The organism is Burkholderiales bacterium, assembly GCA_036262035.1.
Taxonomy (GTDB): domain Bacteria; phylum Pseudomonadota; class Gammaproteobacteria; order Burkholderiales; family SG8-41; genus JAQGMV01.
Genome location: DATAJS010000018.1, coordinates 339,712 through 395,481 on the forward strand (window position 1 = coordinate 339,712; position 55,770 = coordinate 395,481).

Sequence of the window (55,770 nt, forward strand, 5' to 3'; positions counted from 1 at the left end):
CGGAGACGAGCGAAGACGAAGCGTTCAGTTGTGCCCGGCGCCACATCGTGGAGATCCCAATGCGCTGGCACAAGCTATGGTGCGCCGGGGCGCTCGCTGCGATCGCGAGCGCGGCTTTCGCGCAGTCGGACGGTTCGTATCCGAATCGGCCGATTCGATTGATCGTCCCCTATCCGCCCGGCGCGAGCACCAACGACATACTCGGCAGAGGACTGGCGCAACGGCTCGGTCCGGTGCTCGGACAGCAGGTCGTCGTGGAAAATCGCGCGGGCGCGAGCGGAACGCTGGGCAGCGAGGTTGCGGCCAAAGCCGCGCCCGATGGTTACACGCTGCTGGTCGCGGTCGCGAGCCCGCTCGCCGTCGGGCCGGCCGTCTATCCCAAGCTCGGCTTCCATCCGGTGCGCGACTTCGCGCCGATCGCCCGGATCGCCACCATCCCGTACATCATGGCAGTCCATCCGTCGCTGCCGGTGAACAACGCTCAGGAGCTGATCGCGCTGGCGAAGCGTCGGCCCGGGCAGATCAATTTCGCTTCATCGGGCAACGGCGGCACGCCGCACCTGTGCAGCGAGCTCTTCAAGTCGGTGACGGGTGTGGACATGACCCACATCCCTTACAAGGGCGCCGGGGTCGCCATGATCGACCTCGTCGGCGGCCAGGTGCAGATGTTCTGCACCGGCGCGACCGCGTTCACCGGCCAGATACAAGCCAGGCGCGTGAAGCCGATCGGCGTCGCCACGCTGCAGCGGCTGCCGCAGTTCCCCGACATCCCGACCTTTCACGAGCAGGGCGTGAAGAACTTCGAAGTGAGCTCCTGGACCGGCGTCGTCGCCCCGGCCAAAACGCCGCCCGAGATCGTCAAAAAGCTCTACGACGCGATCGCCAAGACGATGGCGACGAGCGACATGAAAAGCTTCATGGCGAGCCAGGGCGCCGACGTCGCCCTGCTCGGCCCGCAGGAATTCGGCCGCTACATCGAGCAGGAGATGGTGAAGTGGGGCAAAGTCGCGCGCGCCGCGAAGCTGAGCGCGAGCGATTGATGGTAATCGCGACCTTTGACGTCGAAATGGATTCCCGATAGTCCCGCTGGCGCGTTCGGGAATGACGCAAATTCAAAATGGGTCCTGGCGTACCCCAGGACGACGCCAGCACTAGCGCGCTGGCGTCGGTTGCAGCGGCGGACGCGGATCCGGCGTCTGGCGCGCGACGCAGCTCGCGGTCGAGCCGGGGTGGCCCTGCTCGAGCTGGGCGGCTTCGGCGTAGCACTCCTTGTCGGTGTAGAAGCGGCCGGGGAGCTCGATGCGATGGCCGTTGGCCGCGGTGAGCACGATGAACCACACCGTCATCATCTGCATAGCTCACACCCTCTGGAAGACCAGCAGGCCTTTGGCCGGTATGCGCACTTCGATGCGGCCGCCCGCCGCGGGGATCGCGGCGCCGTAGTTGCCGACGTTGTCGCCGCCGTACAGCGCCGAATCGCTGTTGAACGTCTCGCGCCACGCGCCCGACGGCAGGCGGCTTTCGTCGGTCCGTAGGATATAGCCGTCGCCGTATGGGAAATTCGCGAAGCTCGCGATCACCAGCAGGTCGTTGCCCGCGTGACGCCGCGTGAACGCGATCACACGCCCGTCGTCGTTCGCGTGGATCACGTCCAGCGCGGGCGAGCGCGCCGCGGGATTCGCGAGGCGCAGCCGTATCAGGTCCTGGTAGTAGCGGAACATGCGCGCGCCCGCCCCTGCGCGCTCGCCGAAGAGATCCTCTTTCGCCTCACCGGTGTTGTCGTAGCGATAGAGCTTCTGCGCGACGATCTCCTCGCCCATGAAGAACATCGGCGTCGCGGCGGAGAGTATCGCGAGACCCGCGGCGACCCGGCAGCGCGCCTCGGCATACGTGCGCGTGCTGCCTGCGAGCGGCGCATCGTTCACCGCCACCCGGCTCGTGCGCAGGCTGCCGCCCGCATTGCCCGCCTCGTCGTGCGACTCGTGGTACGCGACGTGGCCGAACTGCGTGCGATGCAAAGCGCCGGCGAACTGCTGCATGCGCAACGGCCCGTCGCCGCCGAATCCCGCGTCGCGCAGCAGTCGTGCCGCGCCGCCCGCCATGTCCGAATCGCCCACGAGCTGATGATAGAAGTCGGCGAGCCACGTCGCGTCGAAGCCGAGGCCGCCGGCGTTCGGCGTGCGCGTCACCGCGTCCCATCCGGTATGGTCCTCGGCGATCAGCATCGCCGAGGGCCGCACGAGCTTGAGCGTACGGCTCCATTCGCGCAGGAACTTCTGTCCGTACAGGTTGGCGCTCGCCACCGGCGCGCCGTTCGCATGCAGCGCGTTGTCGCGGTGGATCGCCTGCGTGAGATCGACGCGCAGCCCGTCGACGTGGAACTCCTCGACGAACTCGACCGCGCTCGAGATGAAGAGCTGCCGCACGTGCTCTTCCCAGAAGCGCGGCGTGTAGCCCGACGAGCCGTTGTCGAGATAGCCGCCGTCCGGCGACGCGTAATCGCCGCTGCGCCGCTCGTACCAGTAGTAGACGTTGTTCTCGGGCAGCGCCGAGTCGTACTGCCACTCCGCGCGGTCGGCGCTGTTGTCGAAGTGGTTGTAGACGACGTCCTGGATCACCGCGATGCCGCGGCGATGGCACTCGCGCACGAAGTGCTTGTACTTGTCGCGGCCGCCCGCGCTCGACTCGACGACGAAGTGGTGCGTATCGCCGTAACCCCACGAGAAGTTCCCCGAGAACTCCGACAGCGGCAGGAGCTCCACCGCGTTGACGCCGAGGTCGACGAGATAGTCGAGTAGAGCCATCGCGTGCGCGAGGGTGCCGGGCCCGCTCTCGGGATAGCCTAGCGCGCCGACGTGCATCTCGTAGATCACGAGGTCCTCGACGCGGCTCGGCACGTGCACGCCGGGCGTGAGCTCGATCGCCCAGAATTCGTCGTCCGCGATCTGTTTCGGGTTGTACGGCGCGGGCTCGAAGGCTTCGCGCACCACATCCTGATCGACGATCACGCTGCAGCTCACGCTGCCGTCGAGCGCTTTGGCGTCGCCGTCCCAGCGCCCGCCGCGCGGGTTTGCGCTGCCGCGTCCGATCTGCCAGCGCGAGAAGACGTCGGTGCGATAGACCGTCGCACCTTCGGCGGTGACGATCCTGAACATGTACGGCGCGCCGACGAGCTCGTCGAACGGGCCGACCGGCGCGCTCTCCCAGATGCCGTCGGTGGTCCTGCGCAGCACGACCTCGGGGGCGCTGGTATCGATGCCGGTGCCGTCGTCGGCGATGTAGCCGTTGTCGATGCAGCCGAAGACCGCATCGACCTGCGTGGCGTGCGGCGCCCACACCGCGAACCTGAGCTCGGCGCCTGCTTCGGCATCATCGAGCGATTGGGGTAACGCGCCGGCGATGCGATACGTCTTCTGCGCGCCGAGCCTGCGGCAGTAGGTGAAGTGATAGCGCGCATCGAGCGCCCGGCCCGCGTCCGGCAGCACCACGTGACGATGCCGGTCCTGGCGGTAAGCATCGTGCACTTCGAGGTTGATGCCCCACGCGTTCGGCGCGCCCGGCGCGTCCAGGCGCACGCCCCAGTCGTGGTGCTCGCCCGCGCGCGAATCTTCGAAGGTCACGATGGCGGTGAACGCCGGGCAGCCGTCGTCGCCGACGATCGCCTGCATCGGCGTCTCGCTCCAGCCGTTCCAGCTCCCGGCGAGGCGCGCGTTGTGAAACAGCGGTCTTTTCACGCCGGTGAGGTACGTGAAGCGGACCGTGATCACGACGCGCGCTGCCCGTCAGCTCTTCGCCGCGCTGCGCCCGGCGATGCGGCCGAAGACCGCGCCCGACATGAGACCGGTGCCGAGCGGATAGTTGTAGTGGAAGAGTCCGCCCACCATCTCGCCCGCGGCATACAGGCCTTTGATCGGCTTCCAGCCGGTCGAGACGACCTGCGCGTTGCGGTCCACCTTCACGCCGCCGAAGGTGAAGGTGATGCCGCCGGTGACGCCCCACGAGTAGTACGGCGGGGTGTCGATCTTCTGCGCCCAGTTGGTCTTCGGCGGCGTGATGCCGTCGGTCCTGAGGTGGTCGAGCACCGCGGGATTGAAAGGCCCGCCGTGCCCGGCGGCCTGGTTGAACTCGGCGAGCGTCTTCATCGCCTGCGCCTGATCGACGTCGAGCTGCTTCACCAGGCCTTCGAGGGTGTCGGACTTGTACGGCTCGCTCGTCTTGTAGCGCGGCTCGAGGAGGTCCATCACCTTGCTGTCGAAGATCTGGAATGCCTTGCCCTTGGGCTGTTTCAGGATCGCCCCGCCGTACTTGGCATAGGTGAAGGCGTTCATGTCCGCGCCTTCGTCCAGCCAGCGCCTGCCTTCGGTGTTGATCATCACGCCGTAGTGATACGAGAGCCGGTTGGTCTTGTCGGTCATCTCGCGCTTGCCGTAATCCGGCGCATCCGTGACGATCGGCGTCGCGTGGCAGCCGCCCCAGTGCCCCCACGGCATCGCGCCGACGTCGAGCGCCATCTGCAGGCCGTCGCCGTAGTTGAAGTTCGATCCGCGCACCTTGGCGTGACCCCATTCCTGGCCGAGATAGCGAGTGCGCCACTCCGGATTGGTCTCGAAGCCGCCGCACGCGAGCACCACCGCTTTGGCGCCCAGCCGGCGCAGGCCGTCGGGGCCGCGCACCACTACGCCCGCGATCGCGCCGGTCTCGCTCTGGATGAGCTCGAGCACGTGCGAGTCGTAGCGGACCTCGATGCCCATCGCTTCGACCGTCCTGAACCATGTCGCCGAGAGTCCGACGCCTTCGTGCACCGTGCGCACGATCGCGCCGCGCGGCCACTTGTAGGTGTTGCCGACCTTGATGCCCATCACCGACTTCGCGAGCTCGAACTCGTGCTTGCCCACGTCCTGCATCCAGCACGTCGTGTCGTACGAGGCGTCGATCAGAAGATCCGCGAGCTCCGGATCGCTGCGCCCTTCGGTGACGCGCATCAGATCTTCGCGGAACGCCTCACGCGGGTACTTCGGCACGCCGGCGTGAAAGCCGGGGTATTCCTCTTCCACCGTCGGCACGAAGCGGTCGAGCTGCTCCACCTTGTCGAACACGAAGCGGAAGATCGCGCCGCTGAAATGAGTGTTGCCGCCCCGCTGTTCTTTCGGCGCTTTCTCGAGCAGCAGCACCTGCTTCGCGCCGTTCTCGCGCGCGGACACGGCGGCGGCACATGCGGCATTGCCGCCGCCGACCACGATCACGTCGTACATGAGCTTTCCTCCTCTGTCTGGACCCCAAACGGTAACATCGAAGCCTCCCCGACGAAACCGGAGCCGTTCATTGGGTCTCACTCACGAACTTTGCCGCATCGTCACCGCGACCACGTACGACACGCTGCCGCCCGAGTGCGTCGCGCGCGTGAAGCAGGCGATCGCCGACGGCGTCGCGGTCGCGCTCGCGGGCGCGCGCGAAGCACCGGTCGCGATCATGACCGAGCATTTCGCAGCGCTCGGCAGCGCGCCACAGGCTTCGATCTGGGGCACGCGAACAAAGGTCTCGGTGACGCAGGCCGCATGCGTCAACGGCATGGCGACGCACGTGCTCGACTTCGAGCCGATGTGGAGCCCGCCGACCCATTCGCTGTCGCCGACGGTGCCGGTGGCTTTCGCGTTGGCGGAATGGCGGGAGCTAAACGGGCGCGAGATCGTCGCGGCGGTTGCGAAAGGGCTCGAGATCCAGGGACGCCTGCAGTACGCCGCCGATCAGTACGCGCCCGAGGCGCTGCGATTCCATCCGCCGGGCGTGGCCGGCGTGCTCGGCTCGGCGGTGGTCGCCGCGCACCTCCTCGATCTCGACGTCGACCGCTTATGTCACGCGCTCGGCATCGCCGCCTCGCGCGCGGGCGCGCTGCTCGCGAACGTGGGCTCGATGACCAAATCCACGCATTGCGGCAACGCCGCCGCGGCGGGGCTCGAAGCGGCGCTGCTCGCGCAGCGCGGCTTCACCGCCAACCCCGACGTCCTCGAAGCGCACAAGGGTCTCGTCGCGACCTTCTTTCCCGAGCGCTTCGATCCGGAGCGCCTGCTCGCCTACGGCAAGCCTTTCCGCGTCGTCGATCCGGGGCTCGCGATCAAGCTCTTTCCGTCGCAGTACGCGACGCATTACGCGATCACCGCCGGATTGGAGGCGCACGACGCCGTCGCGGGCAGAGCGATTCGCGGCGTGCGCATGCGCTCGCCGGTCATGAAGTACATCGACCGGCCCGCGCCCGCGACCGGCCTCGACGGCAAGTTCAGCCTGCAATACGGCGCCGCCGCGGCGCTGCTCGACGGCAGGGTGAGCATCGAAAGCTTCACCGACGCGCGGCGCTTCCGCGACGACATCGCCGGGCTGTTGAAGAAGATCGAGCTCGCGCAGGACGAAAGCATCCCCGGCGATTTTCACTCGATGCGCGTCGAGATCGACGTCGAGCTCGAAGACGGCGGAAAAGTGCAGGCGGTGTGCCGCGGCCCGCGCGGCTCGTGGGGCGTGCCGATGCGGCCCGGCGATCACGAAACCAAGCTTCGCGACTGCCTCGCGCTGGCGATGGACGAAGCGCGCGCGACGCGGCTGCTCGACGACCTGAACCGGCTGGAATCGCTCGACGCCGCGCAAGTGCGCGCGATGCTCGCCCTGCTTACTTGAGCCAGCCTTTCCTGCGGAACCACAGGAACGGCAGGACCACCGACAGCGCCATCAGGGTCAGCGCGAAGGGGTAACCCCAGACCCAGTCGAGCTCCGGGATGTGCCTGAAGTTCATCCCGTAGATGCTCGCGATCAGCGTCGGCGGCAGCATCGCGACCGCGGCGACCGAGAAGATCTTCACCACGTTGTTCTGCGTGATGTTGATGAAGCCCACCGTCGCTTCCAGCAGGAAGTTGATCTTGTCGAACAGGAACGTGGTATAGGCGTCGAGCGAATCGAGGTCGCGGCGGATCTGCCGCGCGGTCTCGAGCTGCTGCTCCGACAGATGCCGTTCGCGCGTGAGAAACGAGATCGCGCGGCGGTTGTCGTTGATGTTGTGCCGCACGTTGCTGTTGAGGTCTTCCTGGTGCGCGAGACGCGCCAGCACCGCGCTGGCGATCTTGTCGCTCACGGTGCGCGTCAGGACGCTGTGCGAAGCGCCCTTGAGCTGGCGATGGATGCCTTCGAGGAGGTCGGCGCAGTATTCGGCGTCGGTCGCGTAGATCTCGAGCATGACGTCCTTGGCATCGGTGCACGGCGCGGGGTTGTTGGCCGCGGACTCGCGCATGATGCGGAAGGTCGGCAGGTCGACGTGGTGAAAGCTGTAGAGGGTTTCGCCGAGGATGACGAGCTGTACCGCGGCGTTCTGCGGATCGTGGTTGCCGGCGTCGGTCAGGAAATCGGCCCTGAGGTGCAGCGCGCCCGACTCGGCGACCTGGAAATAGCGCGCGCTCGATTCCATGTTCTCCGCGGGCTCGAGCCGCCCGAGCTCGAGCCCGGTGGCCGACCGCACCGCCGCGATCTCCTCCTCGGTCGGCTCGCAGATGTCCAGCCATACGAGGCCGCCCGCGCGCAGTGCCGCGATCCCGTCCTCGCGCAGCTCGAGGCGGCCTTCGGTGACGACGAATGCGGACAGCATCGAGTATCCCCTTCGACGAAACGCCGCGAGTAAAGCAACCGAAATGCCGGGGCGTGAAGGCGCCGTGAACACGGGCGCGCCCGGAGCGCCTTGATCTGCATCAAGGGCGCGCCCGCACGTCGGGTTATGCTCGGGTCGCCATGAAAGACCTTCTGTCGCTGACCTTCCTCGGCGCCGCGGGCACGGTGACGGGCTCGCGGTACCTGCTGCGCACGGCGCGGCGAACCGTGCTCGTCGACTGCGGCCTGTTCCAGGGTTACAAGACCCTGCGCCTGCGCAACCGCGCGCCGTTCCCCGTCGCGCCCGCGGCGATCGATCGCGTCGTGCTCACGCACGCGCATCTGGATCACTCGGGCTACCTGCCGCTGCTGGTGAAGACCGGATACACCGGCCGCATCTTCTGCACTCCCGCGACCCGCGATCTGGCCGCGGTCCTGCTTCGCGACAGCGGGCACCTCCAGGAGCGCGAAGCGGACCTTGCCAATCGGCACGGCTATACCCGGCACGCGCCGGCGCTGCCGCTGTACACCGAGGCAGACGCCGAGCGCGCGATCGAGCGCTTCTCGGCCGTCGAGTTCGGTCGTCCGTACCCGATGACCGAGGGTGTGACGGCGACGTTCCGCCGCGCCGGCCACATCCTCGGCGCCGCAACCGTCGAGATCGACGCCGGCGGCACTTCGATCGTCTTCAGCGGCGACCTCGGGCGCGGCGACAGCGCCACGATGCCGCCGCCGGAACCCGTGACGCACGCGGATTACCTGGTCGTCGAATCGACCTACGGCAACCGCCGGCACGACCGGGCCGATCCCCAGGACGCGCTGGCCGCGGTCATCGAGCGCACGGCGGCGCGCGGCGGCACCGTGCTGATCCCCACGTTCGCCGTCGGCCGCGCGCAGGAGTTGCTCTACCATCTCGCCCAGCTGAAGAAGCGCGGGCGCGTTTCCGCTGCGCTGCCGGTCTTTCTCGACAGCCCGATGGCCGTCGACGCGGCGCACATCTTTCGCGCACACCCGAACGATCACCGGCTCACGCCCGACGAATGCCGCGAGACGTGCGGCGTCGCGACTTACGTGCGCGACGTGCGCGAGTCGAAAGCGCTGAACGCGAACGACCGGCCCAAGATCGTCCTCTCCGCCAGCGGCATGGCGACCGGCGGGCGCGTCCTGCATCACCTCGAGACTCTCGCACCCGATGCGCGCAACACCATACTGTTCGCCGGCTTCCAGGCGGGCGGCACGCGCGGCGCCGCGATCGTCGGCGGCGCGCAGGCGGTGAAGATCCACGGACGATACGTGCCGATCCGCGCGGAGGTCGCGAACCTGGAGATGCTGTCGGCACACGCCGACGCCGACGAGATCCTCGCGTGGCTGCGCCGGTTCGAGCGCGCACCGCGCATGACCTTCATCACCCACGGCGAGCCCGCGGCCGCCGACGCCCTGCGCGTGCGCGTGCAGGACGAGCTGAGCTGGCCGTGCACCGTGCCGGATCATCTCCAGCGGTTCGCACTGGAATAAAAAAAGGCGCGCCGATGGCGCGCCGTCTTGGCGCAAGACGCGTCGGATCGGCCCGCGGCGGACGCTACCTGCCGGCGTTTTTCGCCGCGAAGTCCGCCCAGCTCGCCTTCAGATAGTGGCGCTTCGTCACGAACCGGTGCAAAGCCCTCGCTTCCGCGGGATTCTTGAATCCCGCGGTTTCGACGACTTTCTTTCCCGTCGAATCGAGGAACACGAACACGGGCGTGTACGCACGGCTGGTGAGCCGGCGCATGCGGGTGCCCGGCTGGTACGTGTCGGGAGAATCCGCCTCGAACACCACGAAGTCTTTCGAGTAGAGGTTCTTCAGCTCTCCGCCGGAGAGCTCCGCCGTGATACGGCGGCAGGCGCTTCAGTTCTCGCTGGTGAAGAACACCAGGACGTGCTTGCCGCCGCTCTGGCGCGCGAGGGTCTGCGCGTCCGACAGCGACTTCACCGCGAACGGCACGCCCTTCGCTTGTGCAACACCGGCCAACAGACACAACACGAACGCCAACAGGTATCGCTTCATCCGCGTCCTCTCATGGGGTCGACACGCTCATTCTATCGGCTCCTCATTTCAGCGCGAATCGCACCCTCACCGGTTTGCTCCCGGCGAGTCTCACCGTCGCCAGCGCCTGCGTGGCGGTCGCAACGCCCATCGCGCCGCTCGCCACGAGCCGGTTGCCGCCGGCAGGCACGAGCGGCAGCTCGACTTTGCGCGCGCCGCTCACCATCGTGAGCTTGCCGGTCGCCCCTCGCGTCGACACCGGACGGCCATGATCCCGAACGTAGATCACCGCGCTGCCGGATCGGGTGACGAGCTCGTAATGGACATGCCGCGAGACCGCGACGATCCCCCCGTGCTGCGGCCCGGCGGCTTCACGATCGGAACCGATGTCGTGCGCTGCTGCTGCGGCCGCTGCCGCGCCGAGCGCAGCGACGAGAATCCATGGACGAATGTTCATAACGTCTGCCTCGACGACGCGAAAGCATCGCACGTGCCGCGTGCGATACTGCGCCGGTTACATCATCGCTAGTCGTTCATGTCCGAAACCCGTACGCCGACTTCCCGCGCGCTGCAGGACAAGACCTTCCTCCTGCTGCTCGTCGCGGTCACCGCCGCATTCGCATGGATACTCTGGCCGTATTTCGGTGCGATCCTGTGGGCGTGCATCCTGGCGGTGCTCTTCGCCCCGGTGTACCGGCGGCTGTGCGCCCGCATGCACGAGCGCCGCTCGCTCGCCGCGCTGCTGACGCTGCTCGCGGTGCTCGTCATCGTGATCGTGCCCGGCGCGCTGATCGGCGCGATGCTGATGCAGGAGGGCCTGGGCGTGTACGCGCGGCTGCAGTCGGGCGAGATCGATCTCGAGGCGCTGGCGGACCGGGCGTTCGCCGGCCTGCCGGGGTGGCTCACGCCGATGCTCGACGGGTACGGGCTGACCGACCTGTCCGCAGTGCGCGAGAAGTTCTCCGCCGGCATGACCAAGGGTCTTCAGTTCTTCGCATCGCGCGCGCTCAACATCGGGCAGAACACGCTCGAGTTCGTCGTCGGCTTCGGCGTCATGCTCTATCTCCTGTTCTTCCTGTTGCGCGACGGCGCGTTCCTCGCGGCGCGCGCGAAGCGCGCGATTCCGCTGCGCGAGGATCTCCAGCACGATCTGGCGCAAAAGTTCGCGACGGTCATCCGGGCGACGATCAAGGGCAACATCGTGGTGGCGATCGTGCAGGGCGCGCTGGGCGGTTTCGCGTTCTGGTTCCTCGGCGTGACGCCCGCGCTGCTGTGGGCCGTTGTGATGGCGTTCCTGTCGCTGCTGCCGGCGGTCGGCACCGCGCTGGTGTGGGGACCGGTCGCGGTCTATCTGCTCGCCACCGGCGCCACGTGGCAGGGCATCGTGCTCATCGCGTACGGCGTCCTCGTCATCGGTCTCGTCGACAACGTGCTGCGGCCGCTGCTCGTCGGGAAAGACACCAGGATGCCCGATTACGTCGTGCTGCTCTCCACGCTGGGAGGCATGACGGTCTTCGGCTTCAACGGTTTCGTCATCGGCCCGATCGTCGCCGCGATGTTCATCGCGGTTTGGGATACGCTCGCCGGCCGCGACGACGCGGTCGCGCCGGCGCGCTAGAACGGCACGACGGTCGAAAAGATGATGGCGCTGCTCCTGCGCGGCTGGTTGCCGATGGTCATGTGCGCGCCGAGCCGTACGGGAGGAGCGTCGGCGCCGGCGAGGGGCACCGTCAGGGTGAAGATCGGCACGCGCGACTCGATCCCCGCTTCGCCCGCGCTCGCGGCGCCGGCGACGACGGCATACAGGCCGTCGACGACACGCGCCTGCGCAAGCGGCCCGGTCGGCCCCTGGGCGCTCGCCGTGAACGAGCACAGCGCCAGCACACCCGCGCCGAGGCGCAGCGCGAGGCGACGCGCGGTGGGGCGGCGGCGGATCATTGGTTGAAGCTCCGGAGTGGGCGTGTCGTCTCCGGTATATCGACCCTGCCGTGGCGTGCTTGAGGCTGCGGACCGGCCGCCGCGGCCACCGGGATGTGCGGTAACGCCTGAAGCGGGTATTCCGAAGATCGGCCAGGGCGAATCGCTATCGAGACCCCAGCGATACCCGCCGCCGCCGGGGTCGGATCCCTAACGCTTCTCGCCCCATGAGAAGTCGTCGAACGCGGTGACGCTGTCGGCCTTGGTCCAGACGCCGACCGCGCCGGCGCCGGCGATGTGCGTGTCTTTCACGTCGATATAGGTCTTGCCGTCGAGCGCGACGCGGATGGCGGCGCCGGAGAACTCGACGCGCAGCGTGTGCCATACGTTTCCCGGCACCGGCGCGTTGACGTATTTGATCGTGTTGCGCCGCCCGTTGGCGGTGTAGTACAGCGAGACGTTGTTCTCGAGCGCGTTGGCGCGCGCGACATAGTAGTTGTCGCGGTCCTTCCAGCGCCACACCACGCCCCCCGCCTGGTCTTCCCTGCCCGAGATCGGCTTGAACTTCACTTCGACGTAACCGTCCGCGAGCGAGGCGCCTTCCTTCACGCACCACGGGAAGGTCCCCTTGCCGCGCTGCACGAGCGCGTTGGGGGCGCTCGGCGCGCTCGCGTCCGCGGTGACGGCCCAGACGGGCTGGCCTTCGCCGGTCACGCCGGCTTTCCATCCCGGGGGCAAGGCACCTGCGCCGGATTTGTCGAAGCTCTCGGTTTCAGCGAAGGTTTGCATGGCCACCCCCATCAGCAGGACGAATGCGCAAGGTTTCATCGCGCCGCTCCCGGCGAACCGACTGCCTTCAGGTCGATACCGCCGGTGCGCGTCTGGCGTATCGGCGTGACGGCGGCCGTGCCGCCGCGAGCGAGCGTGATCCGTGAAACGGTGTGGCGATCGCGCCCGCCGAGCGCGTAGAGCGTGATGTCGCGCGAACGCGCGCCGCGCGCGACTTCGAGCCCGCACACGCCGGGGATGCGGGTGGCGAGCGGCACATTCTCCGCGCGGAACAGGTCGGTGTCGATGCGCCACAGCAGTCCCGGCGCGGACATTGCCGCGAACATGACGCCGCCCTCGCCGATCGCGAGCGCGGTGAACCCCGCATCGAGCTCGCGATACGCGTCGCGGCTCACGACACGCTCGCGGATCGAGAAATCGGCGGGGGCGATGCGCCAGAGCTTGGGCTGCATGTTGTCCGACACGAACGCCGCGCCGTCCTCGTCGATCGCGAGATCGGGCAGGCACATGTCCTCATGGGTCGAGAACATCCAGTTCGGCAGCTCGACGGTGCGGATACGCCGGTTCGTCACGAGGTCGATGACGTGCACGCGGCCGACGTCGAGCACCCACAGGCGCGCGCGCCGCGCGTCGAGCCGCACGCGCAGCACGCCGTCATCCGGGTCGGCCTGCAGCAGGCGGCGGTCGAGCAGGTGCCGCGGTTCGGGCGCGACAGACTGCGCGTATGCGGCCTCGATCCATGCCGATACGAGCAGCGCGACGACCGAACGCCACGCCAGGGTCGATGAAAAAAAGGAAGAAGGGCTGGATCGCATTTCGCCACCTCGCACGCGGGATCCCGGACGACCGCCGGGGCGCAGCAGACTTGGGCGAAATGCCTTGGGGTAACCGGGCGTCTGCCTGCCCGATTTTTCGTGACATTACTACAGCATTGTGATTACATCAACAACTATTTTTGGAGGACCACGATCCATGGACATGCCGGTCGGCGCCGCCGAGACGTACCGGGCCCTTCTCCTCAGCCTGCCCACGGGTCACTCCACGGTGCGCATGCGCCTGTGGCGCGCCCTCAAGGCGACCGGCTGCGGCGTGCTGCGCGACGGGGTCTACATCCTTCCCGCGGCCGCGCCCCAGACGGCGGAATTCGAAGGCATCGAAGCCGAAGCGCGCAATGCCGGGGGCTTCGCGATGACCGTCGACCTCGTGTTGTCGACGCCGGAACAGCGCGCGCACGCCGACGCCTTGTTCGACCGCAGCGCCGATTACGGAGCACTGGTCGGCGCCATCACGCGCCACAAGGCCAGGCTCGCGACGCTGGGCGAGCGCAAGGCGCAAACCGCGGTGCAGCGCCTGCGCCGCGCCTTCGACGACATCGCGGCCGTCGATTTCCATCCCGGGGAAGCGCGAGCGCAGGCGCGCGAGGCGCTCACCGCCATCGAGCATCAGGCGCGCTACCTCTATGAAGGCGACGAGCCGCACGCATCGGCATCGCGCGTGCGCAAGCTCGAGCCGGCGAAGTATCGCGGCCGCACGTGGGCGACGCGCAAAGCGCCGTGGGTCGATCGCCTCGCGAGCGCCTGGCTCATCCGCCGCTTCATCGACAAGGACGCGAAGCTCGTCTGGATCGAGCGTCCCGCCGACTGCCCGAAGCGCGCCGTCGGCTTCGATTTCGACGGCGCCGAGTTCACGCACGCGGGCAACCGCGTCACTTACGAAGTGCTGCTCGCGAGCTTCGGCCTCGCCGACGACGCGGCGCTCGCGGCGATCGGCGCCGCGGTGCATTTCCTCGACGTGGGCGGCATCGCGGTGCCCGACGCCAAAGGGCTGGAGACGCTGCTCACCGGCCTCAAGACCAGGGCGAAGAGCGACGACGAGATGGCTCGCGAAGCGGGCAAGATCTTCGACCTGCTCTATCGCGCGTACGCCATTGAACCGTCGCAGGCTTAGGAGCACAACGAAAAAGCAAAAACAAAGCTTGAACACGGAGGACACTGAGGGACACGAAGGGCACGGAGGAAAGCCAAGCTGTCATTGCGAGGAGCAGTGCGACGAAGCCATCCCGTTGCGAACGCGGAACGTGCGTCACGAGATCGCCACGCCGCCTTACGGCGGCTCGCGATGACAATCTTTCCTCCGTGCCCCCCGCGGCTTTTCCTCCGTGTCCTCCGTGTTGAATGCTTTTGAATTGAACATGGGCGACCGCACATGATGCAGCGCTGGAAAGAGCTCGCCGCGGTGTTTCTCAAGCTCGGCGCGGTGAGCTACGGCGGCGCTGCGACGACGGGGATCATGTACGCCGAGATCGCGGGCAAGCGGCGCTGGCTGACCGACGCGCGCTATCTCGAAGGCATGGGGTTCGTGAACGTGCTGCCCGGGCCGCCGGCGGTGCAGCTCGCGGTGTTCATCGGCTACGAGCGCGCGGGGTGGACCGGCGGCGTGCTCGCCGGGCTCGCCTTCATACTGCCCGCGTTCTTCATCCTGATGGGCCTTACGCTGCTCTATTCGGCCTACGGCGAGGTCGGCGCGGTGCGCGATGCGCTCGGCGGCATCGGCGCCGCGGTCCTCGCGATATTCGGAGCCGCCGTCTACCGCCTCGGCAGGAGCGCGCTGAAGGACCGCCCGCAGATCGCGCTCGCGGTCGTTGCCGCGCTGCTGCTCGCGGGAACAAAGGTCGGCGTCGCGCCCATCCTGCTGCTGGCGGCTTGCGCGGGTGTCGCGCTCTACCATTCGCGCGCGTACGGCGGTGCGGCCGGCGCAGTCGTGATCGCGCTCTGGGCGTGCGTCCATCTTCTCTCCCCCGACCTCACAGCGGCGAGCGATGCCGCCGACGGCGCGCCGCCGACGCTGCTCAACCTCGCCGCGTTCTTCCTCAAGGTGAGCGCGCTCACCTTCGGCGGCGGCATGGCGATCATCGTCTTCGTGCAGGAGCAGGTCGTCAACCGCATGCAATGGCTGACCTCGCGCGAGTTCCTCGACGGCCTCGCGCTCGGCCAGCTCACGCCGGGCCCGGTGGTGATGATCGCGGCGTACGTCGGCTACAAGCTCGCGGGGATCGCCGGCGCGATCGTGGCCGCGCTGTGCATCTTCGCGCCGGCGTTCTTCCTCGTGCTGCCGCTGATGCCGGTGCTCGAGCGCTTCGAGCACCTGCTGTGGCTCAAGGCCGCGATCCGCGGCATCGGCCCGGCGGTGATCGGCTGTCTCGCGGTCACACTCGCCCAGCTGTTTCCGCACGCGGTGCAGGACGCCTACGCCGCTCTGATCCTCGCGCTCGCGGCCGCGACGCTGGTGATGTGGCGCGTATCGCCGCTCCCGCTGATCCTCGGCTCGGGGCTACTCGGCATCGGCGTGCGCGCGGCAGCGGCCTACGCGTGACCTATCTCTGGAAGCTGCGTCCCTACTTCCGCCACGTCGCGGGCGCGCTCGTGCTCGGATCGCTCGCCGGCATCGTCATGAACACCGCCGTCGTGCTACCCGCGATCCTGCTCGGCCGCGCGATCGACACCGCGCTCGAGCTCGAGCGCGGCCGGACGACGGCGCACGCGATGACGCTCGCCGTGCTGCTCCTGGTCGGGGGCACTTTGCTGACCGAAGGTCCGCGCGTGCTCAAGCGCTGGTGGCTCATCACCGCCAACGCGCGCATCCGCGCCGACCTGCGCGCGGACGCGCTGCGCGGCGCGCTGTCGCGGCCGCTCGCCGACCTGCACCGGACCTCCATCGGCGATCAGCTCTCGCGCATCGTGAGCGACGTCGAGGTCCTCGGCGTCGGCGTGCGCGAGTTCACCGTCGAGACGTGGGACACGGTGCTGTTCTCGTGCTCGTTCGTGGTCGCGATGTTCGTCATCGATCCGACGCTCTCGCTGATCGCGCTCGCACCGGTGCCGGTCGCGATGCTCATCGCGCACGCGTCGGGCCGGTGGGTCTCGGCGCGCACGACGCGCGCGAGGGAAGCGAACGCCGCCCTCACCGCCGCGATCCAGGAGCTCCTGTCGGGATTTCGCGTGCTGCGATTCTTCGGACGCAGCGCGGCCGCGACCGGCGTCGTCGATCGCGCCGCGCACGACTTCGCGCAGCGCAACCTCGCCGCCGCGCGCCTGCGCCTCGGGCTGCCCCCGCTCTACAGCACGCTGATGATGTCCGGCATCGTGATCGTGATCTGGCACGGCGGCGAGCGTGTGACGAGCGGTGCGATGAGCGTCGGCGTCTTCGTCGCCTACCTCGCGCTCTTCGTACGCTTCGCGGAGCGCGCTTTCCGCATCCCGCAGCTCGTCAATTCGATCCAGAGCGGCGCGGCGGCGTACGCGCGTCTCGAGACCATGCTCGCACCGGCGCTGAGCATGACGGGCGAGCCTCGATACGCGTCGTTCAAAGCCGGTCATATCGCGGGCCTGCACGCGCAAGAGACCACGCCGCGGCGCCGCTCGCGCGGCCCGCTCGGCGTGTCGCTGCAGCGCCTCACGTTCCGCTACCCGGGTGCTGCACGCGCCGCGCTCGTCGATTTCTCGCTCGATGTGCCGCCCGGCAGCTTCGTCGCGGTCACCGGACCGGTAGGATCGGGCAAGAGCGCGCTCGCCCGCGCGCTGCTCGGCCTCTATCCGATCGAATCGGGCCGCGTGCTGCTCACGGCCAGCGACGGCTCCGCCGTCGAGCGCGAGCCCGGCGCCGTCGGCTACCTGCCGCAGCACCCGCAGCTTTTTTCGGGGGCGGTGAGCGCGAATGTCGCGATGGGAAATGCCGCCGCGCCGGCGGAATCGATCGCGGCGGCGATCGGCGTCGCGGCGCTCGATGCCGACCTCGCCGCCTTCCACGAAGGCGCCGATACGCTCATCGGCGAGCGCGGCGTGCGCATCTCCGGCGGACAGCAGCAGCGGCTGGCGCTCGCGCGCGCGATCGCCGCCCATGCGCCGGACGTTCCCGGCCTGCTCGTCCTCGACGATCCTTTCTCCGCGATCGACGTGGAGACCGAGGCGCGCATCGTCGCTGCGCTGCGCAGCGCGTTCGGCCCCGACCAGCCGCCGCATCGCCGGGCAACGGTGCTGCTGTGCTCGCAGCGTCTCGCCGCGTTCCGGCACGCGGACGCCGTGGTGGTGCTCGACCGCGGCAGGATCGAAGAGCGCGGCACCCACGACGCGCTGATGGCGCGCGAGGGTCTCTACGCGCGCATCTACCGGGCGCAGGCGCGGGCTTGAAAGCTCAACTCGCCGAGCTCGTGCGGCCGAGCCGCCGCACGCTCATCGCGATCGCGACGCTCGTGCTCGCCGGCGCGGCCTTCGAGCTGCTGCCGCCGGTGCTCATGCGCTGGATCGTCGACGATCACCTCGCGGCCGGGCGCAGCGAAGGCCTGCTCGCGCTCGCGCTGCTCTATCTCGCCGCGATGGCGCTGGGACAGGCGCTGGCGTTCGTCTACGGCTATCTCGCGGCAGCGGTCGCACAGGGCCTACTGAGCCGGCTGCGGGTGCGCCTCTTCGACCATCTCCAGCGCCTGCCCGCGCGCTACTTCGACCATACGCCGCTCGGCGACGTGATCAGCCGCTGCACCGCGGACGTCGATACGCTGGACACCGTGTTCACGAGCGGCATCGCCGCGCTCGTCGCGAACCTGTTCCGTCTCGTCGCGATCGCCGTGGCGATGATCGTCCTCTCGCCGCTGCTGTCGCTGGCCGCCGCGGTGTCGTTGCCGCCGCTCGTCGCGATCACGCGTTACTTCCAGGTTCGCATACGCGACGCGGAGCGCGCCGCGCGCAAGGCGGTCGGCGAGATGAACGCTCATCTCCAGGAGACGCTGTCCGGCGTGGAGGCGATCCAGGCGTTCGGGCGGGAGGCGAGCTTCGTCGCACGTTTTAGGCAGGTGCTCGAGCGCGCGCTCGAGGCATCGAACCGCTCCACCATCTACGGCTCGCTGTATCCGCCGCTGACGGCGTTGATGACCTATAGCGCGATCGCGTTCCTGCTCTGGATCGGCACGCGCGAGCCCGCGGGCGCGTTCGGCGTGACCATCGGCACGCTCGCCGCGTTCGCGCTATTGCTCCAGCGTTTTTTCCAGCCCGTCACCGCGCTCGGCGACGAATGGCAGACGGTGCAGAGCGCGCTGTCGGGCGCGGAGCGCATCTTCGAGGTGCTGTCGCTCCCGCCGGAGACGCCCGCAGCGGGTTCGCCGCCGCAGCGCAGCTCGGGCATCGTTTGCGAGCGCGTCGTCTTCGGGTACCGGCCGGACGCGCCGGTGCTGCACGGAGTGACGCTGCGGGTGGCCGCCGGCGAGCACGTCGCGCTGGTCGGACGCACCGGCGCCGGCAAGAGCAGCCTCGTGCATCTGCTCGCCGGGCTGTACGAGCCGTCGCAAGGCTCGGTGCTCGTCGCCGGACGCGACCCGCGCGCGCTCGCCGACGAAGACAGGCCGCGCGTGTTCGGCATCGTGCCGCAGGCGACCCAGATCTTCGGCGGCACGGTGCTCGAGAATCTCACGCTCGGCGACGCGCGCGTTCCGCAATCGGCCGTTCACGAGGCGGCACGCATCACCGGGGCGCACGCGTTCATCGCCGCGCTGCCCGACGGCTATCAGACCGTGCTGCGCGGCGCCGGCGGGGGGCCGGGCGTCCAGCTCTCGGCCGGCCAGCAGCAACTGCTGACGCTCACGCGTGCGCTGGTGCGCCGGCCCTCGGTGCTCCTGTTCGACGAGGCGACGTCGTTCATCGACGGCGCATCCGAGGCGGCGCTGCGCGATGCGCTGCGCGCGACCGCGCTCGCGACGGGCACCGCGGTGCTCACCGTGGCCCACCGGCTGGCGACGGCGCGGGAAGCGGACCGGGTCGTGCTCATGGACGGCGGCCGCATCGTCGAGGAAGGGCCGCCGGTCGAATTGATCGCGCGCGGCGGACGCTTCGCCGCGCTGGTCGAGCTGGAAGCGGCCGGCTGGGATTGGCGTGCGGAGGCGGCCGCGCGCTAACATGGGTCGGGGATATGAAGCCGGAACAGAAAATCGTCGCGAAAGGCGCCGCGAGCGGGATCGCGGTGATGGCGCTCGGCGTCTGGGGGCTCACCAGGCTCCTGCCGGCGCCGCCGATCGACGACGTGACGGCCGAGCGCATCGCCTACGCCCTGCAGGCGAACGTGGTGGCGCTGCTGCCGCTCTTCGTCATGATCGTCACCATCGGCAACTCGCGTTTCCTGAGCGACGCGATCGACCCCACGCGCCACGCCGAGAGCCCCTCGATGGAGATCGACGGGCGCGTCACCGAGAACACGCTGCAGCAGACGCTGGTGTTCACCGTCGCGTCGCTCGCGCTGAGCGCGGTCGCGCCTCTCGACGCTCTGCAAGCGGTGTGGGCGTGCACGATCGTGTTCGTGGCCGCGCGCGCCGCGTTCTGGATCGGCTATCGCATCCAGCCGCTCTATCGCGCGCCCGGGTTTGCGGCGACGGCTTATCTCAACGGGGGAATGATCGCGTACGTCCTCTATCAGCTCTTAACGGGAGCGCCGTCATGAAAGTTCGAGGTTCCTGCCATTGCGGCCGCATCGGCTACGAAGCCGAGGTCGACCCCGCGAGCACCAACGTGTGCAACTGCACCGACTGCCAGATGCTGACCGGGTCGGCGTTTCGCGTGTCGGTGCATGCGCCCGCGGCGTCGTTTCGACTGTCGGGTCAGCCCCGGGTCTACGTGAAGACCGCGGACAGCGGCACCCGGCGCAGGCACGCGTTCTGCGCCGAGTGCGGGACGCCGGTGTACTCGTGCGCCGACAGCGACGAGCCGGCCGCTTATTCGCTGCGCGTCGGCTGCCTCGACCGCCGCGCGGAGCTTCGGCCTGCGAAGCGCAACTGGTGCCGCTCCGCGCTGCCGTGGTCGCAGGACATCAGCGCCGTCCCCGCTTTCGACTAAGCCCGTTCGCCCTGAGGGAAGCGAAGCGAAATCGAAGGGCGAACGCGCACCCAAGCCCGTCATTCCCGACCCGCGGTAGCGGAAGTGATCGGGAATCCATTTTGACTTTCCTGGCGACGACCGACGCTGAATGCGCGCTGGTTAAAGGACGCCTTCGCGGGAATGACGATCGGTTACAACCCCGCCATCGGCGCGAGGAAGGTCCACGCGAGACCAGCCACCCCGCACGCCAGGATCACCGGGATGATGCCGACCTTGAATCGCCACAGCGCGGCGAACGCGGCGAGGCCGATGATCGCGGTGGGCCATTCGAACGCGGCGCCGAAGCCTTCCGGCCACAGCACGTGGTAGGCGAAGAACACCGCGAGGTTGAGGATGACGCCGACGACCGCCGCGGTGATCGCGGTCAACGGCGCGGTGAACCTGAGCTGACCGTGGGTCGTCTCGACGAGCGGCCCGCCGAGCAGGATGAAGACGAAGCTCGGCAGGAAGGTGAAGTACGTCGCGACCGTCGCGCCCATCGCGCCGGCGAGGAAGAGCGCATCCGGCCCGAACACCTCCTTCAGCCATGCGCCCACGAAGCCGACGAAGGCGACGACCATGATGAGCGGTCCGGGCGTAGTCTCGCCGAGCGCGAGCCCGTCGATCATCTGCACCGCGTCGAGCCACCGGTAATCCTCGACCGCCGCCTGATAGACGTAAGGCAGCACCGCGTACGCGCCGCCGAAGGTGAGCATCGCCGCCTTGCTGAAGAACCAGCCCATCCGGGTGAGGGTCGCATCCCAGCCGTATGCGGCGAACAGCGCGCCGATCGCGGCGCCCCACAGCACGAGCGCCACCGCGACCACTTTCGCGAACCGGGCCCACGAGAACAGCGCATGCTTCGGCGTCGGCGTGTCGTCGTCGACGATCGCCGCGCCGAAGCTCTTTTCACCCGAGCCGTGACCGCCCCCGGTCTGGAATTTCGCGGGCGCGAAGCGTCCGCCGACGTAGCCGATCACCCCCGCGCCGACGACGATCAGGGGGAACGGCAGGCGCAGCGCGAAGATGCCGATGAACGCCGCCGCCGCGATCGCCCACAGCACCGCGTTGGTCAGCGCGCGCGAGCCGATGCGATAGGCGGCGAACACCACGACCGCGGTCACCGCGGGCTTGATGCCGTAGAGGATGCCCGCGACCGTCGGCACATTGCCGTAGGCCATGTAGATCCACGACAGGGCGATGAGGATGAAGAGCGACGGCAGCACGAACAGCCCGCCCGCCACGATGCCGCCCCAGGTGCGGTGCATCAGCCAGCCGATGTAGGTGGCGAGCTGCTGCGCTTCGGGACCGGGCAGCACCATGCAGTAGTTGAGCGCGTGCAGGAAGCGCCGCTCCGAGATCCAGCGCCGCCGCTCGACCAGCTCCTGGTGCATGACCGCGATCTGCCCCGCAGGGCCGCCGAAGCTGATGAAGCCGAGCTTCAGCCAGAACCAGAAAGCTTCGGCGAAGGAGATCGACGACGGGCGTTCGGCCGTGGGCGCGACTGCAGGTGCGATGGACTGTGACATCGAAGCCGCTCCTTGTGGACGCAGTTGTCCAGAGCGGGCCTTGGATGCGGGGGCATCTTGAAACGGGGAGGCCGCAATCCCCGCGTGCGTGAGGCTAGCAGCGCCGCGGCGGCGGCGTCAATGCGCGGCGATCGCGGCGTGTATCGCGCGCAGCAGCTTGTCGGCGTTGAACGGCTTGACGACGAAGCCGTGCGCGCCGAGCGAGAGCGCTTCCTTCACGACTTCGGAGGTGGCCTGCCCCGTCACGATGATGACGCGCGTGTCCGGGTGGTCTTCCTTGATCTTGCGCAGCACCGCGATGCCGTCCATCCCGGGCATGAGCACGTCGAGACAGAGGACCTGGGGTTTGTGGGTGCCGACCATCTCGAGCGCCAGCTGGCCGTTGGCCGCTTCGCCCACGAGCTTGAGCGATTTGTCCTGGCGGATGATGCCGCGAACCACCTCCCGGACAACCGCGTTGTCCTCGGCGACGGCGATCGTGAACGGACCCTCTTTTTGTGGCTTCTCGGACATGGCGAAGAATGATACTCCAGGCGCGCCCACGGTTACGACGCTCGCATTACGCGGGCTGCACGACGCGCTCGAGCTCGGACATGAGCACGTCGATGCGCACCGGCTTGGTGACGAAGCCGTCCATGCCCGAAGCGAAGCACATGTCCCGGTCCCGATCCAGCGCGTGAGCTGTCACCGCGATGATCGGCACCCGCGCGCCGGTGCTCTCCGCGGCGCGGATCGCCCTGCACGCGTCGATGCCGCCCATGACGGGCATCTGCAGGTCCATGAGGATGGCGTCGAAGCGCTGGCGCTGCGCCGCCTCGAGCGCCTCGCGGCCGTTGTTCGCGACCTGCACCGTGTGACCGCGCGTGGTGAGGAGCTTGAGCGCGAGCCTCTGGTTGACCACGTTGTCCTCCGCGAGCAGCAGGTTGAGCGCACGCGCACCGGCGGGCTCGGGCTGCGCGCGCGGCGTTTCCGCCGGCGCCTGCTCGGGCTCCGCGCCGCGCTCCACGCGCACCGTGAAATGGAACGTGCTGCCCCGCCCCGGCTCGCTCTCGATGGCGATGTGCCCGCCCATCTCGGACACGATGCGCGAGGAGATGGTCAGCCCGAGGCCGGCGCCGCCGTACTCGCGGGTCGTCGACGCGTCCGCCTGCGCGAAGGCGTCGAAGATCATCCGCTGCTTCTCTTTCGGCACGCCGACGCCGGTGTCGCGCACCGCGAAGTGCACCCAGGCGCTCGTATCGTCGGCCGCGATGAGGTCGACCGCCACCTCGATCTCGCCGCGGTGCGTGAACTTGACCGCATTGCCGAGCAGGTTCACGAGCACCTGGCGGCAGCGCGACGCATCGCCGCGCAGCCGATCGGGCACCTCGTCGGCGATGCGCATTTCGAGCGCGAGGCCTTTCTCTTTCGCGCGCGCCGCCATGAGCTTCATCGTCTCGCCCACACACTCGCGCAGCGAGAAGTCGAGCTTCTCCAGCGTCAGCCGGCCGGCTTCGATCTTCGAGAAATCGAGCACCTCGTCGATGATCCGCAGCAGCGCCTCGGACGATCCGCGGACGGTCTCGACGTACCCGCGCTGCTCGGCGCTGAGCTCGGTGTCCAGCACCAGCCCGGTCATGCCGATGATCGCGTTCATCGGCGTGCGGATCTCGTGGCTCATGTTCGCGAGGAACTCGCTCTTGGCGTGGTTCGCCGCCTCCGCCGCGTTCTTCGCGAGCTTGAGCTCGGCCTCCTGGCGATTCATCGCGTGCTCGCGCTGCTTGCGGCTCTCGATGTCGGCGTTGGTCCCGCTCATGCGCAGCGCCCGGCCCTGCTCGTCGCGCGCGACGACCTTGCCGTGGCTTTCGATCCACTTGTACGTCCCGTCGGCGACGAGGATGCGCTGCTCGATGTGATAGATCGACGCGATGCCCTTGACCGCGTTGCGCAGGCCCCGGTCGACCTTCGCGAGGTCGTCGGGATGCGTGAGCTTGCTCAAGGCGTCCAGCGTCGTCATCGTCGGCGCCGCCGGCTGGCCCAGCATCTCGGCCCAGCGCTCGGACAGGAAGATCGTCCCGGACGCGATGTCCCAGTCCCACATCGCGAGGCCCGAGCCGTCGAGCGCGAGCGTCAGGCGCTCCTCGAGCTTCTTCGCTTCGGCCTCCGACGCGCGCAGGTCGCGCGTCATGCGCTCGGCGATGTCGAGCGCGCGGATGCGCGAGCGGCCGAGGGCGCGCACGAGCGCGCACAGCAGGGCGGTGAACACGAGACCGACCGCGAAGCCGATGAGCGGCAGCGCGATGTATTCGAACGTCAGGCGCTCGCGCGGCGCGGTGATGCGGGCGAGCCAGCGGCGGCCGCCGACGGTCAGCTCGTACTCGCCGACGTGCTGCCCGCCGAAGAACGACAGGCCCGCGCGATCGGCGGTGGTCGAGTCGAACACGGGCACGGGCGGCGCGGACACGGTCGCGGCGCGATCGCGGAATCCCGCGTCCTGGAGACGGAAGGTGAGCCGCGCGAGCTCGGGCGCGCTCATCGCGGTCTTCATCAGGATGTCTACGCTGAACGTCGCGCCCACCACGCCGAGGGCGGCTTCGCGACGCGCCTCGGGAGTGTCCAGGACGGTGCCGGGCCGGTACACCGCAAAGCGCAGCGACACGCTGGGGCCGACGCTGTCGCCGGTCAGAGGCCCCGACGCGGTCGGCTGGCCGGTGAGCACCGCGCGCCTCACCTGCTCCCGGCGCAGCTCGTCGTTGACGGGATTGGGACTCGTCGAGACGCCGTTCCTCAGCACTTCCAGATAATCGATCGTGAGATAGTCCGGCTCGGCGCCCTCGATGTCGACCTCGATCACGCGCGGCGACGGTACGCCGGCGACCGCTTGCGGGAGCCCGCGCTCGTGCTGCAGGTAGCGGCCGAAGGAGAGCGACTGCACGCCGGGATAGCGCCCGACGACGCGCAGCGACTGCACGTAGGCATGGAAGCTCTCGCGCGTGGTCTCGCCCGAAGCGTCGAAGAGCGCGGCGAGACCGCGCAGCATCTCCTCGTAACTGCGGATGCGAAGCTCGATCGCGTGCGAAGCGCTCTGGGCGTCGCTTTCGAAGCGCCGCTCGTCGTCGACCTCGTTGCGCTGGATCGCCCAGTACGCGAGGAACGCCGAGAACGCGAGGCCGATGACGAACGCCGCGGCCTCCAGCACCGCGAGCGTACCTGTCTTGCGCAGGCGGTTCGGGGGCGGGGCTTCCGCAGGTGCGGCTGCGGTTTTCACGGCGTCAGGCGATCGCGATTTCGGCCGGAGCCTGCTCGGGCTCGGGCATGTCGGCGTCGCGATAGCGCGCCTTGATGTCGAGGATCTCGTCGAACACGTCGAAGAACGCATCGACGACGTCCGGGTCGAAATGGCCGCCGCGGCTTTCACGGATGAGGCCGGTCGCGCGGTCGAGATCCCAGGCTTTCTTGTACGGACGCTCGCTGGTCAGCGCGTCGAACACGTCGGCGACCGCGACGATACGCCCGAAGAGCGGGATGTCCTTGCCCTTCTTCGCGTACGGGTAGCCGCTGCCGTCGAACTTCTCGTGGTGCGAGATCGCGATCATCGCGCCCGCCTGCAGGATCGGCGAAGCGCTGTTCTCGAGGATCTTGCTGCCGATGACGGTGTGCAGCTTCATGATCTCGAACTCTTCCGGGGTGAGCCGGCCGGGCTTGAGCAGGATGTTGTCGGGCGTGCCGATCTTGCCGATGTCGTGCAGCGGCGAGCTGAGCAGCAGCAGCTCGCACTCGTCGTGCGACAGGCTCATGCGCTTGCCGACGATCGCCGAGTAGTTCGACATGCGCATGATGTGCTCGTGCGTCTCGGGATCGCGGTGCTCCGCGGCCTTGCCGAGGCACAGCAGCGTCTCGCGCTCGCGCGAGGAGATCTCCGCGGTCGCTTTCGCCACCTCGTCCGCGAGCAGCAGCGCGCGGCTCGCGAGCTTCTTCTGCGAAGCGCGCAGCGCGAGCATGTTGCGCGCGCGCGCGGTGAGCTCGATCTGGTCGAACGGCTTGTTGACGAAGTCGTTGATGCCGAGCGTGAGCGCGCGGTGGCGCAGCTCCCGGTCTTCCGCGGCGGTGACCATCAGGACCGGGGTGTCCGCCTTGCCGGCCAGCCCGCGGAAGCGCACCGCGAACTCGATGCCGTCCATCTCGGGCATCAGGTAGTCGACGATCACGAGGTCCGGATCGTTGTCGGTGCACCACGCGAGCGCTGACGCGCCGCTGGTGAAGGTATAGGGCTTGCAATCCGCGAGGCCGCTGACGAGCTTCTTCAGAAGCGCGATCATGATCGGCGAGTCGTCGATGATTACGATGTCCATGATGATCCGAGACGCTTGTCGGTATTGCGTTTACGGTCGGCTGGCGGCGGCTTCTTAGTCGGCCGCGGGCTCGCCCTGTGAGTTTTCCTGCACGTCCAGAGGGAACAGCACCTCCACTTCGTTGCCGCAGCCGCGATACTCCACCTCCTCGCACACGCGCTTCAGGAGCGGGATGCCGCGCCCGTACGGCGCATCGAGCCTGGCCATGTGCGCCATCGCCGACACGTGGTCGAAACCCGCGCCGCTGTCCCTGACGACGATCGACAGCATCGGCCGGTCGCCGCGCATGAGACCCGCGATGCGCACGTGGATGACGCCTTCCTTCAACGCGGCGAGCTTCGACTGGCGCAGCTGCATGTAGCGCTGGAAACCGTCCGGCTCGAGCTTCACCAGCGACTCGAGACCGAGCACGCCGTGCTCCAGCGCGTTCGTGACGAGCTCGGAGAGCACCAGGAAGAGCTTGGTATTGCGCGCGCACCAGCCGTGCATCTTGCTCGCGACGTCGTGCAGCATCGGCACGATGTCGACGCTCTTGAGCTGCTCGGTCGAGAGGCCGATGTCGAAATGCCAGTCGCCGGCGTGGCGCACCGCCGCGCCCTCGCCCGCGCTCGTCTGCGGAACGGCGGTATGGCCCGGGACGCACGTGATGACCACGGCGGACGCGTCGTCGGCCGTGGCGCCGCTCGATTCGACGCAGCGCTCTTTCAGCGCGGCGAGGCGTTCCGCGGGCGGCTTCGCAGCCACGAGCTCGGCGAGCAGCTTCGCGCCCGACTCGCTCGCGCTCCACCCCGCCGCCTCGAACAGACCGTCCGAGCACGCGATGAGCTGGCACGGCTCGTCGAAGCGATAGATCTCCGGCTCGGCGCTGAAGAGGTTGTCCGGCGCGACGCCGAGCGCGAGGTTGCGCGAGCGCGCGACGTGCAGGAGCCTGCCGTCGTAGGAGACGATCGCGAGCGGCGGATTGCCGCCGTTCCAGATCTGGATGATCTGCTCTTTGAAGTCGACCGCGATCAGGGTCGCGGCGACGAAGCGCTCGACCGGCAGGAGACGGCGGATCTTGCCGTTCATCTCGTCGACGATGGTCGGGAGCGGATAGCCTTTCTCGGTCATGCTGTAGAACGGCTGCGTGACGGGCAGCGCCGAGAGCGCGGCGGCGAGACCGTGGCCCGCGCCGTCGGCGAGCATCACGTGCAGCACGCCCGAAGGCGCGCGCGCGGCGGCCACCAGGTCGCCGCTGAAGAGGTCGGCCGCCGCGGTCCAGTGCTGCAGCACCGCTTCGTCCGCGAGGTCGTGGCTGGCGAGACGGCGGATGACGTGCTCGGCGTGGCGGTTCTGCTCTTCTTCCGCCGCGCGATACGCGGCGAGGCGCGCGCTGCGGTCCTCGAGCTCGCGCTGGAGGATCAGGGTGCGCGACACCGCTCGCATCTTGGCGCGCAGCACGGTGTAGCTGATCGGTTTGACGAGGTAGTCGTCGCCGCCGCGCTCGAGCGCGCGGATGAGCGCGCCGCTGTCGGGCGTGGCGGACAGGAAGACGATCGGCAGCCAGCGCTCGTGCGCGGCGGCGCGGATGCGCTCGGTCGCCTCGTAGCCGCCCATCACCGGCATCTCGACGTCCATGATGACGATGTCCGGACGCTCGCGAATGACGGCTTCGACCGCCTCGAGACCGTTGCCGGCGACTTCGACGTGGTAGCCCATGCGCTTCAGAAAGCGCGAAAGCAGCGCCTGCGCCTGGGGGTGGTCGTCGACGACCAGTACGCTGTGCGACGAGGCGGACGCGACGGCGGAGACCTGCGCTGCTGCGACTTCCATGTGTGGCCTTTAACCGTTCGCGTCTTGGCGCATGTCGAACATGACGCCGAAGTTCGCGACGTCGAGGATTTCCTTCACCATGCCGCCGCAGTTGAGCAGGTACACGGGCAGCGCCATGGCGTCGGCGTGGTCCTTAAGCAGGAGCAGCATGCCGAGCGCGGAGCTGTCGAGGTACTCGACGTCCTTCATGTCGACGTCGATCTGGCGGATGGCGGGCTCGTTCAACGCGGTCTCGTAGCAGTGCTTGAACTCGCGGTGGCCGCTGAAATCGAAGCGACCGGTCAGCCGGATACGCGCGGTATGGTGTTCGGTCGTGAGCAGGGCTTGCATGGGCGTAGGTGTAGCGGCGGCCATTGATGAGGGTTGCTGTCTTAACGGCTGGCGCAAGCCGCCCTTGAGTCCCCTCTTGATCGGGGTCAGACCCCGATTTCCGGATTCTGATTTCTTTGGCTTTTTTGGCAAAAAAGCCCGTTTTATCGGGGTCTGTCGCCGATTTACCGGATGGTGAAAGGCGGGCGAAGGCGGGCGGCGCCTCAGTGTCTGGCCGCGGCGGGCGTGGACAGCCGGGCGAGCAGCGCGGAGGCGATCTCGTCGAGCGGCAGGATCTCGTCGACCCCGCCGTGGGCGATCGCTTCCTTCGGCATGCCGAAGACGACGCACGACCCTTCGTCCTGCGCGTAGGTGTAGGCGCCGGCGCGGTGCATCTCCGCCATGCCCGCCGCACCGTCCTTGCCCATGCCGGTGAGGATGACCCCGAGCACGTGCGCGCCGCCCGAGCGCGCGGCCGACCGGAACAGCACGTCGACCGACGGGCGATGGCGGTTCACCGGCTCGGCTTTCGACAAAAGGGTGGAGTAGATCCCGCCGCTCCTCTTCAGCATCAGGTGCGAATGTCCGGGGGCGACGTAGGCGTGGCCGGGCAGCGCGCGCGCGCCGTCGTCGGCCTCCTTCACGTGGATCGCGCACAGCGAATCGAGGCGCGCGGCGAACGATTTGGTGAAGCCTTCGGGCATGTGCTGCGCGACGAGGATCGGCGGGCAGTTCGGCGGCATGTGCACGAGCACGTCCTTCACCGCCTCGGTGCCCCCGGTGGACGCGCCGATCACGATGATCCTGTCGGCCCACGCGGGCCTGGCCGGCGCCGCCGCCGGGACTTTCGCGCCCGGCGACGCGACAGCCGGCGTCAGGAGTTTTTTCGGGCGTCCGACCGCCGCCGCGCGGATCTTGGCCGTCACCTCGTGCGCGTAATCGGCGAGCCCGCCGGCGCCGTTCTTCGGCTTGGCGACGAGCTCCATCGCCCCGAGCTCGAGCGCTCGCAGCGCGACCTGCGAGTTCGCTTCGGCGAAGGCCGACACCATCACCACCGGCATGGGTCTGAGGCGCATCAGCTTCTCGAGGAACTCGAGGCCGTCCATGCGCGGCATCTCCATGTCCAGCGTGAGCACGTCCGGGTTGAGGCTCTTGATCATCTCGCGCGCGACGAGCGGATCGGACGCGCCGCCGACCGCTTCCATGTCGGGCTCGGCATTGACGATCTCGGACAGCAGATGCCGCATCACCGCCGAATCGTCGACCACGACCACCCGGATCTTTTTCATGGGCGCACGCCGAGCTTCAGGGGCTGGTTGATCAGCAGCTCCATGGCGAAGCTGCCGTAGCGCGCGGACGCCGAGACCACGCCCTGGCTGCCCGCGTCGGGGCGCATGAAATGATTCATGCCCGCCACGCCGGTCAGCGGGTCGCGGATGCACGCGGCGACACAGCTTCCGAGCACGGTGGCGATCAGCATGTCCTTGTGGGTCACGTAATACTCGCCCGGCAGAAGCTTCACGGCTTCGACGTCGTGCACGCGATCGTAGTACAGGTTGGTCCCGACGTGCTGTAGCTCGGCGATCTTCGACACGGACCGCCCCTTACCGCCCCGAAGCGGCGAGCTTCAACGGCGGCGCGAGCTCGTACACCGTGTTGCCGCGCAGCCGGAACACGTCGGCCGAGTGCAGGAAGCTCTCCGAGTGGCCGGCGAAGAGCAGCCCGTCGTGACGCACCAGGGGCGCGAGCTTCTGCAGCACCTTGCGCTGTGTGGGCTTGTCGAAATAGATCATCACGTTGCGGCAGAAGATCGCGTCGAAGGGACCGCGCACCGGCCAGCTCGTGTCGAGCAGGTTGAGCTGCCTGAAGGTGATCAGGCTGCGAAGCTCCCGGCGCACGCGCACCGAGCCCGCGTTCGCGCCGGTGCCTTTCAGGAAGAAACGGCGGAGCTGATCCGGGGCGAGCTTCTCGACGCGGTCGGCGGTATAGACGCCCGACTCCGCCTTGGCGAGCACGTTGGTGTCGAGGTCGGTCGCGACGATCGTCACCGGCAGGTTGAAGCTCTTCCAGACGTCGACCGCGGTCATCGCGATCGAATACGGCTCCTCGCCGGTCGACGAGGCGGCGCACCAAATCGTGATCGGCTCGGCGCGGTTGCGGCGCTGCTCGAGAAAGCGCGCGAGCTCGGTGAAATGGTGGGGCTCGCGGAAGAACGACGTGAGGTTGGTCGTCAGCGAGTTGACGAAGGCCTCCCATTCGACGGGATCTTTCGTCGATTCGAGATACCCGATGTAGTCGGTGAAGCGCGTCAGGTTGCGCGCCCGCAGCCGCCGGGCGAGCCGGCTGTAGACCATCTCCTGCTTGCTGGCCGCGAGGGAGATGCCCGCGTGCTCGTAAATGAGCCTGGCGATGCGCTGGAAGTCGCTGACGTTGAAGACGAATTCGCGTGCGCCGTCGGACCGCTCGGCCTGCTGGTACATCGATAGTCCACTGATTTTCCGGGTTCTAAAAGGTGTTTACGGCCCGGGGCGCACGGACCTTGACCGGGCGGTTCCGGGCCGCCCCCCCCCACGCCGCCAGGCGCTCGGCCGCCGCGGTCAGTGGCGCGCCGCGAGGTCGGCGACCATCAGGACGAGCTCGGCCGTGTCGAACGGCTTCGCCAGGTGCGCCTGGTAGCCCGCGAGCATGGCCCTCTTGCGGTCTTCGGCGCGCGCGAACGCGGTCAGCGCCAGGGCCGGCAGGCGCCGCCCCTTCGCCTCGGTCGAGCGAATCTTGCGCATCAGCTGGTAACCGTCGGTCACCGGCATGCCGATGTCGCTCACCAGCACGTCGGGCGGGTTCACTTCGATGGCGCGCAGCGCTTCCTCGGCGGATGCCAAGGCTGTGACGCGCGCGCCCTGGTTCTCGAGGATGCGCGTCACCAGCTCCCGCGCGTCTTTTTCGTCGTCCACGACGAGCACGCTGACGCCTTTCAGGCCGGGCAGGAGCAGGGCTTCGCCTTCCGAGGGATGGGTCGGGTGCGCGCGCCCGGTTTCCGGCTCGTCGTGCACCACCAGCAGCGGCAGCTTGACCGTGAACGTCGAGCCCTGGCCTTCGCCGCGGCTCTTCGCGTGGATCGTGCCGCCGTGGAGCTCGACCAGCTGCTTGCAGATCGCGAGCCCGAGGCCGAGGCCGCCGTAGTCCCTGCTCGTGGTGCCGTCCTTCTGCGAAAAGCGCTCGAAGACATGCGGCAGGAACTGCAGCGGGATGCCGATGCCCGTGTCGACGACGCTGATCTCGATGTGCGAATCGACGCGTTCGAGCAGCACCTGGACGCGACCGCCCTTGGGCGTGAACTTGACCGCGTTGCTGAGCAGGTTCCAGACGACCTGCTGCAGGCGCGCCGGGTCGCCCGCGACGATGCTGCCCCGCGGGTCGAGCAGCTTCTCGAGCCGCACGCTCTTGGCATGGGCCGTCGGCAGCGCCGACTCGACCGCCGCGGCGATGACGTCGGCGAGGGCGATGCGCTGCACGTCGAGCCGTACCTGACCGGCGAGTATGCGCGAGAGGTCGAGCAGGTCGTCGACGAGCTGCACCTGCGCGCGCGCGTTGCGCTCGATCACTTCGAGCCCGTGCTGGACGTCTCCGGGCTTGGTCGCGTGCGACTGCCGCAGCAACTGGGTCCAGCCGAGGATGGCGTTGAGCGGCGTGCGCAGCTCGTGCGACAGCGTCGCCAGGAATTCGTCCTTCATGCGCGCCGTGCGCTGCGCTTCCATGCGCGCGGAGCGCTCCGCTTCGAGCATCTCGTCGCGATGGCTGTCGCTCGCCTGCAGCGCCTGCGCGTGTTTCGCATCGGTCAGATCGCGCGTGAGCTTGGCGAAGCCGCGCAGGCGCCCGTCGTCGTCGTGCAGCGCGGTAATGGTGACGTTCGCCCAGAATCGCGAGCCGTCCTTGCGCAGCCGCCAACCTTCGTCCTGGAAACGGCCTTCGGCCGTGGCCACCTGAAGCTCGTGCTCCGGCCACCCGCTGTCGATCGCGTCGGCCGGATAGAACTTGGAGAAGTGCTCGCCGATGATCTCGTCGGCGGCGTAGCCCTTGATGCGCTGGGCGCCCGCGTTCCAGGTCGCGATGTAGCCGTTCGGATCGAGCATGAAGATCGCATAATCGCGCACGCCTTCCACGAGCAGCCGGAAACGCTCCTCGCTCTGCCGCAGCGATTCCTCGGCCTCCCGGCGCTGCGTGAGATCGCGCGTCACCTTGCCGAAACCGAGCAGCGTGCCGTCCGCGTCGCGGAGCGCGGTGATCACCACATTGGCCCAGAACAGCGTGCCGTCCTTGCGGACGCGCCAGCCCTCCTCCTCGAAGCGGCCTTCGCGCGTGGCGACGTCGAGCTCGTACTGGGGATGGTTACGCTCGAGCGCGGCCGCGGGGTAGAACGTCGAGAAATGCCTGCCGACGATATCCTCGGCCGTGTAGCCCTTGATGCGCTCGGCGCCCGCATTCCACGTCAGCACGTAACCTTCGCGATCGAGCATGAAGATCGCGTAGTCCTTGACGCTCTCGACGAGCAGCCGGAAGGATTCTTCACGGCTGCGTTCGCCGCTTTTCCGGCCGTGCGTGGGACGTGATGGTGGTGTGTGCGGCACGAAGCGCAACGTCGAGCAAGCCGCGCGCCCGATCTCCGCTATCGGGGAGGGATTCCGCACCGCCGCACGTGGATGCTGCGCGCCGATCATCAGCCACACCGAGGTGCCGGCCAGCCCGGCCATCAGCACGATCATCGTGCCGAATGCCATGCCGAGCTTGGCGCCGATCTTCAGGTTCCTCAGCTTCATGTCGAGCCGTCATGCGTGTCCGGTGACGCATTGACGGCCAGCCGAAGCCGGGCTGTACGGAAATCACCACGGCATCGCAAAAACGCTTGCGGCTCAGTGCGATAGCGAGCCGCGAGCGGGTCAGTGCGGGCGGGTGAGCCCGTGCTGGACCGCGAACTTCACGAGCGCCGCGAAGTCCTTGACCCCCAGCTTCTTCATGAGGCGGCTGCGGTAGGAGTCGACCGTCTTGGGCGAGAGGTGGATGGCGGCCCCGATCTCGGTGCTCGAATGGCCTTCGACCACCAGCTGGAGGACCTCGCGCTCCCGCGCCGACAGGCGCTCCAGCGGGCTCGCCCGGGCCTCGAGGATCTCGTCTGGCGCGCCCTCGAGCGCGATCCCGGAGCCGACGTAGCGCCTGCCCGCGCATGCGGCGCGCAGCGCGGCGACGATCTCGTCGACGGCGGATTCTTTCAGGAGGTATCCCGACGCGCCCGCCTGGAAGGCGCGGAACAGATATTCGGCGTCGGCGTACATCGAGAGCACGACCACCCGTATCTCGGGCGAGCGTTCGGTGATCCTGCGGGTGGCCTCGATGCCGTTCAGCTCGGGCATCGCGATGTCCATCACGACGGCCTGGGGTTTGAGCGCCGCGGCGAGATCGACCGCCTCGCGGCCGGTGGCGGCCTCGCCGACGATCTCGATGCCGGGCGCGGCGGCGAGCAGGGCGCGCAGCCCCTGACGCATGACCTTGTGGTCGTCGACGATGAGCACGGTGCACGGTTTCATGCGAGCGGCGCCTCCACGATGATGCGCGTGCCTCCGCCGTCGGAGGAGTGCACGGCCAACGTACCGCCCACCGCGTCGGCGCGCTCGCGCATGGTGCGCATGCCTTGGCCGCGCGCGGCCTCCGGGTCGAAGCCCTGGCCGTCATCGCCGATCTGGAGCACGAGCTTGCCGTCGAGGTTGGTGAGCGAGAGCTCGATGGTGTGAGCGTTCGCGTGCTTGGCCACGTTGGTCAGCGCCTCCTGCGCAATACGGAAGAGCGCGGTCTCCACCACCGGCGACGCGCGCGTCGCGGGCGGCGGACCGGCCGGGCGCAGCTGCGCTCCGATGCGCTGCGCCACCGTGCGCGCGTAAGCGAGCAGCGCGGGATACAGGCCGAAGTCGTCGAGCACCGCCGGACGCAGCTCGGTGGTGAGATCGCGCACATCGGCGGTGCATTCGCGCAGGACCTCGCGCGCCTTGTCGAGCTCGAGCGCGGCGTCTTCCATGTTACCGCTGTCGATCGCCTCCGCGGCCATGCCGAGCGTGATGCCGAGCACCGCGATGTGCGCGCCGGTGCGATCGTGCAGCTCGCGGCCGATCCGCCGCCGCTCGGCCTCCTCGACCTCGATGAGGCGCCGGGACAGCACCCGCAGGTCGTCGACCGTCTGCTGCAGCGCCACTTCGAGGCTCTTGCGCGTAGTGACATCGAGATGGGTGCCGAGCATGCGGCGCGGTGCGCCGGTCTTGTCGCGTATGAGCTCGGCACGCGTGTAGATCCATCGATACGTCCCGTTCTTGTGGCGCAGCCTGAACTCGGCCTCGTACTGCGACTCGCCGCGCGCAGCCAGATGGCGTTGTTCGTCGACGACGCGCTCGCGATCGTCCGGGTGCAGCCGGCCCGTCCATTCCTCGACCGTGTCGCCGATCTCGTCGTCGGCGTAGCCGAGCTGGTGCTTCCATTCCGGCGAGTAGTAGACGCGATCGGTGTTCACGTCCCAATCCCACAGGCCGGTGTTGGACGCGCGGACCGCCAGCCTGAGCCGCGTCTCGCTGTCCTGCAGCGCAGCCTGCGCGCGCAGGGTCGCGCCGAGCATGCGATTGTAGTTCGCGGCGAGGCTGCGCAGCTCGAGCGGGCCGGCCTCGATCGCATACGTGTTGCGCCCCGCCGCCGTCTCGTCCATCGCGCGCTGGATCGCGGCGGCAGGCCGCGCGATGCGGCGCGCGAGCAGCGCCGCGGCCGCGAGGGCGAGCGCGAGCAGGGTGCAGGCGATGAGCAGGCTCTGGATCGTGCGTGCGCGCGACTCCGCGAGCAGCGCGTCCACCGGCACGGCGGCGTAGGCTTTCCAGCCGTTCACGCCGATATCGGTGTAGCCGTACACGCGCGTGATGCCGTCGAGGCTCTTGCCGATGGCGGTTCCGGTGGAGCCCCTGAGCACGACGTCCAGCATCGGCGCTTCGCTGCGGTTTTCGCCGAGCTCGGGATCGTCCTGCACCGAGCTTGCGATCAGCACGCCGTTTGCAGCCATGATGCGCACGCGCGCATTGCGCGGCAGCGAGTACGGATCGCTCGCGGGCTTGACGCTCGCGAGATCCACCGGAATGGTGAGCACGCCGACGATGCCCTCACCCGGCCGCGTGATCGGATAGCCGGCGCTGATCACCAGCCTCTGCGGCAGGACGCCGATCAGCGGCTCGCTCACTGTAAAGCGGCCTTCGAGCGCGCCGCGGATGCCCGCGTGCAGCGGCGCCTTGCGCCGGTCGCCGATGGGCAGCGCGGAGCACACGAAGTGTCCGTCGGGTGCGACGACCGAGATGTTCGCGTAGCGCGGAAAGAGCGGCAGCAGCGCCGCGAGCAGCGGATCGCAGTGCGCCGGATCCATCGCCTGCACCAGCGGGCGGCGTGCGAGCGACGCGGCGATCTGCTCGATGTCGCGCAGCTTCGCGCGCGCCGCGTACGCGGTCGTCGTCGCGAGCGACAGCACGAGCTGTCGCGCCTCCGTCTCGGCCTCCTCGGCCTCGCGCACCAGCGCGATCGCGATCGACAGCATGAGCGGCGCCGCCGTGGCCACCACGAGCAGATACAGGGTCCAGCGGATGGGCCACGCGCGTTTCACCCGCCAATGCTTGCAAAATGCATGTTGCGCTGCAAGCTACACGCCCGCAAAGAAAACGGCTAGTGGGCGGCGCTCTCCACGAGCGCCATGTCCGCCGCGCTCATCAGCTTCTCGGTGCGCTCCGCGAGCTGGCTCGCGGTCTGCTGCATCGTGGTCTGCGCCGCACCGACGTCTTCCATCATCTCCGACACGCGGCGCTTGCTGGTGAGCGCGACGTTCATGTCGCGCGTGGCGATCTCGGCGATCGTTTTCTCGGCGCTGGCCGAGGCTTCGTGCATCGAGTTGATGTGCGTATGGAACTGCAGCGTCTGCGAGGTCTCGGTGACGAACGCGTCGAACTTCTGGAACAGCCCCCAGCCGAAGCCGATCGCGAGGACGAGCGTTGCGGCGATCGGCGCGCCGATCGCATTCCCGTGCGGCATCGCGTACCACGCCGCGCCGGCGAACAGGGCCGCGGCCATGAAGGTCGCCGACACGTGCATGCTTCGGATTCGCATCAGTAAGGGGTCCAATCGGAATTCTTCGGAGAAAAGCCCGAACGCGAAGGGAGCGGCCTACAGGGCGCGAGAGCTCCCGCAATTCGACAAATGCGCCATGCAATTCATGCTGCACTGCGGGCTACGGGCGTGTTAACGGCGGGCGACATCGCGACTTTATGAGCTACCATCGCGTGCACGAAGAAAAACGGCGCAGGGCGGAACCGCCCGATCGCCTCTTTACTCAGCAACACCGTAGCCACGCCCACCACCACCCCAGACCTCAGCGCCCTGCAGCGCCTCGCCCGGCGCAGCGTCGTGCTGACCGCGCTGTTCTGCGCCGGCGCCGTCGCCGCCACCGGGCTCGCCCTGTGGCAGATGCGCTCGAGCGAGATCGACGCCTCCGCGCGCCACCTCGCGCACCTCGCCCGCGGCCTCGCCGAGCAGACCGCGCGCGAGATCGTCGACACCGACCAGGATCTCCTGCGCATCGTCGGCGGCGCGCGCATCCGGCCCGAGCGGCTGCTCGCGGAGCCGACGCGTGCGGAGGTGCTGAACCGCAACGTCACGGCGATCACGCAGGCCGCCGCGCTCGCGTTCGTCGACCCGGCGGGTCATCGCCATGAGTACGTACGTCCGTCCGCGCCGCCGCCCGGCTTCCCGGCGCCGACGAGCGCCGACGGGCTCATCGTGCGCGACGGCTCGGATCGCACGGGTACCGGTCTTTTTCTCCAGCGCACGCTCGCGCTCCGCGACGGCACCGCCGCCGGCGTGCTGCTCCTGCGCCTGTCGGAGGACTATCTCGGCGACATCTTCCGTGCGTGGCGCGGCGACTCGACCGCCGCGACGGCGCTGACGACCGCGCAGGGACGCAGTCTCCTGCTGTCGCCGGTCGTCATCGGCGCCGCGGGCAAGCCGCTCGCGGCGCTCGCGGGCGCCGTGTCGGGCGCGCGCCTCATCGATTCGGTCGTGCGCTACGTCGATCCGGTCGACGGGCGCAGCTATATCCTGGCGAGCGAGCCGGTGCCCGACACGCCGCTCGTCGTCCACGCCTGGATCTCGGAGCGCGACGTGCTCACGAGCTGGCTCGAGCAGGCGGCGCTGCTCGCAGGCACGACGATCGCGCTCACGCTGATCGCGCTCGCCTTCGCGCGCCGGCACGCCATGGAGCTCGCGCGGCGCGCGGGCGCGATCGGCCGGCTGTCCGACCTGCAAAGCGCGCTCGCCGCCGGCGAGGCGCAGCTCCAGATGATCGTGCGCACCGTCCCCAGCGCGGTGTTCCAGGCGCGGGTCGCCGGGCGCGGCGCGGTCGAGCTCGCGTTCATGAGCGCGCAGATCGAGACCCTCGCCGGCGTCACCGCCGAAGAAGCCGTGCGCCGGCCGCGACGCGCGCTGCGCAAAGTCCCGCGCGCGCATCGCAGGCAGCTCGTCGAGAGCATCGCCGAAGCGGTGGCGACCGGCTCGGGCTGGGACGTCACGGTGCCGATCTCCGAAGGGCAGACCTCGCGCTGGCTGCGCGTGCATGCGGCGCCGGCCGCGCAGGAGGACGCCTTTGCCGTTGTCTGGGACGGGCTGGTCTCCGACGTGACCGAGCAGAAGCTCGCCGAGCGCCAGGTCGTGCTGCTCAACCTCGACCTCGAGCGGCGCGTGGTCGAGCGCACCCAGGAGCTCGCCGACCTGAACAAGGAGCTCGAGGCGTTCACCGATTCGGTGTCGCACGACCTGCGCGCGCCGCTGCGGGGCATGCGCGGCTACGCCGAGATCATCCGCAGCGGGCCCGAGCTGCCGGGGGAAGCCGCCGCCCTGCTCGACCGGGTCATCGCGCAGGGCGAGCACATGGAGCAGCTCATCGAGGCCCTGCTCGAGCTGTCGCAACTGTCGCGCTCGGAGCTGCGCCGGACCGGCGTCGACCTGTCGGAGATTGCGAACGCGACGCTCGACGAGCTCGCCGCGCGAGACGCCGGCCGCACCGTGCGCTGGACCGTGCAGCCGGGGCTGCGCGCCAACGCCGACCCGCGGCTGATGCGCGTGCTGTTCGAGAACCTCCTCGGCAATGCGTGGAAGTTCACGCGCGAGCGCGCCGAAGCCGCCATCGCGGTCGGCAGCCAGTCGCAGCGCGCCGGTCGCACCGTGTACTACGTGCGGGACAACGGCGCCGGCTTCGATCCCGAGTACGCGGAGCGGCTGTTCCGGCCTTTCCAGCGGCTGCACCCCGCATCGCGCTTCGAGGGCACGGGCATAGGGCTTGCGACCGTGCAGCGCATCATCCGGCGTCACGGCGGACGCATCTGGGCCGAATCGACGCCGGGCGAAGGCGCGACCTTCTACTTCGAGCTGCCGGTCGAAAGCTATACTCGGGCGCCATGAAGAAGCCGCTGCGCATCCTGCTCGCGGAAGATTCGCCCGCCGACGCCGACCTGCTGCGCTTCGAGGTGAGCACCGCGTACGACCCCGTCATCGGCCGCGTCGATACCGCCGGCGCGATGGCCGCGGCGCTGCGCGAGGCGACCTGGGACATCGTGATCTCCGACTACTACATGCCCGGCTTCGGCGCGATGGCCGCCCTCTCGCTCGTGCGCGGCGGCGGCTACGACCTGCCGTTCATCATCGTCTCGGGCAACATGGGCGAGGACCTCGCGGTCGAGGCGATGCGCGCGGGCGCCGACGATTACGTCATGAAGCGGCATCTCGCGCGGCTCGTGCCGGCGATCGAGCGCGAGCTGCGCGACTACGAAGCGCGCCGCAGCGCGGCCCGCGCGCAGCAGGAGCTCGCCGAGCGCAGCGCGGTGCTCCAGGGCATCATCGCGAACTTCCCCGGCGTGGTTTTCCAGGCGATCGTCGAAGGACCGGCGCAGTACCGCTTCTCGCACGTCTCGGAGGGCAGCATCGAGCTGCTCGAGCTGCCGCCGGCGCGCCTGGAAAGCGATCCCCAGAGCTTCCTCGAGCTCCTCGAGAAACCGGACGCGGTGAGCCTGTTCGCGCACATGAAGCGCGGCGCCGACACCCTCGCGCCGGTGAACTGGGAGGGGCGCCTGCGCGCCGCCGAGAGCGGCATGGTGAAGTGGGTCAACATCCGGCTCCGCCCGCGCCGCGTCGCCAGCGGTACGCTGGTGTGGGAAGGCTTCATGGCGAACATCACCAAGAGCAAGCAGCAGGAGCTCGAGCTGCTCGAGGAGCGGCGCCGCCAGAGCGAGCTCTCGTCGCACCTGGAGAACGCCAAGGAGCAGGAGAGGAAGCGCATCGCGCGCGAGCTGCACGACGACGTCGGCGGCAACCTCACCGCGATCAAGATCGACGTGCTTTGGCTCGCCGGGCGCGTCGACCGCAGCGATCCGAAAGTGCGCGCGCGCGTCGAGGCGCTCGAGAGCCTCGTGGACCAGACCGCCGCGTCGATCAGCCGCATCAGCCAGGACCTGCGGCCCAGCGTGCTCGACCTCGGCCTGCCGGCGGCGGTCGAATGGCAGGCGCGCGATTTCGCGAACCGCACCGGCGTCGCCGCCGAGGTGCGCTGCGCGTGCGAGGACCTCGACGTGAACGACCAGACCGCCAACGCCCTGTTCTCGGTGCTGCGCGAGACGCTCACCAACATCGCCAAGCACGCGCGCGCGACGCAGGTGAGGATCGAGCTCGACGCGAGCGAGGAGGACGTCGAGCTCACGGTGACCGACAACGGCCAGGGCATCGCCGCCGCGGACCGCCTCAAGCCCAGCTCCTTCGGGCTGCGCGGCATGGAGGAGCGCGCGGCCCAGCTCGGCGGCACGGTGCGCGTCGCGGGCGCGCGCCCGACGGGCACCTGCGTGTCGGTGCGCGTGCCCAACCACACGCACCTCGCCGCGGGAGAGATCGAGGACGCCCATGGCGCGTAGGGACGAACGCAACGCGGTGCGCGTGCTGATCGCCGACGATCACGCGATCCTGAGACGCGGGCTGCGCGGCATCATCGAGGAGACCGACGATCTCGAGGTCGTCGGCGAAGCGGGGTCCAGCGCCGAGACGCTGCAGCAGCTGCGCGCCACGCCGTGCGAAGTCGTGCTGCTCGACATCTCCATGCCCGACCGGAACGGCATGGACACGCTCGCCATCATCAGGAAGGACCATCCGAAGATCGCGGTGCTCATGCTGTCCACGCACCCCGAGAACCAGTATGCGGTGCGCGCGCTGAAGAGCGGCGCGTCGGGCTACCTCACCAAGCAGAGCGCGCCCGCCCAGCTCGTCAACGCCGTACGTACGGTGGCGACCGGCAAGAAGTACGTGACGCCGGCAGTGGCGGAGGAGCTCGCCAAGGCCGTCGGCAACGACAGCGACCGCCCGCCGCACGAGCAGCTCTCCAACCGCGAGTACCAGACGATGTGCATGATCGCGGGAGGCAAGAGCGTCAGCGAGATCGCCGAGCAGCTCTCGCTCAGCGTGAAGACCGTCAGCGTGTATCGCGCGCGCGTATTGCAAAAACTGGGCGTCACCAATAACGCGGCGATCGCGCACTACGCGCTGAAGAACAACCTGGTCGAGTAACCCGTGCCGTCATTCCCGCGGAGGCGGGAATCCATTTTTCAAAGTCAAAATGGATTCCCGATCGTTTCCGCTATCGCGGGTCGGGAATGACGGTCCTCTGCGCGCCTCTGCGTGCTCTGCGGCAAATAACGCCTTTCACGCTCCTAAAGCCTCGGCGCGCTCGCGCCGTTAACGCTTATTCGCCTGCGATATCAGGCGGTTCCCCCCGACGCCGAAATCTCATCGGCGTTCCGTCGAAAGCCCGGCGTTCGACGCCTCAGGTGTGACGGAAGTCCTAAAGTAAGCCCCCCCAGCGCCGTAAATCCTCTCGCGACGACGGTTATTTGACCTGACCCAGGCAAACCGGAGTCACCTGGCCCCCAGGGCCGACAACCTAAACGGAATAGTCAAGGAGCTTACGATGCCGCAAGTCATCAACATGAACATCGCGTCGCTGAACGCGCAGCGCAACCTGAACCAGTCGCAGTCGGCCCTCCAGACCTCGCTGCAGCGCCTGTCGTCCGGCCTGCGCATCAACAGCGCGAAAGACGACGCTGCCGGTCTCGCGATCACCGAGCGTTTCACCTCGCAGATCCGCGGCCTGAACCAAGCCGCCCGTAACGCGAACGACGCGATCTCGCTGTCGCAGACCGCTGAAGGCGCGCTCGGCGAAATCTCGAACAACCTGCAGCGTATCCGCGAGCTGGCTGTCCAGTCCGCCAATGCGACGAACGGCGGCTCGGACCGCGCCGCTCTGCAGAACGAAGTCTCGCAGCTCGTGTCGGAAATCGACCGCGTCGCGACCCAGACCGCCTTCAACGGCGTCAACCTCCTCGACGGCACGTTCACCAGCCAGGCCTTCCAGGTCGGCGCGAACGCGGGCCAGACGATCTCGATCTCGTCGATCGCCAGCGCGCGTACCACCGCTCTGGGTTCGACGTACTCGACGAGCGTCAACGGCACGACCGCCCTTTCCGCCCTCGGCGCCGGCCAACTCACGCTCAACGGTGTGGCGATCAACGCCGCAGTGGCCGGCCCGGCCGGCGCGACCGCCGGTCAGACCACGGCCAGCGCGTATGCGATCGCGCAGGCGATCAACGGCTCGCAGAACGCTGTCACGGCGACTGCGAATGCGGCCACTGTGACGGGTGCCGCTGTGACCGACGCTGCGATTTCCGGCGTCGTGATCAACGGTGCTACGGTCGGTGCCGTCACCGCGCAAGGTTCGGCCGCCACGACGGCGACGGCCTTCGCCAACGCGGTCAACGCCGTATCGGCAGCCAGCGGAGTGACCGCGACGATCACCGGCGGCGGCAACGACCAGGTCAAGCTGACTGCGGCCGACGGACGCGACATCATCATCAGCGCCACGGACGCGGACTCGGGCCTGGGCGCCGCCACGACGCACGGTTCGATCTCGCTGACCTCCAACTCGGCGGACGGCATCATCATCGGCGGCACCACGCCGGGCAACGCCGGCCTGACCGCCGGCGGCACGGCCGCGACGCTCACCGGCACGGCGATCTCGAACATCTCGGTTGCGACCGCCTCCGGCGCGAACACCGCGATCACCTCGATCGACTCCGCGATCGCGACGATCTCTTCGGCCCGCGCCACGCTCGGTGCGTATCAGAACCGCTTCACGTCCACGATCGCGAACCTGCAGACCGCTGCCGAGAACCTCTCGGCCTCGCGCAGCCGCATCCAGGACGCGGACTTCGCGGCGGAATCGGCCCAGCTCACGCGCGGCCAGATCCTGCAGCAAGCCGGCACGGCGATGCTCGCGCAAGCGAACGCGCTGCCGAACAACGTTCTGTCGCTCCTCCGCGGCTAATCACCGCGTATCCCGCAGGCCGGGCCACAAGCCCGGCCGCGCGGGTCAGACGCCCCGGCGTCCAAACCGGGCGTCTGAATCGTGCGCATGCGACGCGTGCGCATCATTCAGACGATGTGAGGACAACGAGCCTTCGCACGCGAAGGCTCTTTTAACAAGCAGGGGACGATCATGAACGTCAACCCGATCGCACAGCCGGCAGCGGAAGTTCCGCGGCCGGCTTCCGTACGTTCCGTCGCCGCGCCGGTGTCCGTCGCGCAGCTCGCCGCGACCGGGTCGCATGCGCAGGCGCCCGACCCGCAAGCCGTCAAGGAAGCGGTCGCGGCCGCCAACGAGGCGATGAAGACGATCAAGAGCGAGCTCGACTTCTCGGTCGACGAGGACACCGGCAAGACCGTGATCCGCGTGATCGACAAGCAGAGCGGAACGCTGATCCGCCAGATGCCCTCCCAGGAGATGCTCGAGATCGCCAAGGCGCTCGACCGCCTGCAGGGCATGCTCGTGCGCAATTCCGCCTGACGTCGGCGCCGGGCGGGCGAAGAAGTCTGTTCAGACGTTCCAACATCTGCCGTTAAGTCACCATGGCCACTTCCGTATCCGGCGTTTCGAACATCGACGTCAACTCGATCGTCTCGCAGTTGATGACGGTCGAGCGCCAGCCTATCGACGCCCTGGACAAGAAAACGACCGCGCTGCAGACCAAGGTCTCGGCGTACGGCGCGCTCAAGGGCGCGCTCTCGGTGTTCCAGGGTACGATGGCCTCGCTGCAATCGGCCGCGAAGTTCACGTCGAACGTCGTCGGCTCTTCCGACACCGCGGTCGCCACCGCGTCGGCGAGCACCTCCGCCTCGGTCGGTACGTACGACATCGACGTGACCAAGCTCGCGACCTCGCAGGTGCTGCAAGGCGCAGGCGTCGTTTCGGATACCGCGGTCAGCGCCTCGACCGGCACGATCGGCATCCAGGTCGGCAGCGGCGCGATCGTCAACGTGACGATCGACAGCTCGAACAACACCCTGCAGGGCGTCCGCGACGCCATCAACGCAGCGAACGCGGGCGTACAGGCGTCGATCGTCAACGACGGCACGGCCTACCGCCTCGTGCTCACCGGCGACAAGAGCGGCACCGCGAACACGATCAGCGTGACCAACGGCCTCGGCGCCGGCGAGCTCAAGGACGCGCTCGACGGCATGACCGAAGCGCGCCCGGCGGCGAACGCCGAGCTGAAGGTCAACGGCGTCTTCGTCAGCAGCGACTCGAACAGCATCTCGTCGGCGATCAGCGGCGTGTCGCTCACCGTCAGCAAGGCCGGCACGACCAAGGTGGTGGTCTCGCGCGACGCCGGGCAGGCGCAGGCGGCTGTCCAGTCGTTCGCGAAGGCGTACAACGACCTTCAGTCCACCGTCACGAGCCTCACCAAGTACGACGCGGCAACCAAGAAAGCCGGCGTGCTCAACGGCGACTCGGGCATGACGTCGTTCATGTCGAGCATCCGCAGCATGATGGGCGAAGCGCTCAAGGGCACGACCGGGCAGTACAAGCAGCTCTCGGACATCGGCGTCTCCTTCCAGAAGGACGGCACGCTCGCGGTCGACAGCACCAAGCTCGGCGATGCGCTGAAGAACTCCGCGAAGGATGTCGCTGCGCTCTTCGGGCGCCAGGGCACGTCGAGCAACGCGCTCGTGTCGTACGTCGGCGCCACGTCCGCGACGACGTCGGGCGACTGGGGGGTCGACGTGACGAGCGCGGCGACGCGCGCGGTGGCGACTGCGGCGAACCCTGCCGCCGGCAGCACGGTCATCGACGCCACCAACGACACGCTGATGCTCGACATCGACGGCACGGCGACCGGCACGCTCAAGCTCGCGCAGGGCACCTATACGCCGGCGCAGCTCGCCACGCTCGTCCAGAACACGATCAACGGCTCGTCGGCGCTGTCGGGCAAGAACATCAGCGTTGCGGTCACCGTCGACGGCAGCGGCAAGCTCAACGTCGAGTCGCAGGCCTACGGCAGCACTTCGAAGGTCGCCAACGTGATGGGCACCTCGCTGATGGCGCTGGGCTTCGACGGCTCCGAAAGCGGCGCGGGCGTCGACGTCGCCGGCACGTTCACGCTCGCCGGCACGAGCTACACGGCGACCGGCTCGGCCCAGATGCTCAATGGCCCGACCGGCACTCCCGCCGAAGGTCTCGCCCTCAAGTACACCGGCACCGCCGCTCAGGTCAGCGCAGGCACCGACGGCGTGGTGACGCTGACCGAAGGGCTCGCGGTGCGGCTCGGCCGCTTCGCCGAGCAGGCGCTCGGCAGCAAGGGCGTGCTCAGCACGCGCACCGACGGCCTCGCCGCCCAGATGAAGGACATCGACTCACGCAAGGAAGCGCTCGAAGTACGCATGGAGCGCATCGAGAAACAGCTGCGCGCGCAATACGTGGCTCTCGATTCCCTGATGACGCGCATGAATTCCACGAGCAGCTTCCTCACGCAGCAGCTCGCCAGCCTCCCGTCCAGCAGCAAATCGTAAAAGCAGATGATGAACACAGCCACCCGACACGCCCTGTCCGCTTACGTCAAGACCGGCATCGAAAGCGCCGTTCCCGAAGCCGATCCGCACCAGCTCGTCATGATGCTGTTCGACGGCGCGCTCGCGTCGATCGCCGATGCGCGCCTGAACATGATCCGCGGCCAGATCGCCGCGCGCGGCAAGGCGATCTCGAAGGCGATGTCGATCGTCGACCAGGGCCTGAAGTGCAGCCTGGACCGCGCGCGCGGCGGCGAGATTGCCGAGCGGCTGCACGCGCTCTACGAGTACATCTGCGAGAAGCTGTTCGAAGCGAACATCAAGGGTCAGCCCGAAGCGCTCGACGAGCCTGCGAAGCTGCTCGGCGAACTGCAGAGCGCGTGGGCCGGGATCGCCAAGGCGCCCGCGGTCGTGCAACTTGCGGGAGCGCGCGTCTGAAGATGCAAGCGAAAAACGTGAACGACATCATCGCCTCGTACGAGCATCTCGCCGACGTGACCTCGCGCATGCGCGAGGCCGCGGTGCGCGACGACTGGGACCGCGTGATCGCGCTCGAGACCGAGTGCGCCGGGCTCTACACGCAGCTCATGTCGGTGCGCGACCAAGGTCCCCAGGACTCCGCGCGCGAGCGCCGCAAGTCGGAGCTGATCTGCAAGGTGCTCGAGGACGACGCGCAGATCCGCGAGCGCCTGTCCGGCCAGCTCGTGCACATCTGGCGGCTCATCGAGGGCGAACGCCGGGTGTCGAAGCTCAACTCGGCCTACGGCGCCAGCGCCGACGGCCAGTAACAGTGTGTTGCGGGAGTCAACTTCGCGCGTCCGCGACCGTTGTATCCCGAAGTGCTGCAAAAATTTGATGGCCAGCGCCGCTGTTTTTAGGTAGATTTTCCGCGGCAGCTGCGGTGACAGGGGTGAAAGCGCTGCTTTTTATTCACTAATTACGAATAGAAAAGATGATCAAGATCCTATTCAAGGATACGCTGTCCTGCCCTGTGTTCACCTGCGACGTCTGCGGCGACATGATCGGGGAGCTCAGCGAGGGGGCCGCCGTCTTCGCGGACCTGCCGCGTCGCCGCGAGAACATGAAGATCGAAGTCCTTCACGTTCACAAAGGCAAGTGCCACGAGCTCGCCGAAGAGAAGATGAAGCAGAAGTGCGAGTGGCAGCCGCTGGGCGCGCACCTGTACTTCCTGTGCGCGAACACCGAGGTGGACGGGAAGCAGCTCGACAAGCTGAAGCGCATCCACGGCACACGCACAGCCTGAGCTGTCGCGCTGCGACAGCTCAGCCGGCCGTGCTCCGTGCCGCGGCTGCGCTTCAGCTGCGCTGATATGAACACCGAGGAGGGAAACCAGAAAGGTTTCCCTCCTCGCGCTCCTCCCTTTCCTCCGTCCCTGCCTCTAGTCCTTCTCGTTGCCGAATTTTTTCGGACGACCCTAAAGTCCAGCTCTCCCCACGCCGTTAATTGATTCACCAGTGAGGCGCGTGCCGTCTCACGCGGGCTTGAGTGTCCCGCGCCTAGGCCGATGGTTACTCAGCCGCTTGACCCTGCGAACGGGTTCCGCCAGATGTGCGACAAGAATTACCCTCCCCAACAGCAGGGGGTGGAGCTGCAAGGTGCGTCGAAACGTGCCTGTCGGCTCCGCGACCCGGACCTGTGGTGGTGGTCCTCGACCCGGTGCGATTCACCTCGCCCGGGTCTTTTTATTTCTACTGCCCGCCCGCGCCGGAAGCCTTCACGATGCGCCCGAGCCGCGCGATCTCCGTCGCGAGGTGCTTCGCAAGCTGCTCCGGCCTGCCGCCTGCCGGCTCCGAGCCTTCGCGGGCGAGCTGCTCGCGAATCTCGGGCAGCGCGAGGACCCGCGCGAAATCGGCGTTCAGCTTGTCCGTGACAGGCTTCGCCGTGCGCGCCGGTGCGAGGAACGCATACCAGCCGGTGATCGTCGCGCCCGGCAGCCCCTGCTCCGCCATCGTCGGCACGTCCGGCATCGCCGGCGAGCGCCGCGGGCCCGTGGTCGCGAGCGCGCGGAGCTTGCCCGATTTCAGATGAGGCTGCGCCGAGATCGTGCTGCCGGTAGAGGTCTGCGTCTCGCCGGATACCACCGCGGTCATCGACAGGCCGGCGCCTTTGTAAGGTACGTGCACGATGTCGATGCCCGCCGCGCTCTTGAAGAGCTCGAAGGTGAGCTGCGAGAGCGTCCCGGCGCCCGGCGACGCGTAGTTGAGCGCGCCGGGTTTGGCCTTCGCGAGCGCGATCAGCTCCTTCAGCGATTTCGCCGGGACGCCCGCGTTGACGACGAGCACCTGCGGTTGCGTCGTGGCGAGGATGATCGGCTCGAAATCCTTCACCGAGTCGTACGGCAGCTTCGGATACACGCTCGGGTTCACCGCGAAGCTCGCGCTCACGACGAGCAGCGTGTAACCGTCGGGCGGGGCCTTGGCGACGAGATCGGGGCCGAGCGTCCCGCCCGCGCCGGCGCGGTTGTCGACGACCACGCTCTGGCCCCAGGCTTTGGAGAGATGCTGGCCGACCGCGCGCGCGATGAAGTCGAGGCCGCCCCCGGGGGAGGACGGGACGACGATGCGGACGGGTCTTGCCGGATAGGTGGTTTGCGCGGCGACGGGCGCGGCGCAGGCGAGCGCGAGCGCCGCGCAGCCCGCACGCGGGAATCGAATCATCGGGATTGCCTTACGTGGAAGTTCGGGGAGCCGCGATTATAGGCGCGCGCGCGGCTGGAACCGACGACAGCCTATTCGGGCAGACCGAGGGTCACGCGGCCGTGCAGCGTCAGCTCGGGGACGCCGCTCCTGTCCGCGATGAGGCCGAGCGAGACGAGCCTCGCCTGCTGGGCCGGCGCGACGTCGATCTCGCCGCTGGCGATCTTCACCAGCGCGGTCCATTCGCGGTCGGTGCGCGGCACGCCCAGGCGGCGGCGCGGCAGCATCGATGCGCAGGCACGCGAGTCGGCGGCGCGGAGGTCGGCGGGGGTGGCCACGCCGATGCGGGGCAGTGCGATCACTTTGAACATGTGGGGGACTCCGTGAGCGGCCGCCATTAAGACACACCGCGGGCGTCTTAACGGTGCGGATCGTCACAGTGTTAACGGCGCGACGGACGAACGGTTGAGGCGTGCCGACCGGCGGGGGTCGTCAACGATGGAGAAACGGGGAAATCAGGGCTTACCGGAACGGGACGAGCAGCTCGACGCCGACCTGGCGGACGCCGCCGCCGTTGCTCTGCTGGAGCTTGTTCTCGGTCGCGGCGTCGTTGAACTTGTAGACTTCCCAGCCTTCGTCGCCGCTGCGCATCCGGTACTTGGGTCCGAACCGGAAATTCAGGTCGACCGCCCGCGCGTTGCCGATGTAGTCATCCCTGCCGCCGGCGGCGCGGATCACGCGCGACTCCGAGGGCGTGCCGAGCGTCGGCAGCTCGTAGCGGCGCGGGGTGCCGTCGACGTAGGTCCCGCTCGCGCCCGCAGGCTTGCCTCCGTCGTCTACCGCCTCGGGCGGGGCCGCTTCGGCGCGCTTCGCGGCGACAGCGGTGATCACGCGCACCGCGGTCAGCTCCGCGATGCAGGCAGTGGCGAGCGTTGCCGCCCAGGTGAGACCGGTGCAGCGATTGACGATGGGCGAGGCTTTGGGAAGCTGGCTGGCGGTGATCGGATCGAGGTTGTAGGTCAGGGACAGCGACTGGGCTGCTGCGGGCGCAGAGAGCGCGAACGCCGTGACCGCGAATGCGGCGGGCAAGACGGACTGCCTGAACTCGGTGAGCATCGTGACCCAACCAGATTCCGAAGGCGGATGGGCAGTATAAACCGGTGTCGCCGATTGGGAACAGCCCTAAGGGCGGGGCCGCGCGCCTTCAGTGAGCACCGGCGGTGCCGGGGGCCGCATGGTGGACGGAGGGATAGAACTCGATGCCGATGCGAAGCTCCGGAACGATCTCGCGTCCCGCCACGACGAGCGGCGTCGCCAGCGCGTCCTGGACGATCTGCTTCACGCGCTCGGCGTCCCCCGAGTGATTGAGGTCCTCGAGGATCACGGCGAAGTTTTCGCCCCCGATCCGCGCCAGGGTGTCGGTCGCGCGCACGCTCGCCTCCAGGCGCTGCGCGACGTGACGGATGGTGAGCTCGCGGTCCTCGGGCGCGGGTGCATGCGGGCCGGTGTCGAGCACGACGTCGATCGACATCACCGCGAAGATCTTCTTGAAGCGCGTCGCCCTCGCCCGCGCCATGGCGAAGCGCACGCCGTAAGCGCCGCCGTTGAGCAGCCCGGTCAGCGCGTCGTAGAGCGGGGAAGCGGCCTCGCGCGCGACCGGCGCGACCGGCGCGAGCAGGCGGCGCAGCTCGCGCGTAAGAAGCAGGACGTCCTCCCGCGCTTCGGCGCTGTAATGCGCCGCGCGATTTTCGATCTCGGTGAGCTCTCGTTCTTCCACTGTACCCTCGGCTTCGACGCGTTGGGCACGGATTCTACTCGCACGCACCGTCCGACGAGATCGGACCGGCGCGGTCGGACGCGCTTTACCAGTGGCGGTGATGCCAGTGCCGGCGATAGCCGCCGTAGTAGACCGGCGGCGAGTACACGCCGACCGAGACTGCGGGCGCGCCATAGTAGCCGGCGTCTCCATAGTAGGGCGCGGGCACCGCGACACAGCCGCCCAGGCCCGCGGCCGCCAGCGCAGCGACGATCAGTTTTTTCATTGGATGTCCTCGGAGGTTTTGTACGTCCCGATTATTCTGACCCTGCCGCCCTGCCCTCGTCGCGCGGAAAAATGTAAGAGTCTGTAAACAGCCGTATGCTCTCGGATCACGCATCGCTCGTTCCGCTGCAACCGTGACATCCAGAAGACTGCCCCGGCACATCGGCTTCATTCCGGACGGCAACCGCCGCTGGGCGCAGGCGAAGGGCCTGCCGAAGGAAGACGGTTACGGCTTCGGTATCGCGCCGGGCATCGCGCTCTTCGAGATCTGCAGCGCGCTGTCGATCGAGGAGGTCTCGATCTACGGCTTCACGCAGGACAACACGCGACGGCCCAGCGCCCAGACCGCGAAGTTCAGCGCCGCGTGCGTCGAGTTCGCGAAGTTCCTGTGCGACCGCGGTGCGGCGCTGCTCGTCGTCGGCGACGAGCGCTCGCCGGTGTTTCCGCGCGAGCTCAGAGCCCTGCGGCGGCGCCGTCCGGGCGGAATGAAGGTGAATTTCCTCGTGAACTACGGCTGGGAATGGGATCTCGAGGGACTTTCGAACGGTGGCCTGCGCTCGCGCGAGGTGTCGCGGCTCGACCTCATCGTGCGCTGGGGCGGCGGCCGGCGGCTCTCGGGATTCCTGCCGGTGCAGTCGGTGTACGCCGACATCTACGTCGTCGACGAATACTGGCCCGACTTCGAGCCGGTGCAGATGGAGCGCGCGCTCGAATGGTACGGCCGCCAGGATCGCACGCTGGGGGGGTAGCTCGCTACGCCCGCTCGCCTCCGGGCGGTGAACGCCAAAGAGGGAGCCTACGGCTCCCTCCGGGCGGTGAACGCCAAGGAGGGAAACCAAGGTTTCCCTCCTTGAACCGCCCTTCCTTTAACGGCGCTTTTTCTTCGTCGGCTTCGGCGAAGGTTCGGGCGGCGGAGGGGCGGCCGCCATCGCGGCGTTGAGCGCCGTGGCGAGCGCGGCCTCGCCGCTCACGAACGCCGACCATTCGAGCTCGTAGCCCTTGCGCTTGCCTTTGGGCACGAGCTTTAAACCTGCGTTGTCGATCGAGAGCGTGTACGGCGCGCCGCCGATCACGATCTCGCGCTTCAGGGTCCCTTCGAGCCTGGTCGTCATGGCAGCCGCAGCCTATCGCAGGCAGGAGTGTGACGGAAGTCCATCCGCGCCCCGCAGCGCGCGCGTTACCATCGGGCTGCACTGAAAAAGGCAACCCTCGCCGAAAGGCGGGGGACGCAAAGTCACCGGTCTAAGGAGCTTCGGTTCTAGGACAGCGGGGCTGCCAGGCATGCCGATCGCGATCGCGTGAGGCCCTGCACAGCCTCCTTCGACGAGAGGGAGACTCACGATGAAGGCCCGTTTGCTGGTCGTGCTCGCCGCGAGCACCTTCGGCGGTTGCGCCATGGCGCAGCAGGCCACCACCGGCTTCACGCAATCGTTCGCGTCGCTGTTCCAGCGCGTCGCGCCGACCGCGCGCCCGGCCTCACCCCAGGCAGCGCCCGCCGTAACGCCAGTCGCCGCCGTGCAGCCGCGCGTTGCCGGCGACGACCATTTCCGGATGAGCTACGCCATGGCGCTCACCGGCGACCGCGACGCGATGGTCGAAGTGGCGCGGATCTACAGCCGGGGCGAGCACGGCGTCGCGCGCGACGAGCGGCAGATGGTGGAATGGCTGCGCCAGGCGTCCGACCGGCAGCACGCGGGCGCGAGTTACCTGCTTTACCTGCATTACCTCGAGCGCGGCATGGACCGCGACGCGCTCCGCTACGAAGCGCTGGCGCTGCGCCAGGGCTACGTGCTGCCCGCGAGGCTCGATCCCCGCCGCGGCTGACGAACGGGCGGCAAGATCCGCCGAACGCCTTCCGCGCGCCGCCCTCCCCTGTTAGGATGGCGGCCTGCTCGCGTTGGACCCGCTCGCGAAGAGGCAGAATGCCTCGCTCGCATCCCCACCGGCCGTCCTAGACCAACAATAATATCGCCTGCGCCAGGAATATCCTGGCGCCGCCGGCGTTTCAGGTATGTTCGACGCTAGGAGCAGGTGACGATCGGCCCGGCGCCCCGATCGCGCGTCCGCGCGACAGCCGGGCCTTCGACCGGCAACTTTCGCAGTGAGGAACGATTTGCGTTCGACCAGCATTGACAGGCCGAGCGACGCGCTAGCGTCGACACTTTTCGACAACGCCAAAGCCGACATCCAGGCTTTCGCCCACGGCCCCGCCCTCGGCTCGGCCGCGGCGGCCGCCTTCGACGTCACGGGCGCCGCACTGGCTGACACGATCGAATCGTTCGTGCGCAACGGCTGGCCTCGGCTCGAGGTGGTCGACGACCAGAGCCTCGGCGGCGCCCGCGGCGCCTACGACAGCGCTCACAACACGATTTACCTGTCGAGCCAGTTCCTCGGCACCGCGAGCCCGGGCGCCGTCACCGCAGTGCTGATCGAGGAGATCGGCCACGCCATCGACGCGCGCGTGAACTCGGCCGATTCGGCGGGCGACGAAGGCGAGATCTTCGCCCGTTACGTCACCGGCGACACGCCCGACGCGGCCGACCTCGCGGCGCTCCACGCGCAGAACGACCACGGCACGATCTTCGTCGACGGCGGCATCGCCGAAGTCGAGTTCGCCTCGACGAGCACGAACGGCGCCAAGGTCGCGATCGTGTTCTCGCAGACGAGCCAGGACCGCTACTTCAACCCGATGGCGTACGCGCAGCTCATCATGACTGCGCAGACGCAGGCGACGATGGCGGGCGTGCCGTTCGACCTCATCACCGAGTCGGACCTGGCGAACGCGAGCTTCTCGCTGACGCAGTACGACGCGATCGTCTTCCCCAACTTCGACGCCGTGCCGGCCGGCCAGGCATCGGCCATCGGCGACCGGTTGCTGGCGGCGGAGCAGTCCGGCGTCGGCATCATCGCGGCGACCGAGTTCATGACCGTCAACAGCGGCGGCACGAACTGGTTGAGCACTCTGCTCGGCGTGACTCAGGGCTCGGGCAGCGGTCAGTGGGCCAACAGCTCGATCACGGTGAAGGCCGTCAGCGGCGATCCGATGATGGCGGATTACACCTCGGGCGAAGTGATCCGCACCTACGCGGGCGAGTGGCATCAGACGTACGTCGCATCGGGCGCCACGCTGATGCCGCTTGCGACGCAGACGTTCGCCAACGGCAACACCTACAACGCGGTCGTCACGACGACGAAGAACACCGCGACGGTCGTGCATTTCTCGACCGAGTCGATGCTCGGCGACAACAATCTGCTCTGGCAGGCGATCGACAAGGTCGTCAACAGCAGCCCCGCGACCAACCAGGTCACCGCCGGTCTCCAGATGAGCCGCGGCACGAGCCTCGTCGCGTCACGCGTCGACATGGACCAGGCGATGAACCCGGCGGACGTCTCGCCCGGCGACCGCCCCGGCATCTACGACAAGCTCGTCCCGATCCTGCAGAACTGGAAGACGACCTACAACTTCGTCGGCTCGTACTACATCGACATCGGCAACAACCCGCCGAACCAGACCACGAACTGGACGATCTCGGGCGAGTACTACAAGCAGATCCTCGCGTTGGGCAACGAGATCGGATCGCACTCGATTTCGCATCCGCCCGAGGTCGACAACCTCACGACGGCGCAGATCCAGTCGGAGTTCCAGGGCTCGAAGACGATCATCGAGCAGAAGATGACGGAAATCCTCGGCACGCCCTTCACGGTCGAGGGCGCGGCGGTGCCGGGCAACCCCGAAGATTACGACACTGCGCTCGACATCCTCCAGTACTACCGCTATCTCTCGGGCGGCGCGTCGACGGTGGGCGCCGGTTACCCTGGCGCGATCGGCTACCTGAATCCGGCGATGGCGGCTGCCGACAAGGTCTACATCGCGCCTAACATCGAGTTCGATTTCTCGCTGGTCGAGTTCCAGCACATGACGCCCGCGCAGGCTTCCGCGGCGTGGCTCGCGCAGTGGAACCAGCTCACGGCGCACAGCGACGTGCCGATCGTCGTCTGGCCGTGGCACGACTACGCCGCAGCCGAATGGTCGTACGACGGCACGACGCCGTCGCTCTACACCACCCAGATGTTCACGGACTTCATCCAGCGCGCATTCAACGCCGGTGCGGAGTTCGTGACCCTCGCCGACCTCGCCGACCGCTATTCTTCTTTCGACGATTCGTCGCTCACCTGGACGCGCAACTCGCCGACGCAGGTGACGGCGACCGTCACCTCGCCGGATGCCGGCAAGTTCGTGGTCGACCTCGACAACCTCGGGTCGCAAAAGATCGCGAGCGTCAACGGCTGGTACGCCTACGACGACGACAGCGTGTTCCTCGACCGCGACGGCGGCAGCTTCATCATCAACCTCGGCAGCACGCCGGACAACGTCACCCACATCACCGCGCTGCCGATGCGATCGGAGCTCGTCTCACTGAGCGGCGACGGCAGCAACCTCACCTTCCAGTTGATCGGCGAAGGCGACGTCACGATCGACCTCGCCTCGCTCACCGGCAAGACGCTCTCCGTATCCGGCGCGACCATCCAGAGCCAGATCGGCGAGATCCTCGTCCTCGACCTCGGCGCCAACGGCACTCACAACGTGACGGTGACACTGGCGGCCTCGAGCACCAACCACGCGCCGACGATCACCTCCAACGGCGGCGGCGCGACCGCGACGGTCTCGGTCGCCGAGAACACGACCGCCGTGACCACCGTCACCGCGACCGACACCGACGCCGGGCAGACGCGCACGTTCTCGATCTCCGGCGGCGCAGACGCGGCGAAGTTTTCGATCAACGCGACCACCGGCGTGCTCACCTTCGTCGCCGCGCCGAACTTCGAGGCGCCCACGGATGTCGGCGCGAACAACAGCTACGTCGTCGACGTCCGCGTGACCGACAACGGCAGCCCGGTCCTCACCGATACGCAGACGATCACGGTCAACGTGACCAACGTCAACGAAGCGCCGGCGATCACTTCCAACGGCGGCGGCGCGACCGCGACGGTCTCGGTCGCCGAGAACACCACCGCCGTGACCACCGTCACCGCCACCGACGTCGACGCCGGCCAGACGCGCACCTTCTCGATCTCGGGCGGCCCCGACGCGGCGAAGTTCTCGATCAACGCAACGACGGGCGCGGTCTCGTTTGTCACAGCGCCCGATTTCGAAGCGCCGACCGACGTGGGCGCGAACAACACCTACGTCGTCGACGTCAGAGCGACGGACAACGGCAGCCCCGCACTCTTCGACACGCAGACAATTACGGTGACGGTCACCGATGTCGCGGGTGTCAATCTGAGCGGAGACGGCGGCGCAAACACGCTGACCGGTACCCCGGAGAACGACACGCTGACGGGCCTGGGCGGCAACGACACGTTGCGCGGTCTCGGCGGGGACGACGTGCTCAACGGGGGGGCAGGCGCCGACGTGATCGACGGCGGCAGCGGAAACGACACCGCGTCCTACGCGGGTTCTGACTCTCGCGTATGGGTGCGCCTGTGGGTCGGCGACAACTGGGGCGGCCACGCCGCCGGAGATCAGCTCGTTTCCATCGAGAACCTCATCGGCTCAGATAACGCGGACTGGTTCGAAGGCTTGCGCACGGCTGCGAGCGTTCTGGACGGGCGCGGCAGCGACGATGCGCTGTTCGGCGGCGGCTTCAACGACACCCTGCTCGGCGGCGAGGGCAACGACTGGCTGCTCGGTGGTGCGGGCGCCGACGTGCTCGACGGCGGCAACGGCATCGACACGGCGTCCTACGAAGGTTCGACCGGGCGCGTGTGGGTCAGGCTGTGGGTAGGCGACAACTGGGGCGGCGATGCGGCCGGCGACCAGCTGATCTCGATCGAAAACCTCGTCGGGTCGGACA

General features: G+C 68.3%; 50 protein-coding genes, 1 pseudogene and 1 riboswitch. Of the genes and pseudogenes, 22 read left to right on the forward strand and 29 right to left on the reverse strand.

All coding sequences use genetic code 11. The annotated features are described in order from the left end of the window. The first annotated feature begins 59 nt into the window (after positions 1–59). Entirely contained in the window at positions 60–1,040 is a 981-nt protein-coding gene (locus tag VHP37_22085) for a tripartite tricarboxylate transporter substrate binding protein (protein ID HEX2829055.1), read from the forward strand. A gap of 111 nt (positions 1,041–1,151) precedes the next feature. On the opposite strand, the gene VHP37_22090 is transcribed toward VHP37_22085, so the two are convergent. From VHP37_22090 to tcuA, 3 genes are read right to left on the reverse strand one after another with little or no spacing between them, the layout of a single operon-like run. Then, positions 1,152–1,355, reverse strand: coding sequence for a hypothetical protein (locus VHP37_22090; protein HEX2829056.1), 204 nt, complete (start codon positions 1,353–1,355; stop codon positions 1,152–1,154). A gap of 3 nt (positions 1,356–1,358) precedes the next feature. Continuing rightward, positions 1,359–3,767, reverse strand: a complete 2,409-nt coding sequence (locus VHP37_22095) for an alpha-amylase family glycosyl hydrolase (GenBank protein ID HEX2829057.1) — start codon at positions 3,765–3,767, stop codon at positions 1,359–1,361. A gap of 15 nt (positions 3,768–3,782) precedes the next feature. Continuing rightward, positions 3,783–5,252, reverse strand: a complete 1,470-nt coding sequence (gene tcuA, locus VHP37_22100; protein HEX2829058.1) for an FAD-dependent tricarballylate dehydrogenase TcuA — start codon at positions 5,250–5,252, stop codon at positions 3,783–3,785. Between the two features lie 70 nt (positions 5,253–5,322). On the opposite strand from tcuA, the gene VHP37_22105 reads away from it, so the two are divergent. Further along, positions 5,323–6,666, forward strand: a complete 1,344-nt coding sequence (locus VHP37_22105; GenBank protein HEX2829059.1) for an MmgE/PrpD family protein — start codon at positions 5,323–5,325, stop codon at positions 6,664–6,666. Here VHP37_22105 and VHP37_22110 read toward each other — a convergent pair. Beyond that, positions 6,659–7,624: a CorA family divalent cation transporter gene (locus VHP37_22110; GenBank protein ID HEX2829060.1), complete on the reverse strand. Its 966-nt coding sequence runs from the start codon at positions 7,622–7,624 to the stop codon at positions 6,659–6,661. The genes VHP37_22105 and VHP37_22110 overlap by 8 nt on opposite strands. A gap of 140 nt (positions 7,625–7,764) precedes the next feature. Between VHP37_22110 and VHP37_22115 the strand changes: the two genes are divergently transcribed. Continuing rightward, entirely contained in the window at positions 7,765–9,138 is a 1,374-nt protein-coding gene (locus VHP37_22115; GenBank protein ID HEX2829061.1) for an MBL fold metallo-hydrolase, read from the forward strand. A 64-nt stretch (positions 9,139–9,202) separates the two neighbouring features. Here the strand turns inward: VHP37_22115 and VHP37_22120 are convergent, their stop codons facing one another. The 3 genes from VHP37_22120 to VHP37_22130 form a co-directional block, all read right to left on the reverse strand. After that, a complete protein-coding gene (locus VHP37_22120) occupies positions 9,203–9,439 on the reverse strand; it encodes a hypothetical protein (GenBank protein ID HEX2829062.1) in 237 nt (78 codons plus the stop codon). Between the two features lie 69 nt (positions 9,440–9,508). Beyond that, positions 9,509–9,667: a hypothetical protein gene (locus tag VHP37_22125; GenBank protein ID HEX2829063.1), complete on the reverse strand. Its 159-nt coding sequence runs from the start codon at positions 9,665–9,667 to the stop codon at positions 9,509–9,511. A gap of 43 nt (positions 9,668–9,710) precedes the next feature. Continuing rightward, on the reverse strand, positions 9,711–10,103 hold the full coding sequence (locus VHP37_22130; GenBank protein HEX2829064.1) for a hypothetical protein: 393 nt from the start codon (positions 10,101–10,103) through the stop codon (positions 9,711–9,713). A 78-nt stretch (positions 10,104–10,181) separates the two neighbouring features. Between VHP37_22130 and VHP37_22135 the strand changes: the two genes are divergently transcribed. Then, positions 10,182–11,264: an AI-2E family transporter gene (locus VHP37_22135; protein ID HEX2829065.1), complete on the forward strand. Its 1,083-nt coding sequence runs from the start codon at positions 10,182–10,184 to the stop codon at positions 11,262–11,264. Here VHP37_22135 and VHP37_22140 read toward each other — a convergent pair. The 3 genes from VHP37_22140 to VHP37_22150 all read right to left on the reverse strand — a co-directional run bounded on the left by VHP37_22140 (position 11,261) and on the right by VHP37_22150 (position 13,167). Next, the gene (locus tag VHP37_22140) at positions 11,261–11,584 is read right to left on the reverse strand and encodes a hypothetical protein (protein HEX2829066.1); all 324 of its coding nucleotides are present in this window, start codon (positions 11,582–11,584) and stop codon (positions 11,261–11,263) included. The genes VHP37_22135 and VHP37_22140 overlap by 4 nt on opposite strands. A gap of 189 nt (positions 11,585–11,773) precedes the next feature. Continuing rightward, positions 11,774–12,391 carry a family 16 glycoside hydrolase gene (locus tag VHP37_22145; GenBank protein HEX2829067.1) on the reverse strand — a complete coding sequence of 206 codons (618 nt, stop codon included), beginning with the start codon at positions 12,389–12,391 and terminating at the stop codon, positions 11,774–11,776. Next, the gene (locus tag VHP37_22150; GenBank protein ID HEX2829068.1) at positions 12,388–13,167 is read right to left on the reverse strand and encodes a hypothetical protein; all 780 of its coding nucleotides are present in this window, start codon (positions 13,165–13,167) and stop codon (positions 12,388–12,390) included. Before VHP37_22150 ends, VHP37_22145 begins: the two co-directional genes overlap by 4 nt. 157 nt (positions 13,168–13,324) lie before the next feature. Here VHP37_22150 and VHP37_22155 point away from each other — a divergent pair, with 157 nt between their 5' ends. The 6 genes from VHP37_22155 to VHP37_22180 all read left to right on the forward strand — a co-directional run bounded on the left by VHP37_22155 (position 13,325) and on the right by VHP37_22180 (position 20,223). Further along, positions 13,325–14,299, forward strand: a complete 975-nt coding sequence (locus VHP37_22155) for a chromate resistance protein ChrB domain-containing protein (GenBank protein ID HEX2829069.1) — start codon at positions 13,325–13,327, stop codon at positions 14,297–14,299. Positions 14,300–14,557: 258 nt separating this feature from the next. Then, positions 14,558–15,724 carry a chromate efflux transporter gene (gene chrA / locus VHP37_22160; GenBank protein ID HEX2829070.1) on the forward strand — a complete coding sequence of 389 codons (1,167 nt, stop codon included), beginning with the start codon at positions 14,558–14,560 and terminating at the stop codon, positions 15,722–15,724. Then, entirely contained in the window at positions 15,721–17,538 is a 1,818-nt protein-coding gene (locus tag VHP37_22165; protein HEX2829071.1) for an ABC transporter ATP-binding protein, read from the forward strand. Before chrA (VHP37_22160) ends, VHP37_22165 begins: the two co-directional genes overlap by 4 nt. Continuing rightward, a complete protein-coding gene (locus VHP37_22170; protein HEX2829072.1) occupies positions 17,535–19,292 on the forward strand; it encodes an ABC transporter ATP-binding protein in 1,758 nt (585 codons plus the stop codon). The genes VHP37_22165 and VHP37_22170 overlap by 4 nt, the downstream gene beginning before the upstream one ends. A 14-nt stretch (positions 19,293–19,306) precedes the next feature. Next, on the forward strand, positions 19,307–19,831 hold the full coding sequence (locus tag VHP37_22175) for an MAPEG family protein (GenBank protein HEX2829073.1): 525 nt from the start codon (positions 19,307–19,309) through the stop codon (positions 19,829–19,831). Next, on the forward strand, positions 19,828–20,223 hold the full coding sequence (locus VHP37_22180) for a GFA family protein (protein ID HEX2829074.1): 396 nt from the start codon (positions 19,828–19,830) through the stop codon (positions 20,221–20,223). The genes VHP37_22175 and VHP37_22180 overlap by 4 nt, the downstream gene beginning before the upstream one ends. A gap of 173 nt (positions 20,224–20,396) precedes the next feature. On the opposite strand, the gene chrA (VHP37_22185) is transcribed toward VHP37_22180, so the two are convergent. From chrA (VHP37_22185) to VHP37_22245, 13 genes and pseudogenes are all read right to left on the reverse strand, one after another. Continuing rightward, the gene (chrA, locus tag VHP37_22185; GenBank protein HEX2829075.1) at positions 20,397–21,773 is read right to left on the reverse strand and encodes a chromate efflux transporter; all 1,377 of its coding nucleotides are present in this window, start codon (positions 21,771–21,773) and stop codon (positions 20,397–20,399) included. 117 nt (positions 21,774–21,890) lie between these two features. Further along, positions 21,891–22,286, reverse strand: coding sequence for a response regulator transcription factor (locus VHP37_22190; GenBank protein ID HEX2829076.1), 396 nt, complete (start codon positions 22,284–22,286; stop codon positions 21,891–21,893). 46 nt (positions 22,287–22,332) lie between these two features. Beyond that, on the reverse strand, positions 22,333–25,020 hold the full coding sequence (locus tag VHP37_22195; protein HEX2829077.1) for an ATP-binding protein: 2,688 nt from the start codon (positions 25,018–25,020) through the stop codon (positions 22,333–22,335). Between the two features lie 4 nt (positions 25,021–25,024). Further along, positions 25,025–26,104: an HD domain-containing phosphohydrolase gene (locus VHP37_22200; protein ID HEX2829078.1), complete on the reverse strand. Its 1,080-nt coding sequence runs from the start codon at positions 26,102–26,104 to the stop codon at positions 25,025–25,027. Positions 26,105–26,158: 54 nt separating this feature from the next. Next, entirely contained in the window at positions 26,159–27,916 is a 1,758-nt protein-coding gene (locus tag VHP37_22205) for a fused response regulator/phosphatase (GenBank protein ID HEX2829079.1), read from the reverse strand. 9 nt (positions 27,917–27,925) lie between these two features. Further along, a complete protein-coding gene (locus tag VHP37_22210; protein HEX2829080.1) occupies positions 27,926–28,246 on the reverse strand; it encodes an STAS domain-containing protein in 321 nt (106 codons plus the stop codon). Positions 28,247–28,449: 203 nt separating this feature from the next. Further along, positions 28,450–29,514, reverse strand: a complete 1,065-nt coding sequence (locus tag VHP37_22215) for a chemotaxis response regulator protein-glutamate methylesterase (GenBank protein HEX2829081.1) — start codon at positions 29,512–29,514, stop codon at positions 28,450–28,452. A 2-nt stretch (positions 29,515–29,516) separates the two neighbouring features. Further along, positions 29,517–29,810: pseudogene (locus VHP37_22220) on the reverse strand (chemoreceptor glutamine deamidase CheD). Between the two features lie 19 nt (positions 29,811–29,829). Then, entirely contained in the window at positions 29,830–30,705 is an 876-nt protein-coding gene (locus VHP37_22225) for a CheR family methyltransferase (GenBank protein HEX2829082.1), read from the reverse strand. Between the two features lie 117 nt (positions 30,706–30,822). Continuing rightward, positions 30,823–33,039 (reverse strand): PAS domain S-box protein, encoded by a 2,217-nt coding sequence (locus VHP37_22230; GenBank protein HEX2829083.1) that lies wholly within the window; start codon positions 33,037–33,039, stop codon positions 30,823–30,825. A gap of 120 nt (positions 33,040–33,159) precedes the next feature. Continuing rightward, positions 33,160–33,804: a response regulator transcription factor gene (locus VHP37_22235; protein ID HEX2829084.1), complete on the reverse strand. Its 645-nt coding sequence runs from the start codon at positions 33,802–33,804 to the stop codon at positions 33,160–33,162. Beyond that, positions 33,801–35,897: a PAS domain-containing protein gene (locus VHP37_22240; GenBank protein ID HEX2829085.1), complete on the reverse strand. Its 2,097-nt coding sequence runs from the start codon at positions 35,895–35,897 to the stop codon at positions 33,801–33,803. Before VHP37_22240 ends, VHP37_22235 begins: the two co-directional genes overlap by 4 nt. A gap of 59 nt (positions 35,898–35,956) precedes the next feature. After that, positions 35,957–36,394, reverse strand: coding sequence for a hypothetical protein (locus VHP37_22245; protein ID HEX2829086.1), 438 nt, complete (start codon positions 36,392–36,394; stop codon positions 35,957–35,959). Between the two features lie 297 nt (positions 36,395–36,691). Here VHP37_22245 and VHP37_22250 point away from each other — a divergent pair, with 297 nt between their 5' ends. The 9 genes from VHP37_22250 (at position 36,692) to VHP37_22290 (ending at position 46,481) form a co-directional block, all read left to right on the forward strand. Next, positions 36,692–38,740, forward strand: a complete 2,049-nt coding sequence (locus tag VHP37_22250) for an ATP-binding protein (GenBank protein ID HEX2829087.1) — start codon at positions 36,692–36,694, stop codon at positions 38,738–38,740. After that, positions 38,737–40,239: a histidine kinase gene (locus VHP37_22255; GenBank protein HEX2829088.1), complete on the forward strand. Its 1,503-nt coding sequence runs from the start codon at positions 38,737–38,739 to the stop codon at positions 40,237–40,239. The genes VHP37_22250 and VHP37_22255 overlap by 4 nt, the downstream gene beginning before the upstream one ends. Then, positions 40,229–40,885, forward strand: coding sequence for a response regulator transcription factor (locus VHP37_22260; GenBank protein HEX2829089.1), 657 nt, complete (start codon positions 40,229–40,231; stop codon positions 40,883–40,885). Before VHP37_22255 ends, VHP37_22260 begins: the two co-directional genes overlap by 11 nt. Positions 40,886–41,285: 400 nt before the next feature. Further along, complete coding sequence (locus VHP37_22265; GenBank protein HEX2829090.1) at positions 41,286–42,698, forward strand: flagellin; 1,413 nt, start codon at positions 41,286–41,288, stop codon at positions 42,696–42,698. Between the two features lie 171 nt (positions 42,699–42,869). Beyond that, positions 42,870–43,217, forward strand: a complete 348-nt coding sequence (locus VHP37_22270) for a flagellar protein FlaG (GenBank protein ID HEX2829091.1) — start codon at positions 42,870–42,872, stop codon at positions 43,215–43,217. A 62-nt stretch (positions 43,218–43,279) separates the two neighbouring features. Then, entirely contained in the window at positions 43,280–45,220 is a 1,941-nt protein-coding gene (gene fliD, locus VHP37_22275; protein ID HEX2829092.1) for a flagellar filament capping protein FliD, read from the forward strand. 9 nt (positions 45,221–45,229) lie between these two features. After that, complete coding sequence (gene fliS / locus VHP37_22280) at positions 45,230–45,655, forward strand: flagellar export chaperone FliS (GenBank protein HEX2829093.1); 426 nt, start codon at positions 45,230–45,232, stop codon at positions 45,653–45,655. Positions 45,656–45,657: 2 nt separating this feature from the next. Continuing rightward, entirely contained in the window at positions 45,658–46,005 is a 348-nt protein-coding gene (locus VHP37_22285; protein HEX2829094.1) for a flagellar protein FliT, read from the forward strand. 164 nt (positions 46,006–46,169) lie between these two features. Next, positions 46,170–46,481: a hypothetical protein gene (locus VHP37_22290; GenBank protein HEX2829095.1), complete on the forward strand. Its 312-nt coding sequence runs from the start codon at positions 46,170–46,172 to the stop codon at positions 46,479–46,481. Between the two features lie 445 nt (positions 46,482–46,926). On the opposite strand, the gene VHP37_22295 is transcribed toward VHP37_22290, so the two are convergent. The 5 genes from VHP37_22295 to VHP37_22315 form a co-directional block, all read right to left on the reverse strand. Then, a complete protein-coding gene (locus tag VHP37_22295) occupies positions 46,927–47,895 on the reverse strand; it encodes a tripartite tricarboxylate transporter substrate binding protein (protein ID HEX2829096.1) in 969 nt (322 codons plus the stop codon). Positions 47,896–47,966: 71 nt separating this feature from the next. Beyond that, a complete protein-coding gene (locus VHP37_22300; protein ID HEX2829097.1) occupies positions 47,967–48,245 on the reverse strand; it encodes a hypothetical protein in 279 nt (92 codons plus the stop codon). A gap of 151 nt (positions 48,246–48,396) precedes the next feature. Continuing rightward, the gene (locus VHP37_22305; GenBank protein HEX2829098.1) at positions 48,397–48,963 is read right to left on the reverse strand and encodes a hypothetical protein; all 567 of its coding nucleotides are present in this window, start codon (positions 48,961–48,963) and stop codon (positions 48,397–48,399) included. Between the two features lie 115 nt (positions 48,964–49,078). Beyond that, on the reverse strand, positions 49,079–49,651 hold the full coding sequence (locus VHP37_22310) for a diguanylate cyclase (protein HEX2829099.1): 573 nt from the start codon (positions 49,649–49,651) through the stop codon (positions 49,079–49,081). Between the two features lie 85 nt (positions 49,652–49,736). After that, on the reverse strand, positions 49,737–49,916 hold the full coding sequence (locus tag VHP37_22315; protein HEX2829100.1) for a hypothetical protein: 180 nt from the start codon (positions 49,914–49,916) through the stop codon (positions 49,737–49,739). 133 nt (positions 49,917–50,049) lie between these two features. On the opposite strand from VHP37_22315, the gene VHP37_22320 reads away from it, so the two are divergent. Beyond that, on the forward strand, positions 50,050–50,664 hold the full coding sequence (locus tag VHP37_22320) for an undecaprenyl diphosphate synthase family protein (protein HEX2829101.1): 615 nt from the start codon (positions 50,050–50,052) through the stop codon (positions 50,662–50,664). Between the two features lie 117 nt (positions 50,665–50,781). On the opposite strand, the gene VHP37_22325 is transcribed toward VHP37_22320, so the two are convergent. Further along, a complete protein-coding gene (locus tag VHP37_22325; protein HEX2829102.1) occupies positions 50,782–51,027 on the reverse strand; it encodes a hypothetical protein in 246 nt (81 codons plus the stop codon). Between the two features lie 79 nt (positions 51,028–51,106). Next, positions 51,107–51,195, forward strand: a riboswitch (cyclic di-GMP riboswitch). Positions 51,196–51,256: 61 nt separating this feature from the next. Between VHP37_22325 and VHP37_22330 the strand changes: the two genes are divergently transcribed. Both VHP37_22330 and VHP37_22335 read left to right on the forward strand, forming a co-directional pair. Continuing rightward, positions 51,257–51,739 carry a hypothetical protein gene (locus VHP37_22330; protein HEX2829103.1) on the forward strand — a complete coding sequence of 161 codons (483 nt, stop codon included), beginning with the start codon at positions 51,257–51,259 and terminating at the stop codon, positions 51,737–51,739. 289 nt (positions 51,740–52,028) lie between these two features. Then, on the forward strand, positions 52,029–55,770 hold a 3,742-nt coding region (locus VHP37_22335), incomplete at its 3' end, for a cadherin domain-containing protein (GenBank protein ID HEX2829104.1).

Coding starts and splice junctions, on each gene's coding strand:
- VHP37_22175 (HEX2829073.1), top strand. CDS start 19,307: ATGAAGCCGGAACAGAAAATCGTCGCGAAAGGCGCCGCGAGCGGGATC.
- VHP37_22325 (HEX2829102.1), bottom strand. CDS start 51,027: ATGACGACCAGGCTCGAAGGGACCCTGAAGCGCGAGATCGTGATCGGC.
- VHP37_22330 (HEX2829103.1), top strand. CDS start 51,257: ATGAAGGCCCGTTTGCTGGTCGTGCTCGCCGCGAGCACCTTCGGCGGT.
- VHP37_22260 (HEX2829089.1), top strand. CDS start 40,229: ATGGCGCGTAGGGACGAACGCAACGCGGTGCGCGTGCTGATCGCCGAC.
- VHP37_22155 (HEX2829069.1), top strand. CDS start 13,325: ATGGACATGCCGGTCGGCGCCGCCGAGACGTACCGGGCCCTTCTCCTC.
- VHP37_22135 (HEX2829065.1), top strand. CDS start 10,182: ATGTCCGAAACCCGTACGCCGACTTCCCGCGCGCTGCAGGACAAGACC.
- VHP37_22270 (HEX2829091.1), top strand. CDS start 42,870: ATGAACGTCAACCCGATCGCACAGCCGGCAGCGGAAGTTCCGCGGCCG.
- VHP37_22210 (HEX2829080.1), bottom strand. CDS start 28,246: ATGCAAGCCCTGCTCACGACCGAACACCATACCGCGCGTATCCGGCTG.
- VHP37_22265 (HEX2829090.1), top strand. CDS start 41,286: ATGCCGCAAGTCATCAACATGAACATCGCGTCGCTGAACGCGCAGCGC.
- VHP37_22190 (HEX2829076.1), bottom strand. CDS start 22,286: ATGTCCGAGAAGCCACAAAAAGAGGGTCCGTTCACGATCGCCGTCGCC.
- VHP37_22285 (HEX2829094.1), top strand. CDS start 45,658: ATGCAAGCGAAAAACGTGAACGACATCATCGCCTCGTACGAGCATCTC.
- VHP37_22140 (HEX2829066.1), bottom strand. CDS start 11,584: ATGATCCGCCGCCGCCCCACCGCGCGTCGCCTCGCGCTGCGCCTCGGC.
- fliS (HEX2829093.1), top strand. CDS start 45,230: ATGAACACAGCCACCCGACACGCCCTGTCCGCTTACGTCAAGACCGGC.
- tcuA (HEX2829058.1), bottom strand. CDS start 5,252: ATGTACGACGTGATCGTGGTCGGCGGCGGCAATGCCGCATGTGCCGCC.
- VHP37_22110 (HEX2829060.1), bottom strand. CDS start 7,624: ATGCTGTCCGCATTCGTCGTCACCGAAGGCCGCCTCGAGCTGCGCGAG.
- VHP37_22180 (HEX2829074.1), top strand. CDS start 19,828: ATGAAAGTTCGAGGTTCCTGCCATTGCGGCCGCATCGGCTACGAAGCC.
- VHP37_22200 (HEX2829078.1), bottom strand. CDS start 26,104: ATGGACATCGTAATCATCGACGACTCGCCGATCATGATCGCGCTTCTG.
- chrA (HEX2829070.1), top strand. CDS start 14,558: ATGATGCAGCGCTGGAAAGAGCTCGCCGCGGTGTTTCTCAAGCTCGGC.
- VHP37_22145 (HEX2829067.1), bottom strand. CDS start 12,391: ATGAAACCTTGCGCATTCGTCCTGCTGATGGGGGTGGCCATGCAAACC.
- VHP37_22115 (HEX2829061.1), top strand. CDS start 7,765: ATGAAAGACCTTCTGTCGCTGACCTTCCTCGGCGCCGCGGGCACGGTG.
- VHP37_22290 (HEX2829095.1), top strand. CDS start 46,170: ATGATCAAGATCCTATTCAAGGATACGCTGTCCTGCCCTGTGTTCACC.
- VHP37_22205 (HEX2829079.1), bottom strand. CDS start 27,916: ATGGAAGTCGCAGCAGCGCAGGTCTCCGCCGTCGCGTCCGCCTCGTCG.
- fliD (HEX2829092.1), top strand. CDS start 43,280: ATGGCCACTTCCGTATCCGGCGTTTCGAACATCGACGTCAACTCGATC.
- VHP37_22215 (HEX2829081.1), bottom strand. CDS start 29,514: ATGAAAAAGATCCGGGTGGTCGTGGTCGACGATTCGGCGGTGATGCGG.
- VHP37_22300 (HEX2829097.1), bottom strand. CDS start 48,245: ATGTTCAAAGTGATCGCACTGCCCCGCATCGGCGTGGCCACCCCCGCC.
- chrA (HEX2829075.1), bottom strand. CDS start 21,773: ATGTCACAGTCCATCGCACCTGCAGTCGCGCCCACGGCCGAACGCCCG.
- VHP37_22150 (HEX2829068.1), bottom strand. CDS start 13,167: ATGCGATCCAGCCCTTCTTCCTTTTTTTCATCGACCCTGGCGTGGCGT.
- VHP37_22255 (HEX2829088.1), top strand. CDS start 38,737: ATGAAGAAGCCGCTGCGCATCCTGCTCGCGGAAGATTCGCCCGCCGAC.
- VHP37_22090 (HEX2829056.1), bottom strand. CDS start 1,355: ATGCAGATGATGACGGTGTGGTTCATCGTGCTCACCGCGGCCAACGGC.
- VHP37_22085 (HEX2829055.1), top strand. CDS start 60: ATGCGCTGGCACAAGCTATGGTGCGCCGGGGCGCTCGCTGCGATCGCG.
- VHP37_22295 (HEX2829096.1), bottom strand. CDS start 47,895: ATGATTCGATTCCCGCGTGCGGGCTGCGCGGCGCTCGCGCTCGCCTGC.
- VHP37_22130 (HEX2829064.1), bottom strand. CDS start 10,103: ATGAACATTCGTCCATGGATTCTCGTCGCTGCGCTCGGCGCGGCAGCG.
- VHP37_22125 (HEX2829063.1), bottom strand. CDS start 9,667: ATGAAGCGATACCTGTTGGCGTTCGTGTTGTGTCTGTTGGCCGGTGTT.
- VHP37_22235 (HEX2829084.1), bottom strand. CDS start 33,804: ATGAAACCGTGCACCGTGCTCATCGTCGACGACCACAAGGTCATGCGT.
- VHP37_22225 (HEX2829082.1), bottom strand. CDS start 30,705: ATGTACCAGCAGGCCGAGCGGTCCGACGGCGCACGCGAATTCGTCTTC.
- VHP37_22315 (HEX2829100.1), bottom strand. CDS start 49,916: ATGAAAAAACTGATCGTCGCTGCGCTGGCGGCCGCGGGCCTGGGCGGC.
- VHP37_22230 (HEX2829083.1), bottom strand. CDS start 33,039: ATGAAGCTGAGGAACCTGAAGATCGGCGCCAAGCTCGGCATGGCATTC.
- VHP37_22245 (HEX2829086.1), bottom strand. CDS start 36,394: ATGCGAATCCGAAGCATGCACGTGTCGGCGACCTTCATGGCCGCGGCC.